The organism is Shimia sp. SK013 (assembly GCF_001292625.1).
GTDB lineage: Bacteria > Pseudomonadota > Alphaproteobacteria > Rhodobacterales > Rhodobacteraceae > Shimia.
In genome coordinates this window covers 171,667-229,337 of the sequence record NZ_LAJH01000012.1, presented here as the reverse complement: position 1 = coordinate 229,337, position 57,671 = coordinate 171,667, and the positions used below count along the sequence as shown (strand labels likewise).

Here is a 57,671-nt window from a genome sequence, read left to right as displayed (position 1 = left end):
CTTGTCGGATTGGCTGGGCTGGCCGTTGGCGGCGTCGGTGTGTCCACGGCAATCCGCGCCTTTCTCGCCCGCAAAACGGAAACCATCGCCACGCTGCGCAGCCTTGGGGCCACGCGCCAAGTGATCTTTGCAACCTACTTTTTGCAAATCGGCATGGTCGCAGTCGTTGGCATCGCTTTCGGACTTTTGATTGGCGCACTTGCCCCGATCCTGCTGGCGCCGTTTATTCTCTCGGTCCTGCCGTTCCCCGCTGAATTCACGCTTTATCCCCTGCCCCTAGCGGAGGCTGCACTTTACGGGGCGCTCACCGCAGCAATCTTCACCCTGTGGCCGCTTGCCCGCCTCGAAGACGTGCGGCCTACCCAACTTTTCCGCGACGCCATGGCGGCCCGTGCCTCTCTTCCCGCGCCTCGATATCTGATCGCAGTGGGCGCGCTTTTTGCAGCTTTGCTTCTCGCCGCCTCACTGCTGTCGGGATCAACGCGGCTTACTCTGTGGTTCGCGGCTGGCGTGGTGGTCGCGATGGTCTTTCTCAGCCTCGCAGCCCTGGGGTTACGCGCCCTTGTGCGCACGCTCGCACCTCGTTTGCGCACCCAACCTGCGTTGGCTTGGGCGCTTGCTGCAATCGGCCGCGCCAGCGAAGCTGCGACGCCCGTGGTTCTATCTCTGGGCCTCGGCCTGTCGGTTCTGGCCACGGTTGGTCAAGTTGACGGCAACCTGCGCAACGCCATCGCACGCGACCTTCCTGATGTGGCGCCATCGTTTTTCTTTGTCGACATCCAACGCGACCAAATGCCGGATTTCTCCGCGCGTCTTGCAGCCAATTCCGAGGTCACAAAGGTCGAAAGCGCGCCCATGTTGCGCGGCATCATCACTCGCATCAATGGCCAGCCCGCGCGCGAGGTGGCGGGCGATCACTGGGTGATCGAAGGCGATCGCGGCGTGACATATTCCGCCGGCGTGCCCGAAAACACCAAAATCACCGACGGCACGTGGTGGCCCTCTGACTACATGGGCGAGCCACAAATCAGCTTCGCCGCCGAAGAAGCCGCGGAAATGGGCGTCGCCCTTGGGGACACCATGACCGTCAACGTTCTGGGCCGCGACATCACCGCCACTGTCACCAGCTTCCGCGAAGTGGACTTCTCAACCGCCGGTATGGGCTTCATCATTGCGATGAACCCATCCGCGCTTGCAGGGGCGCCACACAGCTTCATCGCCACAGTTTATTCTTCAGCCCAATCTGAGGCCGCAATCCTGCGCGAGCTGTCCAGCGCGTTTCCCAACATCACCGCCATCCATATCCGCGAGGCCGTGGGACGCGTCTCCGACCTTGTGGCGCAGCTTGCCAACGCTACAACCTACGGCGCGGCGGCAATTTTACTAACTGGCCTTCTGGTCATCATCGGCGCGGCAGCCGCTGGCCAGCAAGGCCGTACCTATGAGGCCGCGGTGCTGAAAACCCTTGGCGCCACTCGAAGCCAGATCCTGCGCAGCTTTGCACTGCGCGCTGCGCTCTTGGGATTTGCGGCCGGAATCGTGGCGCTAGCGGTTGGTGTCACCGGCGGTTGGGCTGTGATGACATTTGTCATGGAAAGTGAGTTTGAGGTGATCTGGCCCAACGCGCTTGTCGTGGTGGGCACGGGACTTCTGGCCAATCTGATTGCGGGTCTGGTTTTTTCTCTTCCTTCCCTCGCCGCACGCCCCGCACGCATTTTGCGCGCACGCGACTGAGGGGCGTGATCGGTCAGGCGCCCACGGATTTTCGCACCATATCCCAGTAAATTTGCTCAACCTCAGTAAGAGACAACCGGCCGCCTTCGCGAAACCATGTGTTGACCCCGGTCAACATGGCAATCACCGCCATCGTCGCCAGCTTGGAATCCGCCACCTGGAACACACCCTCGGCGACACCGCTGCGCAGGATCTCTTCCAGTTGGTCTTCGTAAGCACGGCGCAGCTCCTCGATCTTTTCGAAATTCTCGGCGCTCAGATTGCGAAGCTCCATATAAGCGATGAAAACTTCCTCAGGCCGCTCCGAGTGAAACCGGATGTGAAACCGCGTAAAAGCCTCAAGTGCCTTGAGCGGAGACTGCGAGCCAGGCAAATCGGCCCGCGACGCCAACAGCTCGCCCATATGCGCGTTCATCAGATCAAACAAAAGGCTCTGCTTATCTGGCGTATAGTTATAAAGCGCCCCGGCCTGCACGCCCACGTCCCGCGCAATTTGGCGCATCGAGACCGCAGCAAAGCCGTGTTGTGCAAACAGCGCCAGCGCCGCCGCGCGCACCCGCGGGCCAGTAATATCGGAATGTGAACCTGTTGTACGTGCCATCTTCTTTAGTTAACTGAACAGACGTTCTTTTAAAACCCCTTCTGGTCCACATCCCTCTGGTTTCCATCTATTGTCGCGCCCCAAGGCATGCGCCATAGTGTGACAAAATCCAAATCACCGCAGGCCCGCATGCCCCGCCTTCTTACCCGCCCTATTCTGATGACACTGACCTGCACAGCCTTGCTTGGGTGTGGACAGTTTCCAGATGTGGTTGGCGAAGTGGATGACGACATTGCCAAGGCGCCTTATCCGTTGATCTTGCCAAACACCGAGGCTCTGGTGGCGGAAACCCCGCGCCTGCATTCCGGGAGCGACGACGCACTTGACGCCCGTGAACGGCGCCTGCGCAGGCGGGCGCAGAACTTACTGGAATAGATCCGCTCAGCGCGTTGCACCGTCCCGCTGAACAAGCTAAACGGCAAGCACCACCAAACCAGATTTGCAAGGAGACTTCGCCGATGACCACTTCCCCGCGCCCGCCATTGCGTCTTGGCATCGCCGGGCTTGGCACCGTCGGTGTCGGCGTTGTTAAAATCGTCCGCCAAAAGGCCGACCTGCTGGCCCGCCGCACCGGTCGTCCGATTGTGATCTCCGCAGTTTCTGCGCGCTCCCGCGACAAGGATCGCGGCGTCGCGCTGACCGGCTATGCCTGGGAAGACGATCCTGTTGCATTGGCCAAACGCGACGACGTCGATGTCTTTGTCGAACTGATGGGGGGCGATGATGGCCCTGCCAAGGACGCCATTGAGGCCGCTATCGCGCTTGGCAAAGACGTGGTCACCGCCAACAAGGCGCTTTTGGCCCACCATGGTCAGGCGCTCGCGGAAGCTGCCGAGGCGAAAAACGCCGTGATCCGGTTCGAAGCGGCGGTCGCCGGTGGTATTCCGGTGATCAAGTCCCTGACCGAAGGGCTTGCCGGCAATGAAATCAGCCGCGTGATGGGCGTGATGAACGGCACCTGCAACTACATCCTGACCCGAATGCAGGACGCGGGTCTGCCCTATGACGAAGTTTTTGCCGAAGCCGACGCGCTTGGCTATCTGGAAGCTGATCCAAATCTTGACGTTGGCGGCATCGACGCCGGCCACAAGCTGTCCCTGCTGTCCGCGATCGCCTTTGGCACCCGCGTGGATTTTGACGGTGTCGCGCTTGAAGGTATTCAGCGTATTTCGATTGAAGACATCAATCAGGCCGCGGAACTGGGCTACAAAATTAAACTTCTGGGTGTGACCCAGATGACCGGTCGCGGCCTAGAGCAACGCATGTCGCCATGTCTGGTGCCAGCAGACAGCCCACTGGGCCAACTTCAGGGCGGGACCAACATGGTTGTGATCGAAGGCGACGCGGTTGAGCAAGTTGTGCTGCGCGGCCCCGGTGCCGGCGAAGGTCCTACGGCCAGTGCAGTAATGGGTGACGTCTGCGACATCGCGCGTGGCTTCCGCCTGTCGACCTTTGGCGTGCCTGCAAACGATCTTGTCGTCGCCAAAAGTGCACAGTCAAACTCGCCCGCGCCCTATTATCTGCGCCTTGCGCTTGAGGACAAACCCGGCGCGATGGCCAAAATCGCTACGGCGCTTGGCGACAACGGCATCAGCATCGATCGCATGCGTCAGACACGTCACGATGATGCCCATGCGCCGGTTCTGATCGTCACCCACAAGACACAACGCAGCGCTCTGGATCAGGCCATCGAAGCCATGCGTGTTTCGGGTGTCGTGGCATCTGATCCCGTTGCCCTTCGTATTGAAACCGTTTGATTTACAAGGCCCGCAAGCCCCTTCGGGCTTGTGAGCCAGCCCCCCCTGCGCTATTCGATCCGCAGGACCAGCACATAAGGATTTTTCCATGTCTCAAAAGCCGGAATTTCACGATCGTATGCTGTCGCTCGGCCTCGCACGGGTCGCCGAACAAGCCGCAATCGCCTCCGCCGCTCTGATCGGCAACGGCGACGAAAAGGCTGCTGACCAAGCTGCTGTGAACGCCATGCGTGAACAGCTCAACCTGCTCGACATCGCAGGCGTTGTGGTGATCGGCGAAGGCGAACGCGACGAAGCGCCAATGTTGTTTATTGGCGAAGAAGTTGGCACCGGCAATGGTCCCGGCGTCGACATCGCGCTGGACCCGCTGGAAGGCACCACGCTGACCGCCAAGGACATGCCCAACGCATTGACCGTAATTGCGATGGGCCCGCGCGGCTCGATGCTGCACGCGCCTGACACGTATATGGACAAGCTGGCGATTGGCCCGGGCTACCCCAAAGACGTAGTGTCGCTGGAAATGTCGCCGCGTGAACGCGTTGAAGCGCTGGCCGCCGCCAAAGGCTGCGCAACCTCCGACATCACGCTTTGCATTCTCGAACGCCCTCGCCACGAGGCAATGATTGCCGAAGTTCGCGCCACCGGCGCCTCGATCCGTCTGATCACAGACGGTGACGTGGCTGGTGTCATGCACTGTGCCGAAGCCGAAGAAACCGGCATCGACATGTATATGGGCCAAGGTGGTGCACCCGAAGGCGTTCTCGCCGCAGCCGCATTGAAATGCATGGGTGGCCAAATGTGGGGTCGCCTCTTGTTCCGCAACGATGACGAACGCGGCCGCGCCGCCAAGGCAGGCATCACCGATCTCGACCGCGTCTATGCGCGCGACGAAATGGTGACACAGGACGTTATCTTTGCCGCAACCGGCGTGACCGGCGGCTCGCTGCTGCCCGCGATCAAACGCACACCCGGCTGGATCGAGACCGAAACACTACTGATGCGGTCCAAATCAGGCTCCGTGCGGCGCATGACCTATCGCGCACCGGTCGATCAAACGTCCTGATCGCGACTTGATTACAGCGCCGGAAACGGCTCTGATACATAGGGCTGCGACGCCCCGACATCGGCCCGCCTCTTTTGGCGGGCCTTTGCATACCAAGAAGGCCACACAATGAGCGATTTTCTGGATGTCTCCGAAAGCCTGACAGGGCGGCGGTGGGTTGGCCCGGCGGTAGAAACCACCCGCGCGGCCGAGCAGATCGCGCAAGACACCAACTTGCCGCCCGCATTGTGTGCGGTGCTGGCGCGCCGCGGTGTAACCCCGCAAGAGGCGCCGACCTTTCTGGACCCCAAACTGGTGGACCTGCTGCCCGATCCGCATTCGATCAAGGATATGGACACCGCCGCCGCACGGTTCTTGCAAGCCGTGAAGTCCAAACAGCGCATTGCCGTGTTTGCCGATTATGACGTGGACGGCGGTACGTCGGCCGCGCTCCTGATCACTTGGCTGCGCGCCATGAACATGACCGCAACGCTTTATGTGCCGGACCGCATCGACGAAGGTTATGGCCCCAACGAGGACGCCATGGCTGCGTTGGCCAAGGACCACGACCTGATCATCTGCGTGGATTGCGGCACGCTGTCTCACGGCCCGATTGCTGCCGCCAAAGGCGCGGATGTTGTTGTGCTCGACCACCACCTTGGCGGTGAAACCCTGCCTGATTGCGTTGCGGTGGTGAACCCCAATCGTCAGGACGAAAGCGGCGATCTTGCGCATCTCTGCGCGGCCTCGGTTGTGTTTTTGATGCTGGTAGAGGCCAACCGCCAATTGCGCAGCGACGGCGCGAAAGGCCCTGACCTGATGTCGATGCTCGATCTTGTCGCGCTCGGCACAGTGGCCGATGTTGCGCCGCTGATTGGCGTGAACCGCGCTCTGGTGCGACAGGGCCTCAAGGTGATGGCAAAGCGCGCGCGCGTCGGCGTTGTGGCGCTTTCTGATGTCAGCCGCATGGACAGCGCGCCCAACACCTACCACCTCGGCTTTCTGCTCGGCCCGCGGGTGAATGCTGGTGGCCGCATCGGCAAGGCTGACCTTGGTGCGCGACTGCTCTCCACCGCCGATGAACAAGAGGCCCGCGCCATTGCCGACCAACTTGATCACCTCAACACCGAACGCCGCGACATCGAGGCCGCCGTGCGCGCCGCCGCATTGGCACAGGCCGAAGAACGCGGGCTTGACGCGCCACTTGTTTGGGCCGCTGGCGAAGGCTGGCATCCGGGCGTCGTCGGCATCGTGGCCTCCCGCCTCAAAGAAAACACCAACCGCCCGGCCATTGTTATCGGCCTTGATGGCGACGAGGGCAAAGGCTCCGGCCGATCTATTTCCGGCGTAGACCTTGGCGCTTCCATCCAGAAACTCGCCGCCGAAGGTTTGCTAATCAAAGGCGGCGGGCACAAAATGGCCGCCGGACTGACCGTGGCGCGCGATCAGCTGGAGCCCGCAATGGCGCGGCTCTCAGAGCTTCTGGCCAAACAAGGCGCTGGCGACGCGGGCCCTGCTGATCTGAAACTCGACGGGCTCCTGATGCCGGGCGCCGCCACCGTCGATCTCCTGCAAGACATCGACAAGGCCGGCCCGTTTGGCGCTGGTGCACCCGCGCCGCGCTTTGCCTTTCCCGACGTTGAAATCCGCTTTGCCAAACGTGTGGGCGACAGCCATCTCAAGGTCACCTTTGGCGACGGGTTTGGCACGCGCCTCGACGCGATCTGCTTTGGTGCTTTTGACACCCCAATGGGGGCGGCACTCGAATCACACGGCGGTGCCCGTTTCCACTTTGCAGGCCGACTTGAAATCAATACTTGGGGCGGCCGCCAAAGCGTTCAACTCAGACTTGAGGACGCCGCGCGCGCCTGATTTGGCGCCAGTCTCGTCTCGATAAACCCAAATACCTTGGGGGAATCGTGGCTCTGCTGCGCTGGCGGCAACATGCCCTTGCCTGGCCCGGCGAAAAATCACACTGCGGGTAATATTTGCCCTTGCGCAGAACCCCGCCATTCACTAGATACGCCTCACGCTTCGGCACGGCCCGTTCGTCTATCGGTTAGGACGCCAGGTTTTCAACCTGGAAAGAGGGGTTCGATTCCCCTACGGGCTGCCAGTCGAAGCCGGTTCTCCGGACATCAGCTCCACCCGAACCCAGCATAAGCGTGGCCCGTTCGTCTATCGGTTAGGACGCCAGGTTTTCAACCTGGAAAGAGGGGTTCGATTCCCCTACGGGCTGCCACTGCTTCTGACTCAACACTGACACGAGGGCATGATCCGAACTGTTTTTAGCGTCGCTTCTTCATTTCACGGCCTAAAGCGGCAATCCTCCGCTGAACGCCTTGCCTTTTGAGTGCAATGCCGCCGGTGCTATCTCCCCTCAATAGACTCTCGTCTCCTGAGGCTTACACACACTGGCGAGCCGCACGTTCCCCGAGCATCCGGCGAGCCAATCACAACTTAATTCCGTCTGACGATACACCACCGGAGAGATCCCTCATGCCCAAGCACCTGTTATTGATGTGGACGTTGCCGCACGTCTCAGCCCAGTTGGCCACAGGCAAAATCGCCGAACAAACCGAGGGGGCTTTCTTTTGGGCCACCACGCAGGCGGCTCTGCGCCCAGACCTGATGTCGCAATCCACGCCGGACAATTTGAACCGTGTGCCGTCGCCACGCCCTTTCCTGAGCCGCGACTGAACCGCAACCGAGCGGGTTACACGTTGGGTGGTACATCCACCGCGGGCGCGCTGGGTTTTATATCCACCAAAGGCGTGCCGTCAAAGCAATCGATCGCGTCGATCTCAATCACTCCTTTGACCAAATCCAACGCCGTTATGCGCACCGCAGCCAGCGACACCAGATTGACCCGATTGGGCGAGCGCAGCGCAAAAGTGCCACGCGCCGTATCGTGATGCCGGGGACGCTGTGTGATCAAGTCGCGCCGCGCCTGATCCATCCAGTAAAACAGCAATATACCCTGCCCGACCGCCAGCCCGCTCAAGCCTTCAGCAAAACCTGGCTCCAACTCGACACGGGCCCCCTCGCCGGTCTCCCGGGCGCGGGTGACGTTCTTTGGGCAATTGCCGCGCGACCAAGGCGTGCGGATACGGCCGATAAACCGGATCTGCGCATCCACACGCTCTAGCGGGTCAAACCCAAGCTGGCTTTCACCATCTCTGATCGCAGGTCCGTCGCTGCTCATGCCTCACCTCAATAGATCCACCACACCAGCGCCAGCGTGATCGGCGGGAAAGCCACAAGGATCACAACCCGTATGATATCGGCCAGTACAAACGGCGCAGTTCCGCGGAAGGTTTCGCTGATCGGAATGTCGCGCGCCATGGCGTTGATCACAAACAGGTTCATCCCCACCGGCGGGGTTATCAACCCGACCTCGACCACAATCAGAACAATGATGCCGAACCACAATGCAAAGTCTTCGACGCTCATGCCGAAATCAAGCGCGATCATGATCGGGAAAAAGATCGGCACGGTCAGCAGCACCATCGACAAGCTGTCCATCACGCAACCAAAGACCAGATACAGCACCAACACGCAGAACAGCACAAACATCGGCGAATAGCCCTGATCCGCCACCCATTGCGCAGAGGTTTGCGGCAGTTGGGTCAGCGCGAGGAAGCTGTTGAACATGCCCGCACCCAACACGATGAAAAAGATCATCGCAGTGGAATTGGCCGTCGACAGTATAGATTGCACCAGCTTGGACATGTTCAGCCCGCCAGACACCAGCGCCACAATTCCGGTGCCCATGGCCCCCACAGCGGCGGCTTCGGTTGGCGTGAACACTCCAGTGTAGATGCCGCCCACGACGGCGCCAAAAATCACGATCACTGGCCAGACAGCAATCAGAGCACGAAAGCGGTTTGCCATCGGCACCCGTTCCAACGCGTCCCCCGATCCGGGCACGACGCGCACATAAATCGCGACCACCAGCATATAGCCGATCGCGGCGAGAATACCCGGAGCAAATGCTGCAACAAACAGCTTGGCGATGTTCTGCTCTGTCAGGATCGCATAAATCACAAGGATCACCGACGGCGGGATCAGGATACCCAGCGTGCCGCCTGCGGCCAATGTTCCGGTCGCCAGCGGGCCGGAATAGCCATAGCGGCGCAGTTCCGGCAAAGCCACCTGCCCCATCGTGGCCGCAGTCGCGAGCGAGCTGCCACAGATCGCGCCAAAGCCTGCGCAGGCACCAATGGCCGACATCGCCACGCCGCCCTTCAGATGCCCAAGCCAGGCCTCTGCCGCCTTGAACAACCCTTTGGACATGCCGGAATGGGTGGCGAACTGACCCATCAGCAGGAAAAGCGGCACAATCGACAGCGAATAGCTTGAAAATGTACTGAATGTCAGGTGCTTAAGCTGCCCCATCGTCATCAGGGTGCTGCCCATCACCAAATAGGTGCCGCCAACGCCTACGCCCATCATAGCAAGGCCAATCGGCACCCGCAGAAAGATCAGAACAAGCAGGACCGGAAAGGACCAAACGCCAATTTCTAGATTGCTCATGCGCCACCTCCCGGCATCGCCTTAAGGCTGCGCCACACGCAAAACAATGAGACAATCACAAACGTGCCAGCGCCCAGCATTGCGCCAGCATATGCCTGCCAAATTTCGACTTGCAGGATAAAAGTCGTTTCGAAGTAGGACTTCTTGTCGAGCATACCAAGCCAAAGCCGCCACGCGATGACAATCGCGGCAACGGCCATACCAAGATCAGCGATCAGGTCAAGAAACCGGTTACCCATTTGGCCAAACGACGCTTGAAACAAATCAACTCGCGCGTGGCCGCGCACATATTGGCAATAGGGCAGGAACGCGAATATGGCGAAAGCCATGCCCATCTCCAGCAATTCCACATCTCCCGATACCGGCTTCAGTCCCAGAGGGATCAGGGCCCGCCCGGTAATGGACGCGCACACCATGATCACCAATGCAATCAGAATGATGCCCCCCGCGATGGCCACGGCCCGCGAAAGCCAGCCTACGGCCTTGTCAATTTGTCGATACACCTGCTGTCCTCTCCCATGCGTTCCGTCAAATGCGGCCATGCACGGGTCCCTGTCAACAGTTACAAAAATTCACGCCTTTGGCATGCCTCCAAGGGTGTCTAGGATCGGACAATCTGGCCGGTCATCTCCCGCACAAGACGTCACCAGATGCGAGAGCGTTGCCCGCATCTCCTGCAAATCCGCAATTTTGGTATCAATATCCGCAAGGTTTTGTTGTGCCACCCTTTTTACGTCCGCCGAAGCCCGTCCACGGTCTTCATAAAGCGCCAGCAAAGTGCGGCAATCTTCAATGGTGAAACCAAGCGAGCGTGCGCGCCCGACAAACGTCAACTTGTGCAGATCTTTTTGCGCAAACTGCCGATAGCCATTGGCGCTGCGCGCGGGGCGAATGAATCCGATGTCTTCATAGTAACGTATGGTCTTGGCCGGCAGGCCAGACCGCTCTGCCACATCTCCGATATTCATACCAAAATCTCCTGCTCTGGCATTGCTGCTTTGACTGACCGCAGCCGCAAGGCGTTGCTCAACACGAAAACACTCGAAAGCGCCATCGCGCCAGCCCCGAGCATTGGCGACAAAAGCGGCCCGCCAAAAAGATAAAGCGCGCCTGCCGCCACGGGGATAAGCGCCACGTTATAGGCAAAAGCCCAAAACAGGTTCTGCCGGATGTTGCGGATCACCGCTTGCGACACGGTCACCGCGTTCACCACACCGCGCAGATCACCGGACATCAAAACCACATCTGCCGCCTCAATCGCCACATCCGTGCCTGTTCCGATTGCAATACCCACATCCGCCGCCGCGAGCGCGGGCGCATCGTTGATGCCATCGCCGACAAAGGCCACCGCACCGGCTTCGGCTGCAAGATCCCGCAAAGCCGCCACTTTGCCCTCCGGCAATACCTCGGCCACCACATGGTCAATGCCAAGCTGGTCGGCCAATGCCTCCGCCGTGGCGCGGTTGTCGCCCGAGATCATCGCCGTTCTCACGCCCATCGCGTGCAGCGCATCGACCGCCGCACGACTTGCAGGCTTCACCTTGTCCGACAAAGCAAGAAGCGCCGCGACTTGACCGTCAACCGCCGCAAAGACCGGCGTCTTGCCTTCGCTGGCAAGGCGTTTGGCCGCTTCCGTATGACCTTCCAATGCAATGCCTTCCGCCGCCATGAACCGGTCCGCTCCAACAGTGATGACACGGCCCTCGACTTTCGCCCGAAGCCCCATACCTGCCACTGCCTCAAAGCTATCCGCGTCCGGCAACTCCAAACCATCCGCCGCCTCAATCACCGCCCGCGCCAACGGATGCTCCGATCCACTCTCTGCCGCGGCCACCAGCCGCAAAACCTCGGCCTGCTCATAGCCCTGCGATACCACAAAATCGCTCAGGCTTGGCCGCCCCTCGGTCAATGTACCGGTCTTGTCAAACGCCACCACATCGCAGTCACGCAACCGCTGGAGCGCGTCTCCGCGCCGAAACAAAACGCCTAACTGCGCGGCGCGGCCGGTGCCCACCATGATCGACGTCGGCGTCGCCAACCCCATCGCACAGGGGCAGGCGATGATCAAAACCGCCACACCGGCCACCATTGCGTGACCCAACGCAGGCGTTGGCCCAAAGGCAAGCCAAAGCGCGACCGTCGCCACCGCAATGCCGATCACCACCGGCACGAAAACGGCCGTGATCTTATCGACCATGCCCTGAATAGGCAGCTTCGCGCCCTGCGCGTCACGCACCATCGTAATGATTTGTGCCAGCGTGGTGTCGGCCCCAACCGCTTCGGCTTCAAAGCGCAGAACACCCTGCCCGTTAACCGTGCCACCCACCACGACTGCGCCGGCGGTTTTCTCAACCGGCACAGGTTCGCCTGTGATCATCGCCTCATCGACAAAAGACAGACCCTCCAACACCCGCCCATCAACGGCGATTTTTTCGCCGGGGCGCACGACAACAACATCGCCAACTGCGATCTCGTCAATCGCGATATCTTTGATCTCGCCTTTGCGCTCAACCCGCGCGGTGCGTGGCTGCAAGCCCACCAGCTTGCGAATGGCCTCACCCGTTTGCCCCTTGGCTCGTGCTTCCATCCAGCGACCAGCAAGGATCAGCACCACAATGACCGCCGCCGCTTCGTAGTAGACGTTTGCCGTACCATCAGGCAGCCATCCAGGAACGAAGGTCGAAACAACCGAAAACAAGAACGCCGCGCTGGTGCCCATCGCCACCAGAGAATTCATATCCGGCGCGCCTTTGATCAGCGCGGGAAATCCCTTGGTGTAAAACTGGCGTCCTGGCCCCGCGAGCAAAATCGCAGTCAGAACTAACTGGGCATAATAACTGTTGGCCATGCCGACGTTGGCCATGATCCAATGGTGCAACGGCGGATAAAGGTGCCCGCCCATTTCCACCAGGAAGACGGGCAAAGCCAGCGCCGCCGCAATCACCACTTTGCGCTTTAGTGCCGCCGCCTCGTCCGCTTTGCGATCCACCAACGGCGCCTCGGCCTGCTGTAGCCGCGCAGGATAGCCCGCCCGTGTCGACAAGGCAGCCACTTGCGACGCGGTGATTACGCCTTCGGCATAGCGCACATGCGCCGTTTCCGTGGCCAAATTGACCGAGACATCAATGACTCCGTGCCCCGCCTGCAAGGCCGCCTCCGCCCGCCCTACACAGCTCGCACAGCTCAAGTCCGAAATCTCAAGCGTCGTTTCGGCGATGCGCGCCGGATACCCTGCCGTGTCCAAAGCTGCCAACAGCGCCTTTGTTTCTGCCGGCGCATCAAACACCACATGCCCTGTCTCGGACGCAAGGTTCACCGATGCCACGCGCACGCCATCCACTGCTGCCAACGCCTTTTCAGCGCGCCCGACGCAGCCCGCGCAGTTCAATCCGTCGATCTGAAAATCCAAGGTCAGTGCCGTCATGAGTCGTCTTTCTATTGTCCTGACACGCTACATAAGGGTTCCAGCTGGTGGAAGGTCAAGCGATGCGCTTGCATTACGGCTATGTTGAAAATGGCAGGGCTCTTTCGCTCAAAGCCATGAAAACAAAGCGAAAGCCGGTAATAGGCCGTGGTCCTGCGGGCAAACTGGCCAAAACAATTCGCGATTTTTGAATTTCTGGTTTGAAATCCGAATTAATTTGAGGCAAAAACTAATTAGAGGAGACACTGAGGAGAGCCCCATGTTTGTGGGAATCGATCTTGGCACGTCCGGCCTGCGCGCGCTTTTGATCGACGAAGCGCAACAGGTGGTCGCTGCCAAAGAAGCATCATATGACACAACACGTCCGCACGCAGGCTGGTCCGAACAGGCCCAATCTGACTGGACAGACGCCTGCATCACCGTGTTTGCAGAGCTGCGCGCCGAAGCGCCCGCCGCAGTTGCTGCCATTCGTGGCATCGGCGTTTCTGGGCATATGCACGGCGCCAACCTGCTGGACGCGGCTGGTACGCCCCTGCGCCCCTGCATGATGTGGAACGACACACGCTCGGTCGACCAAGCTGCCAAGCTTGATGCGACGGCCAATGTGCGCGACCTGTCTGGCAACATCGTGTTTCCAGGCTTCACCGCGCCCAAGGTGGCTTGGGTGGCAGACAATGAAGCTGACATCTTTGCCAAAACCGCCAAAGTCCTGCTGCCAAAAGATTACCTGAACTTCTGGCTGACCGGTGTCTACGCATCCGACATGTCCGACTCCGCTGGCACCAGTTGGCTCGACGTTGGCGCGCGTGACTGGTCCGAAGACCTGCTTGCGGCCTCAGGTATGCGCCGCGACCAGATGCCTGACCTGTTTGAAGGGTCCGACGCCATCGGCACAGTGCGCTCTGATATCGCATCATTGCTCGGCCTGCCTGACGATGTTGTCGTGGCTGCCGGTGCCGGCGACAACGCCGCAGCGGCTTGCGGCATCGGCGCTTTGGGCGAAGGTGACGGTTTTGTCTCGCTCGGCACCTCGGGTGTGCTGCTTGCAGGCCGCGACGCGTATGCCCCGAAACCCGCCAGCGCCGTGCACACCTTTTGCCACGCCATTCCGGACCGCTGGTATCAGATGGGCGTCATTCTTGCGGCAACTGACTGCCTGAACTGGCTGTCTCGCAATCTGCAAGAGAGCCCAGCTGATCTGACCCGAGCGCTCGGCGACACTATTTCCGGCCCCGGCAAAATGCGCTTCCTTCCGTATTTGTCTGGCGAGCGCACCCCGCACAATGACGCCGACGTTCGCGGTGCCTTCATTGGGCTGGACATTGCCTCAGGGCATCAGGCGCTGACGCAAGCCGTCCTCGAAGGCGTGACCTTTGCCTTACGCGACAATCTGGAAGCGCTGAAATCCACCGGCGCCAAGCTGGATCAAGTCATCGCCATTGGCGGCGGTTCACAGTCGCCATTCTGGGTCGAATTGATCGCCACGGTTTTGAACCTGCCAATCGCCCTGCCTAAAGACGGCGAATTCGGCGCCGCGCTTGGGGCCGCCCGACTGGCCATCTGCGCTGCAACCGACGCCGATCCGGTTGCGACCATGACCCGTCCCGACGTCGCCACCATCATCCAACCGCGCAGCGATCTGCGCGACGATTATGAAGCGGCCTATGCCGCTTTCCGAAATTCCTACTCCGGCATAAAGGCCCTACAATCATGACCGACTTTTTCTCCGGCATCGCGCCCGTTCAATACGAAGGCCCAAACAGCACCAACCCGATGGCCTTCCATCATTACAACCCGGACGAAATTGTCATGGGCAAACGCATGGAAGACCACCTGCGCTTTGCCATCGCCTACTGGCACAGCTTTGCATGGGAAGGTGGAGACCCCTTTGGTGGACAAACACTAGAGCGCCCTTGGCACCCCCAAGATCAAATGGCGACCGCCAAGATCAAAGCCGATGCCGCGTTTGAAATGTTCGACATCTTGGGCCAGCCCTACTTCTGCTGGCACGACGCCGACATCCGCCCCGAAGGCGACACCTTTGCCGAAAGCCTGCAAAATTTTGAGGCCATCATCGACTACTTCGGCGAAAAGATGAGCAGCCGCAAAGTCAAACTTCTTTGGGGCACGGCCAACATGTTCAGCCACCGCCGCTGGATGTCGGGTGCCTCGACCAACCCCGATCCCGATGTGTTTGCCTACTCCGCCGCGACCGTGAAAACCTGCATGGACGCCACCATGAAACTGGACGGGCAGAACTATGTGCTTTGGGGCGGACGTGAAGGCTACGAAACACTGCTGAACACTGACATGGGGCGTGAACTTGACCACATGGGCCGGTTCCTCAACATGGTTGTCGACTACAAACACAAGATCGGTTTCACCGGCCAGATCTTGGTCGAACCCAAACCACAGGAACCTTCCAAGCATCAGTACGATTATGATGCCGCGACCTGTTACGGCTTCCTGCAAAAGTACGGCCTTGAGAACGAGGTCAAACTCAACCTCGAACAGGGCCACGCGATTCTTGCCGGGCACAGCTTTGAACACGAAATTGCCACCGCCACGGCACTTGGGGTTCTGGGCAGCATCGACATGAACCGCAACGACTATCAATCCGGCTGGGACACCGACCAGTTCCCCAATAACGTGCCCGAAGTCGCGCTGGCCTATTACCACATCCTCAAGGATGGCGGATTGACCAAAGGTGGCACCAACTTTGACGCCAAACTGCGCCGTCAATCACTGGATGCCGACGATCTGATCGCGGCACATGTGGGCGGTATGGACATCTGCGCACGCGGCCTGAAAGCCGCCGCAGCCATGATCGAAGACGGTGGTTTGGATGCGGCCCTGTCTGAGCGGTACTCCGGTTGGGACACACCCGAGGCGCAAGCGATGCTGACCAGCGATCTCGGCAGCATCTTTGCCGACGTGAACGCAGGCAAGATGAATCCGGCTCCGAAGTCCGGTCGTCAGGAAATCTTGGAAAACTACGTAAACCGCTTCGTTTGATCCTGACAGAAGTGGATTTGACTGACACACTCCCCCCTCGCGCCAGAACTGGTGCGAGGGGGTTTGACTATCCAGGGACGACCATGCGCCATCTACTTGCCACCGCTATTTTGATCTTGCCAGTCACGGCAATCGCCGCCGACCTGCCCAAGCCAGACGCAGTGTTCCCTGCGCAAGGCGAGGACGAAACGCGCCTTGGCTGGCAACTGTTCTATGACCCGATCCTGTCAGGCAACCGCTCGGTTAGCTGTGCCACCTGTCACCATCCCGACCTTGGCACCTCTGACGGCCTGTCCCTTGGCCTTGGCGACGGGGCGAGCGGCCTTGGCACCAACCGCGTCATTGATGCAGCGAACCCGCCCGAACAACGCATTCCGCGCAACGCGCCCGCGCTCTGGAACCTCGGAGCAACTGAATTCACCGTCTTCTTCCACGACGGCAGACTAGAAGACGACGCTTCTCGGCTCTCCGGCATCCGCACGCCCTTAGGAGCAGAGATGGAGATGGGGTTCACCAACGCCCTCGCCGCCCAAGCCATGTTTCCCGTTTTATCTGGCGATGAAATGGCTGGGCACTATTCGGAAAACGACGTCGCGCAGGCGGTGCGCTTGGGACAGCTAACAGGTGACGGCGGCGCGTGGGACATTCTGGCAAAACGCGTGGAAGCGATCCCTACTTACCGCGCAGCATTTGATGACGTCATCGGCGCAGACACTCCGGTCCACTTCACCCATATCGCCAACGCAATCGCCGCATTTATCACCTTTGAATGGCGCGCGGACCAAAGCCCGTTTGACGCCCACTTGCGCGATGGCACCCCGCTGGATCCGGATCAAACAGCTGGCATGAACCTCTTTTATGGCAAAGCCGAATGCAGCGCCTGTCACAGCGGGCTTTTCCAAACCGATCACGATTTTCACGCCATAGCCATGCCCCAGATTGGCCCCGGCAAAGCCGCCCGATTTGAACGCCACAACCGCGATGTGGGTCGCGGACGCGTGACCGGTGATGAAACCGATTTCTATGCCTTCCGCACGCCTTCGCTGCGCAACATCACTGAAACCGCACCTTACGGCCACTCGGGCGCTTATGCGTCGCTAGAAGACGTCGTGCGCCACCACCTTGATCCAACCACTGCGCTCGCGGCTTACTCCATCAATCAGGCCGTGCTGAGCGAAGGCGCCTTCACCAACGACACGGCCCTGATCGAAAACGCAAAGGACGTTGCAGCAATTGCCGCGGCCAATACCTTGCCCACAACACATCTGACCGACACAGAAGTCGCCCAACTGATTGCCTTCCTCGGCGCACTCACTGACTACGACAGTCTCAAAGGCCGCTTGGGTGTGCCGGAAACCGTGCCTTCAGGCCTGTCGCTGGACAAGTAAACCGCCTAAGATCAGTACTCTGCCACCGCCAGCCCGTCGCCATCGGCCCACAGCATCCAGACCGCACCGGTCTTCAAATCAACCCAATCTGACACAATGCCACCGGGCCAGATCACCCGCACCTTCACAGCCGTCACATCGCCCAGACCAAAATGTTCAGGCACGGCGACACCACCTGCATGGCCACCGCCGACAACCACCTCACGTACATAGGCGCGTGCACCGGCCTGCACTTCGATGAACGCACCAACCGCGTCGCCATTGCCACCATCGCCCAATAGGGAAACCGCCACCCAATGCCCCGCGTCCTCGGTCACGTTCTGATAAACTTCCATCGGCGCGCGGCGGTTGACCACCACCAGATCCAGCAAGCCGTTGTTGTTCAAATCCGCCAAAGCCGCGCCGCGAGACCGCGCCATCGTGCCAATGCCCGCAATACCGCCCTGTTCCTCAAAGCTGCCGTCCGGCATTTGGATCAAGAGGTTGTTGGGATCTTCCATCGCCGCATCCGGCATCTGTTCAACGTTACCTTTGGCGATGAACACATCATCCAGCCCGTTGTTGGTCACATCCCCAAAAGCAATGTGCCACCCCGTGGATGGCCGTCCGTCGCCCCCCTGATAAGGGCGATGCGCCGAGGTGCCCATTTCATATGGCACGTCTTCAAACGTCGGCCCCTCACCGCGCGAAAGCCGCATCAGGCGTTGATCGCCCATCGAACTCATAAAGACTTCGCTCACCCCGTCAAAATCAATATCCCGACTCGCAATCCCCATCCCCCAAAGCATGTGGGTGGTCCAACCATCGCCCTCATCAAAAAGGCGCGGCGTAGCCTCCATCGCCCACATCTGTTCTGCACCACCTTTGACATAATAGTGCCGGTCGTTGCTCATCCGTAGGTCGGGACGTCCCTGACGCCCCCAATCGGAAAACAAGATCGACAGCGGACAGAACCCCGGCTCAAGCAAAGTTTTAGAATACCCGTCGCCCTCGGGTCGAAACAGCACATTGGCGTCACACGCCTCAAACGGTCCATCAGGATTGGTGCGGTCGACATAATTGCCAAAGGCCAACGTTGGCAGCGCATTGCCTGCTTCCCAAGTGGCCGAAAACGCCGTGGTCCAGCCATCGCCGCCGTCAAAACCGTCAATCTCCATCGGACGGAACGAACATTCCGGCCCGCCCTGCAGCAGTTTGTTTTCGCCAACCCGCAGGATCACCAGATCACGCCAACCGTCACCATCGATGTCTAACGCATAGACTCCGGCCACACCGGTAAGCGTCAAGTCGTCAGGGGTTGCAGTTTCAAACCGGATATCGCCATCCGTGTCCGAGCGGTTGCGCATCAGAATCGCAGGGTTTTCCCCACCTGCTGCCACCAGATCGGACAGACCGTCACCGTCGCAGTCAAACACCGCCACACCGCCGCCAACATAATGCTCCCACCCGCCGTCATAAACATGCGGGGCCACATCCACCGGAACAAACCGCGCTTCGGCCGCTGCCGAAGTTGCCAACGCCCCGACACTCAGTGCCGCCAAACCTTTAGACCACATTATCTTTCATTTCCTGCAAAGCCAGTTCCGACACGTTTTCCAAAGCATAAGCCGCCGCACCACGGGCCCACATTTGGTTGCCCCATTTGTGCACGACAACCTCTGGCGGCGCCTTGTCCACCTGAACGATCAGTTTTCGCATAACTTCAATAACTTCTTCGGCATACAGGTGACTCGCCTGCATCTGTTCACCGGCCAGAATGATCAGTTCCGGATCAAAGATGTTCACCAAATTGGCCAACCCCATCGCGAACATACGCCCGGCCCGCTCTACGATTGAGCTTGCCACCGCGTCGCCGGTTTTGGCCGCTGCCAATAGATCTTCAACCTGCCGATCGTCCTGCCCGCCGCTGGCGCTCATGGCTTCGCGTAGCAAAGCGTAGTCGGCGACATATGCCTCCAGACAGCCCCGCTGCCCACACCGGCACAACGCGCCCTCGAGTTGCACCTTTGTGTGGCCGAATTCCGCGCCACACCCACGGGTGCCACGATAAATCTCGTTGCCAATCACGATGCCCATGCCGACACCGCTTTCGATGGTCACCACGATGAAATCAGAATGCCCCTGCCCGAGACCAAAGCTCTTTTCCGCCATTGCAACAAGGTTGGCATCATTGTCCAGAAAGACCGGGATCGACAATGTGTCAGACAGCACCTTGCCAAATTCCACGTTGCGCGATGTCAACGACGGCGACCAATGCACAAACCCGCGCGGCGCATCGACGATGCCGGCAATCCCAAGACCAAAGCCTGACACATCCGCCAGACTGCGCCCCACTTTATTGGCCAGATCGCCCACGTGCCCCGCCAACAATTGCGCCAGATCGACGGCTTGATGCGCGGTCTGTTCAAGCTCCACTTCATGATCCGCCAACTGATTGCCTTCGAAATCCAGCAACACCAGCGACACGGACCTGTTGGAAATTTTGCACCCCGCAATCAAGCGCGCATCACCGCGAACTTTGAGGTCCACTTTGGGGCGCCCACGGCGCGCATCCTTGTCCGGAGATTCGCTGGTGATCTCCTCAATGAGACCATCACGCAACAGCTCTGCGGTGATTGTTGTCACCGTCGCGCGGCTGATTCCCGTGACTTCCGACAGCCTGATACGCGGAATACGCGCTTGGCGGCGGATTTCCGCAAACAATGTTCTGCGCCCAATTTCTCTTTGATTCACGGACATATAGATCACTTTCTTCGCTGCCGACGTTGTCGCGGATGCTTGCCTTCAAAGCAACATCGGTTCGACGAGGTGCCGACAAATTGCGTATTTTTTCAAGTCTAGCCGATTTAATTTGATTTACAAATTTAATACGCTAACATGACGACACCAGCCCGGAGTTCGATTCACGTCGTGTGACGCCTTTCGGGACCTGGACTGAATATTGGGAGGAAATTATGAAACTATTCGCATCCGCGACGGCGATCATCGCCGGCGCATTCATGAGCACGGCTGCAATGGCCGACGATCTTGTCATCGGCGTAAGCTGGTCCAACTTCCAGGAAGAACGCTGGAAAACAGACGAAGCCGCCATCAAAGGCGCGCTGGACGCAGCTGGTGCCAAATACATCTCTGCTGACGCACAAAGCTCTTCCGCTAAACAGCTGTCCGACATCGAAAGCCTGATCGCACAAGGCGCCGACGCGCTGATCATCCTGGCTCAGGATGCATCCTCGGTTGGTCCGGCTGTTCAGGCCGCTTCAGACGAAGAAATTCCGGTTGTTGCCTATGACCGTCTGATCGAAGACGCTCGCGCCTTCTACCTGACCTTTGACAACGTCGAAGTTGGCCGCATGCAGGCCCGGGCCGTTCTGGCAGCACAGCCAAAAGGCAACTACGTCATGATCAAAGGTTCTCCGACTGACCCGAACGCAGACTTCCTGCGCGGCGGCCAGCAGGAAATCCTGCAGGCGGCAATCGACGCCGGTGACATCACCATCGTTGGCGAAGCCTACACTGATGGCTGGGTTCCTGCGAACGCACAGCGCAACATGGAGCAGATCCTGACCGCAACTGACAACAAAGTTGACGCGGTTGTGGCCTCCAACGACGGCACCGCCGGCGGTGTTGTTGCAGCGCTGACCGCACAAGGCATGGAAGGTATTCCAGTGTCCGGTCAGGACGGCGACCACGCCGCTCTGAACCGTGTTGCAACGGGCACACAGACCGTATCGGTTTGGAAAGACGCCCGTGCACTGGGCGCCGCAGCGGGTGAAATCGCCGTGGCTCTGGCTGCTGGCAAATCCGTTGACGGATCCGCTGAATGGACGTCCCCATCGGGCACAACCATGAACTCCATGTTCCTGTCTCCGGTTCCTGTGACCGCCGACAACCTGAACGTTGTTCTGGATGCTGGCTGGATCGAAAAAGGCGCACTTTGCGCCGGTTCTTCGAACGCAGCGTGTAACTAAACACACCTGCCCCTCCGCCGATTTGCGCGGGGGGGCATTTTTGCCCCCATCCCCTGAGATTTCAAAACCCTTTACTGAGGCGGCATCCTCCGCACAGAATAGGTATGGTGTCTCACGCATCGCGAGCCAAAGAGGGAACGCACAATGCAAAATCAAGCCAAGAACCTGATCAACAAGCTGGGTCTGGATCCCCGCCTGCTTGGAATGATCGGCGCGCTTGTGGCGATCTGGATCGTATTCGGCATCTTCACCGATGGCCGCTTCCTGTCGCCCCGCAACTTCTTCAACTTGTCGGTCCAAACTGCCTCCGTCGCTGTCATGGCAACAGGCATGGTGTTTGTGATCGTCACCCGACATATCGATCTTTCCGTAGGCTCGATGCTGGGCTTTATCGGCATGGCCGTCGCCGCATTGCAGGTGCAAATTCTGCCTGACCTCGTCGGCTTGGGTCACTGGTCCGTCTGGATCATCGCGGTGATCGCTGCAATCCTGATGGGCGCACTACTTGGCGCCTTTCAGGGCTGGATCATCGGCTACCTCGCCGTGCCTGCTTTCATTGTCACCCTGGGCGGCTTGCTGGTCTATCGCGGCGCCATGTGGTGGGTCACCGAAGGCCAAACCCAAGCGCCACTGGACACCACGTTCCGCCTTCTGGGCGGCGGTGCCGAAGGCACCTTGGGTGAATCCCTAAGCTGGATCTTCGGTATCGTGGCCGCACTGGCCGCCGTGACCCTCATGCTGCTCAGCCGCCGCAACAAAGCCAACCACGGTTTCGCGGTAAAACCCGCATGGGCCGAAGGCATCCTGCTGGCCATCGCCGCAGGCGGTATTATCGGCTTCGTCTGGATTATGAACAGCTACCCTATTTCCAAGGGTGCAATGAAACGCATGACCAAGGCGCAAGGCATCGAATACACCGATGGCATGGTCTGGAACCACGGTGTCGCCATTCCGGTGGTGATTCTGCTGATCGTAGCCATTGTCATGACCGTGATCGCCACGCGCACCCGCTTTGGCCGCTATGTTTATGCCACCGGTGGCAACCCAGAAGCCGCGGAACTCTCCGGCATCAACACCCGCTGGCTGACCGTCAAAATATTCTCCTTGATGGGCGCGCTGACCGGCATTGCCGCTGTCATCGCTTCGGCTCGCCTGAATGCGGTTGACGTTGGTCTTGGCACGTTGGACGAGCTTCGCGTCATCGCTGCCGCTGTGATCGGCGGCACCGCCCTCGCTGGCGGCGCAGGCACCATTTATGGTGCGGTGATCGGCGCGCTGATCATGCAATCCCTGCAATCGGGCATGGCCTCTGTTGGCGTTGACGCACCATTGCAAAACATCGTTGTCGGGGTCGTTCTGGTGTTCGCCGTTTGGGTCGACATCGTATATCGCCGCCGCGCTGGCGCATAAGGAGAACCATTATGGACAAGCAAACACCTCTCGTAGACATGCGCGACATCCACATCTCCTTTGGTGGTATTCACGCGGTGGATCACGTCTCCATTGATTTGTATCCGGGCGAAGTTGTCGGCCTTCTGGGCCACAACGGCGCAGGCAAATCCACGCTTATCAAGATCCTGTCCGGCGCCTATCAAGCAGACGGCGGCGAGATCTATATCAACGGTGAAAAGGCCGAGATCCACAACCCGCGCGACGCGCGCAAATTCAACATCGAGACGATCTATCAGACGCTTGCGCTGGCCGATAATCTGGATGCCGCCTCCAACCTGTTTCTTGGGCGTGAACTGGTCACTCCCATAGGCACAGTCGATGACGACGCGATGGAGGCCGAGACCCGCAAGATTATGGCCAAACTCAACCCGAACTTCCAAAAGTTCTCCGAGCCGGTCTCAGCACTGTCTGGTGGTCAACGCCAATCGGTGGCAATTGCGCGTGCTGTCTATTTCGATGCCAAGATCCTGATCATGGACGAACCAACAGCCGCTCTCGGACCTCATGAAACACAAATGGTGTCCGAGTTGATCCAACAGCTCAAGACGCAGGGCATCGGCATTTTCCTGATCAGCCACGACATTCATGACGTCATGGAACTTTGCGACCGCGCAAGCGTGATGAAAAACGGCGAATTGGTAGGCACGGTTGACGTGAAAGACGTGACCGATGATGACCTTTTGAGCATGATCATTCTTGGCAAACGCCCCGAAGGCGTGAACGTTCAAGGTTAAGAGTAGACGTATGAAAAAGGTTGCGGGCGCATGACATATTTGGTCAGCGACATCGGGGGAACAAACACACGTCTGTCTTTGGCAGACAGTGACGGCGTCAAAGCCGGCACCCTTATGCGCGCCCGCAACAACGATTACGCCAGCTTTGACGAGGTGCTGGCGGATTACCTCTCCAAGCACGACACCGGTGAAATAGATGGCGTCTGCGTCGCCATTGCCGGCCCCGTGCAGGGCACGACCGGCCGGCTCACCAATCGGAACTGGACGCTCAAGGCTGGTAGTTTCGGCGCTCAATGCGGCGCCGCGCGGGCCGCTTTGATCAACGATTTGACCGCGCTGGGGTTTGCGCTTTCCCGCAACACACCGGAATATCTTTACGGCGCTCTGGATGGCACCAGGAACGGGCAGGCTCTGGTGGTTGGCATGGGCACCGGCTTTAACGTCAGCCCAACCAAACGCAGCCTCGCAGGCGTGACCGTCGCGATGGAGGCCGAACTCGGCCACGCCGAACTGCCGCATTCTGTGACCCTGTTGCTGCGCGACGATCTCGGCGCCGCAGCTGCCGAATTCAAAACATACGAAGACATCTTCTGTGGTCCCGGCCTTGAGCGGTTGCACACTGTCATCAGCGGCCAGCCGCTTGGCGGCGCAGACATTATGACGGCCTTTGCCGCCGGCGACCAAGACGCGCAACACACTGTGCGTCTCTTTGCCCGCGCTTTGGGCAACCTCACCTGCGCCATGATGCACCAATATATGCCCCGCGACGGCATCGCCTTCGCTGGCAGCGCCTCCCGCGGCGTCCTCGGCTCGGATGCATTTGACGACTTTGTCACAAGCCTGACGGCTGACGGCCCCGGTATTGTCGACGCCAAGAGTTTCCCGCTCGGAGTGATCACCGATGATGCAGCCGCGCTCGAAGGCTGCCGTCAATATCTGGTGCAAACCAGCTAGTCCTGCCTCACGCACTGACTATCGCCAACTCCAAGTTGATGTGTCTCCTCATTTAGGGGATGGTTTGCGTCAACCGGATCGGAGTGAGACATGGACACCCAAAGCCCGCTATTCAAATCCCTGACATTGCCCTGCGGCGTGGTTCTTAAGAACCGGATCGCAAAATCGGCCATGTCGGATTCTCTTGGCGATGGCACCGGCCATCCGACCCAATCTCAAATCAGGCTCTATCAACGCTGGGCCCAAGGCGGGTTGGGCCTGTCGATCATCGGCGAAGTCCAAGGCTCACCGGATTTCGCCGAAAAACCCGGAAATCTGGTTTTGGACGACAAGGCCGATCTAACCCTTTTCCGCGAATTGGCCGAAAAGGGCCGCGAAAATGACAGCCACCTTTGGCTGCAACTCGGTCATGGCGGGGCCTTGGCCTACGCGCCGACAAGCGCCCCACGAGGTCCAAGCCCGCTTGACCTACCGGATTTAAACTGCGCTGAAATGGCGTTGGACACGATACGCAAGGTCCCCGCCGACTTCGCCCACACCGCCCAATTGGCGCAAAGAGCAGGCTTTGGCGGTGTTCAAATCCACGCGGCGCATGGCTTTTTGCTGAGTCAGTTTTTGTCGCCGTTGTTCAACAAACGCCGCGACGAATACGGCGGCCCTATCGAGAACCGAATGCGGTTGTTGATCGAAACCGTAGACGCCGTTCGCGCCGCCGTCGGCCCCGAATTTCCCGTCGCGGTAAAGCTCAACTCCTCGGACCAACTCGAAGGGGGCTTTGCCGAAACTGACGCGCTCAAAGTGGTGGCGGCGCTGAATGCGACGTCCGTCGATCTGATCGATATCAGCGGCGGCACCTATTTTCCCGGCGCCAAATCCGCCTCCGATGCGGTGGGCGGCGGGCCTTATTTCCTCGAGTTTGCAAAACGCGCGCGCACCGTCACCACGCTGCCGCTCATGTTAACAGGGGGCTTCAAGACATACGCCCAAGCAGACTCAGCGGTGACCGAAGGCACCGTTGACATCATCGGACTGGCCCGCGCTCTGGCCATTGAACCGTCCTTGCCCGATTTATGGCATGCCAATGAGGCCCTATCGCCTGCTTTTCCCAGATTTTCAGAGGCGCCCGAAGGCGGCATCACCGCATGGTATACGATGCGCCTGACGGAGATTGGCACCGATACACTTAAGCCGGACTATGGTGATCTCGGCTCGGCCATTGCGGCTTATGACGCGCGTGACAAAACCCGCACCGACATCTGGCTTGATCATTTTGGCCGTCCCGACTGAGCCGAAGACCAAATCAACTCACCGACGTCGGAAAGTGATCCACACCAAACAAAAAGGCGCGACCCAAGCCGCGCCTTTTATCACTTCAATCGCATCCGCTCAGGTCATTTCAGATCAAAGCGGTCCGCGTCCATGACTTTGCACCAAGCAGCGACAAAATCGGCGACCAGCTTGGCCTCGCCATCCGCCTGACCATAGACCTCGGACAAAGCCCGCAAATGCGCGTTGGAGCCAAACACCAGATCAACCCGTGTAGCGGTCCATTTGGCAGCACCGCTGGCGCGGTCTTTGCCTTCATAAACACCCTCGCCCGCGTCCGTCCAAGTGGTGCCCATATCAAGCACATTCACAAAGAAGTCGTTGGTCAACTGGCCCACACGATCGGTGAACACACCATGCGCCGTGCCGCCGTGGTTGGCCCCGATCACGCGCAAACCGCCAATCAATGCGGTCAGCTCAGGCGCGGTCAGCGTCAAAAGTTGCGCCTTGTCCAAAAGCAGCTCTTCGGGCGACACCGAATACTGCGCTTTCTGGAAATTGCGGAACCCGTCTGCGGCTGGCTCAAGCACACCGACGCTTTCGACGTCCGTCATCTCTTGCGTGGCATCACCACGGCCAAGCGACACCGGAACCGAAACGTCATGGCCCGCATCCAGCGCGGCTTTTTCAACACCGGCTGCACCCGCAACCACGATCAGATCGGCCATGCTCACAGATTTTCCAAACGCGGCTTTCACCTCATCCAGCTTGCTCAGAACACGTGCCAGTTCCGCAGGCTCATTTGCGGCCCAATCCTTCATCGGTGCAAGACACACGCGGGCGCCATTGGCCCCGCCGCGCATGTCGCTGCCACGGAAAGTTGACGCCGACGCCCAAGCGGTTTTGACCAGATCGCTCACCGACAGGCCCGACGCCATCACAGCCGCCTTCAGGGCCGCAACATCATCTTCGGACAAATCGGTTTCGGATGCGGGGATAACGTCCTGCCAAAGCAGTTCTTCACCCGGCACTTCGTCGCCAAGATAGCGCGCACGCGGTCCCATATCGCGGTGGGTCAGTTTAAACCACGCGCGAGCAAAGGCATCCTGGAACTCCGCAGGGTTCTCGTGGAACCGTTTGGAGATCGCGCCATAAGCCGGATCAAGACGCATCGCCATGTCGGCGGTGGTCATCATGGTCTTCACTTTCTGGCTGGCGTCATGCGCAGCAGGCGCCATGTCATCTTCGGTCGGCTCAACGGGTTCCCAGATCCACGCGCCCGCAGGGCTCTTGGTCAGGTTCCATTCATAGCCGAACAGCAGGTCGAAATAGCCGTTGTCCCACTGCGTAGGGTTCGCAGTCCATGCACCTTCGATGCCGGACGTTGTGGTGTCGCCACCCTTGCCGGTGCCATGCGCGTTGATCCAGCCAAGGCCCATTTCTTCGATGCCTGCGGCTTCAGGCTCTGGTCCCACCAACGTGGGATCACCCGCGCCATGTGCCTTACCAAATGTGTGACCACCCGCAACAAGCGCGACGGTTTCTTCGTCGTTCATCGCCATGCGCGCAAAAGTGACACGAATATCGCGACCAGACGCCAGAACATCCGGTTCCCCATCTGGTCCCTCAGGGTTTACATAGATCAGGCCCATCTGAACAGCCGCCAGCGGGTTTTCCATCTCGCGATCACCAGAATAGCGCGTACCGTCTGCATCCGAAGTCGCAAGCCACTCGCTTTCCGCGCCCCAATACACGTCTTCTTCGGGTTCCCATGTGTCCGGACGTCCACCGGCGAAGCCAAAGGTTTTGCCGCCCATGCTTTCGATGGCACAGTTGCCCGCAAGGATCATCAGATCGGCCCAGCTGATCTGGTTGCCGTATTTCTGCTTGATCGGCCACAGCAGACGACGGGCTTTGTCGAGGTTGCCGTTGTCAGGCCAGCTGTTGAGAGGCGCAAACCGCTGCTGACCGGTGCCACCGCCACCGCGGCCATCCGCTGTGCGGTATGTGCCTGCGCTGTGCCACGCCATGCGGATGAACAGGCCGCCATAGTGACCATAATCCGCAGGCCACCAGTCCTGGCTGTCGGTCATCAGAGCATAAAGATCATCCTTGAGTGCCTTAAGATCCAGCTTGCCGAACTCTTCGGCATAATCAAACACGCCGCCCATCGGATCGGATTTGGCCGAATTCTGATGCAGAATGCGCAGGTTCAACTGATTGGGCCACCAGTCACGGTTGCTTTTGGCACCTTGGCTTACCGCTCCGTGCATTACGGGGCAGCCGCCTGATTTCATGTCTCCGTCCATAGGATCCTCCTGGGGAAAAGTGGTGTAACGCGATTCTCTGGAATTATTCTAACAAGGGTTTTTCATTATCAGAAGTTGCATTTTCTGATAATATTGATAGGAGCTTCCTATGAATAATCTAACCCTTCGCCAACTCCGCTATTTCGATGCCCTTGCCGAACACGGCCATTTTGGCCGCGCTGCGGACGCATGTTCGGTTTCCCAACCCGCGCTCTCAGTTCAGATCAAAGACCTCGAAGAAAGCTTAGGCGCACCTTTAATAGAACGCACCACCCGAAGGCTGCGCCTCACCGCATTCGGCGAAGATGCGCTGATCCGCGCGCGCGATATTCTGCGAAGCGTGAATGAATTGGGAGATATGGCCCGCGCCGCGCAATCGGGCCTGTCCGGCCGGTTGCGGCTGGGCGTGATCCCAACGATTGCGCCCTACCTGTTGCCCGCGCTGTTGCGCGACGTGAAAGTCGCCTTTCCGCAAATGGCCCTGATGGTACGCGAGACCATGACAGCCAATCTGATATCCGAGCTGCACGCAGGCCGGATCGATACTGCAATTGTCGCGCTGCCAGTGTCTGAACCCGCATTCGCCGAGGTGCCGCTGTGGTCGGAGGAATTTGTGCTGGTGCGCCCACAGTCGGAAGCCACGGCACCCGTACCCGCGCCCGAGGCGCTTGAGCGGGAACGTCTGTTGCTGCTGGAAGAAGGCCACTGCTTCCGGGACCAGGCTTTGTCATTCTGCACGCTGCCAACGGCGCGCCCGCATGAAGGACTGGACGGATCGTCGCTTTCGACGCTGGTGCAAATGGTCGGTGCCGGTCTCGGCGTGACCGTGATCCCTGAAATGGCTGTGCCTGTGGATACGCCAACCGCCGCAGTCAGCGTCTCGCGGTTTTCTGGCGCACAACCTGCGCGAACAATCGGCATGATCTGGCGAAACTCAAGTCCGCTGGCGCCCCAGCTTGAGACCTTGTCCAAGGTCGTTCTAAAGACAGGGCAAGGCCTGTCCAAACCTTTGCCCACATAGAGCGTCAGCCTCTCAAGTCGAAGCAAATGGCAGGTCGATTTTGGCGCCGCTGCAATGCCGACGCGATACCGACGCTATGCAGACGGCCCAATTTACCAGTTTTGGAATTTGTGTGTGGCATCACCGGAGGCGGCCATGGCCGTTGCTCCGGTGATGCCGCGCGGATACCCGCGCGCCACTTTGTGGCATGGACGGCGGCTTAAGCCGCCGTAGCCTTGTCGTTCTTTCCGATGCCTTTGATCCATTCCCGCAAGGACTGCAGCAGCACATAAAGCACCGGCACCAGCACCACGCCGACCACCGTCGCCACCAACATGCCGCCGAACACGGCCACGCCAATTGCTCTCTGACTTGCCGCACCCGCACCGCTCGCCACCAGCAAGGGCACAACCCCCAGCAAAAACGACAACGCTGTCATCATCACCGCTCGGAAACGTTGCCTGGCCGCGTCCAGCGCCGCTTCTTGGATCGACAGGCCTGCCGCCCGCCTTTCCATGGCAAACTCCACAATCAGAATCGCGTTTTTGGACGCCAAGCCAATCAGCATTATCATCCCGATCTGGGTATAAAGATTTACATCACCGCCGGATATCAGCACCGCTGCCAAAGCCCCAAAGAGCGCGACCGTCACCGACAACAAAATGCCAATCGGCATCGTCCAGCTTTCGTATTGCGCAACAAGGAACAGATACCCAAATGTCACCGCCAAAAGCAGGATCACGACAACCATTCCGCCCGCAGATTGCTGCTGCAATGCCGTGCCGGTCCACTCATATGCATAGCCCGGCGGCAAAGCTGTCACGACTTCTTCCTCAAGCACCCGGATCGCGTCACCTGTAGACAAACCAGCTGCAGGCACGGCTGTCACGGTGGCCGCACGGAACATATTGAAGCGGTTCAAAGCCACTGGTCCAAGTTCGTTGCGCACATCAATGATTGTGCCCATGGGAACCATGTCCCCGCTTTGCGAACGCACATATAGCGATTTGAGGTCTTCGACGTTGTCGCGAAAACTTCCATCCGCCTGAATCATCACGCGATACACGCGGCCAAACAGGTTGAAATCATTCACATAAAACGACCCCATATAGGCCTGCAAAGTGATGAAAACATCCGAAATAGACACGTTCAGGGACTTGGCCTTTTCGCGATCCAGATCAACAAACACTTTTGGAACATTGGCGCGGAAGGTCGAATACGATTGCGACAACTCTTCGCGTTGGTTGGCTGCATAGACCAGCGACCCAACCGCACTGGCGAGCTCCTGCGCGGACCCGCCGCCGGTTTGCTGCACCTTCATCTCAACACCAGCACTCAAACCAAGGCCAGAGATCGGGGGCGGATTGAAGGCGATGATACTTGCCGAAATCTCCTGATTGGCGAGGCCATAAACCTGTTTCAAAATGCCATTGGCACTCAGCTCTTCGGTCTGGCGTTCGTCCCAAGGTTCAAGGTTGAGAATGATCATCGCGCCGTTAGATCCAGACCCATTCATAAGGCTGAAGCCATTCACATTAACCGACCCGGCGACGCCGGGAATGTCCAGAAGCTGCGCATTCAAACGCTCCGTCACGGACTCTGTACGCTCCAAAGACGCAGCATCCGGAAGTTGCACGTCAACAAACAGCGCGCCGTTGTCTTCCAGCGGTATGAAACCTACCGGAATTTTGTTCAACAAGGTGCCTGAACTCACACCCATGGCGGCAAGGATCACCAAGGCAATGACCGGGACGCGCACCAGACGTCGAACCACGCCAACATAGGCGTTCCGGGACCGATCCACACTCCGCTCAAAGATGGCCATAACCCCTTTGGGGCCGCCCTCAGCGCGTGGCTTCAGAATTAGCGAACACAGCGCCGGAGACAGTGTCAGCGCGTTTACCGAGGAAATCACCACAGCGATGGAGATGGTCACGGCAAACTGCGTGAAGAGCCGACCCGAGATGCCCGGCATAAAGGTAACCGGCACAAAAACCGCAAGCAAAACAAGCGTCGTGGCAATGACCGGCCCCGTGATTTGCCCCATCGCCTTGTGGGTGGCTTCAGGGGCACTAAGTCCTTCTTCGGCAATGATGCGCTCGACGTTTTCCACCACAACAATTGCGTCATCCACCACGATGCCAATCGCAAGAACCAGAGCGAAAAGCGACACCGTGTTAAGCGACATGCCAAACATCAATAGAAAGGCAAACGCACCAATCAGTGAAACAGGAATGGCGACAGCCGGAATAATTGTGGCCCGCCAACTTCCAAGGAAAACGAACACAACCGAGATCACCAGTATAAAGGTCAAAATCAAGGTCGAGATTACGTCGCTCAAGGATTGCTTCACAAAAAGCGTGGAGTCATATGGCACCTGATAGACAACATCATCGGGAAACGCCCGAGAGAGCCGCTCCAATTCTGCCTTAACACCATCAGCAACGGCCAACGCATTCTCTCCTGGCGCCTGATAGATCGCCAAGACTGTCGCTGGTAGACCGCTGGCACGACCAGAGGCGTTGTAGTAATTCGCCCCAAGTTCCACACGCGCAACATCGCTGACACGCACGATGCTGCCGGCGTTGCCGGTCCGCAGAATGATGTTTTCAAACTCCTTGACCGTCGTCAGGCGCCCTTTGGATTTGATGGTGTATTGAAACTGCTGGCCGCTTGCGATCGGCGGCGTGCCGATCTGGCCCGCCGATACTTCGAGGTTCTGTTCACGAACGGCGGCGATAATGTCTCCGGGCGTCAAGCCAAGTCCCGCCATCCGGTCAGGGTCCATCCACATCCGCATCGAATATTCGAAGTTGGTCATCACCTCCGCTTTGCCGACGCCACCGATCCGCGCCAGCGCATCCGCAAGGTTGATCGACGCATAGTTGGAAAGGAACACTTCGTCATAGGTGCTATTTGGAGATGCCAGAGTGACGATCATCAGCATGTTCGACGAAGCTTTTTGCGTCACAACACCGGAGTTTGTTACTTCAGTCGGCAAGCCGGAGGTGGCCTGCGCCACCCGGTTTTGCACGTTAACTGACGCAATGTCGGGATCTGTGCCAACCTCAAAGGTAATCTGAAGGCTGTATGACCCGGTGTCGGTGCTGTCAGACGACATGTAGATCATGTCATCGACGCCGTTGACCTGTGCCTCAATCGGCGCGGCAACCGTGTTTTCAACTGTTTCGGAGCTGGCGCCAGTGTAATTGGCGCTAACGTTCACCACCGGTGGCGTAATATCAGGAAACTGCTCTACTGGCAGCGCCATATAGCCAATGATGCCCATAAGCGTGAGAACCAAAGAAATCACAAAGGACGTCTTGGGGCGTCGGATAAAAATTGCTGAGAACACGGATCAGTTCTCCTCTGTCGAAGAACCGGACAACACAGCGTCGACCTCGACGCCTGGGCGGACTCTTTGTAACCCTTCGACGATCACAGCCTCGCCTTCGCGCAAGCCGTCTTCGACCACCACTGCCGCCTCAACCTGTCGACCCAACGTGACATAGCGTTGTTCCACCGTGCGTTGCTGTCCAACCACCAGCACAAAATCCCCGCGCTGATCGCGCTGCACTGAGGCTTGCGGGATCATCAACACTTTGGAAGGTTGCTGACTTTGAAGGCGGACATTCAGGAACGATCCATCCACGATCAAACCGCGCTCATTGCCAAATTCCGCGCGGAGCGTGATAGTGCCGGTCGTCGGGTCGATCACGTTGTCGGCGAAGACCACACGCCCGATTTCGTCCATCTGATCACCGTTGGGAAGAATCGCAATCACGTTGGGCAATTGGTCCGTGGCTTCATGCGCCCCCACCATGTTTTCTTTTTGCTCGATGACATCGACCAGCTGCTTTTCAGTCAGAGCGAACTCAACATGCATGGGTTGGTTACGGACAAGCGTGATAAGGGGTTCCGTGGTTGGGCCAACCAACTCTCCGACGCTGACAGCTGACTTGCCGACCCGCCCGTCAAACGGGGCATGTACCTCAGTGTAATCAAGATCCAGTTGCGTTTGCTGGATCGCCGCCTTCGCAATGGCCACTTGTGCAATCGCCACCTGATTGTTTGCAAAGGCAACATCCCTGTCAGCTTCTGTCCCCACATCGCGTTCAAACAATTCGGTTTTTCGGACCAGTTCCACTTCAGTCAGCTGCAGATTGGCCTCCGCTTGCGACAGGTCCGCCTGACGGGCGGCCAGATTGGCCTCATAGACCTCAGGTTCGATCTTAAAAAGCGGGTCACCCGCCTTTACAGTGTCGCCATCTCCCACAAAAATCTCATCTACGAAGCCGGACACCCGCGCTCGGATGTCGACCTTGTCGATCGCCGCGCCCTTGGCGATGAACGTTACTTCGTCAATCAATTCATCATTGTAAGCGGCCGCCACCGCCACTTTAGGGGCCGCGGCCTCCTGAGCGAATGTGCCGCCAGCAGACAGCGCCGCAATCAAAGCCAAAGTCGGAATTCGTTGGAAGGTAAATCTGCGCATATGGGCTGTCCTGACAAACACTTGGGCGAGGGTCAAATTGTAAAACAGGCGAACTGACCTCGCTATCGGAACTATCAAACCATGTGTGCGCGCACCAAACAAGCGTGGGCTTGTGTCATTGCCAAAATTCCGCGCGGCATAAGCAACGGTCTAAGAATTTTGATCCTGGCCTTCGTCATCTGGATAAGACGGCGCATCATCAAAAACCGCCCAGCCAAACTCCTGCTCGGGATCTGGCAGGTCTTTTTCAGTCACCTCTGCCTGAATAAAGGTCTTGGCGATAAAGTGCGCGCTGACCGGGGCCGTCAAGAACAGAAACAGCGTGATCATCAGCTCATGAAACGAAAGCGACCCTTTGATCAACAGGAAATACAGCATCGACGCCACCAGAACGCCGCCAACGCCAACCGTCGTCGCCTTTGTCGGGGCGTGAAGACGTTGCATGGTGTCCTTGAGCTTAATCAGGCCATAAGACCCAACAAGGCCAAAGACGCCTGCCGTCACCAAACACAGTGAAATGAGGATTTCGATTACCAAGGTCATGCTGCCCCCCTCATTCGATAATGTCGCCGCGCAACACAAAGCGGCAATAGGCAACGGTCGAGACAAATCCAACCATCGCCACCAGCATCGATGCTTCGTAATAGACGGCTGTACGCTCGTAGATACCATAGAGCACCAGGAGCGCGATGATGTTGATCACCATAGTGTCCAACGCCAGAATTCTGTCAGCCCGTGTCGGCCCTCGCGTGATCCGCCAGAGGTTCAACAGCAGCGCAAGCGAAAAGCAAAACACCGCAAAGGTCAAAGCCAAATCGATCATCAGAAAATCTCCTCAAGCCGGCGTTCGTAACGGTTTTTGATCTCGTCCCGCACGGCGTCTGGATCGTCACAATCAAGGCAATGCACCAAAATACTGCGCCCGTCGGCAGACAGCATCGATGACACAGTGCCAGGTGTCATCGTTATTGTGCCAGCCAGAACCGTGATCGCCTCAGGCGACGTGATATCAAGCGGCACTGTCACCCACCGCGAATGAATGTCCTTGTTGCGTTTGAAAAGGATGATCGCCGCAACATGAAAGTTGGCCACGACGATGTCCCACAGCACAACCAGCATGTACTCGACCACACGCAATGGGGATCGCACACGCGGTTGGCCCGGCCAGTAAGGTGCCGTCAGCGCGGGCACAATAATGCCAAGGATCGAGCCAAGGAGAACATTGCCCAGCGTCACTTTGTTGACCAGCATCAGCCAGACAACAACCAGCGTAAGGCTGAACAGCGGGTGCGGCAGAAATCGTTTGATCATTTCAAACCCTCCATGGTCGGCGTGAGGACTGCGTTGATGTATTCACTGGCATCAAACAGCTGTGTGGCGGTCTCCTCAAGGTATCCCGCGACGGGCCCCGCAAACAACGACAATGCTGCCAGCAAGCCAAGCGCCAGCATTGTGGGAACAAGCTGCAAGGGTGTGGCTTTGCTTGGCAGTGCGTCCTCGCTTACAGTCTGCGCCGTCGATTTCCAGAAAATGACGCTTCCGGCGCGTGCAAACCCAACGATGGTCACAAGAGAGCCCAGCAAAATCACGGCCCATGCCAGCGCCATCCACGACTGATCCCGCACGCCGTCCATAACCATCAGCTTGCCAAGAAAGCCCGACAACGGCGGCATGCCGGTCATGCCGATCGCCGCTGCAAAAAACAGCGCCGCAAGCAAACCGTTCTGCGCGACCGGAGGCTGGGCGGTCAAAGTATCATTGCCGCGCTGGGCCACCACAAGGTCAGCCAGCAGGAAAAGCGCCGCCGCCGAAAACGTGGAATGCAGAAGATAATAAAGCGCTGTGGACATCGCATAGGGTGTGAAAGCCGCCACGGCGATCATCAGCGTGCCCATCGACCCGACCACCGAAAATGCCAGCATCGGCATCAACTTTTTGGCCCCCAACACGCCAAACGCGCCGGCGATCACAGTGATGACAGCCGCTGGCATCACCCAATCCGTCACGACACCTTGGGTCGCGGTAACGTCAGGCCCAAACACAATCGTGTAGATCCGGATGATCGAGTAGGCGCCAACTTTGGTCATAATCGCAAACAGCGCTGCCACAGGTGCGGGCGCATTCGCATAAGTGCCTGGCAGCCAAAACTGCACAGGAAACAAGGCCGCCTTGATGGCAAAGACGACAAGCAACAATACCGCCGCAACCCGTACCAGCGCCACATCATCAGGTGACATTTCACGCACTGTGACGGCAAGATCCGCGATATTCAGCGTGCCTGTCGTGGCATAGAGCGTGCCCAGCGCAAACAAGAACAACGTGGACCCAGCAAGGTTCATCACTACGTACTGCAAACCGGCCCGCATCCGTGCCCGGCCACCGCTGTGGATCATCAGGCCATAAGAGGCGATCAGGAGCACTTCGAAGAAAACAAAAAGGTTAAACGCATCGCCCGTCAGGAAGGCGCCGTTGATGCCCATCAGCTGGAACTGGAACAAGGCATGGAAATGGCGACCGCGATTGTCCCATCCAGTCGCAATCGCGTGCCATAGCACCACCAGCGACAGCAGCGCGGTCAAAAGAAGCATCACTGCAGACAGGCGATCCAACACCAGCACAATGCCAAATGGCGCGGGCCAATCCCCAAGGAAATAGACCTGTGTGCCGCCACCGGCTTCCAACATGGCCAGACCAATGGCAATGCCCGCCAAAAGCACAGCACCTGTCATGGACGCCACACGCGCCAAGACAATGTCGTGACGCATCACAAACGCCAGCAACGGCGCTAGCAGCGCTGGCAGGACTACCGGTGCAATGATCCAGTGGTTCATGCGTCCTGCCCTTTCTCATCCGAAGGCAAATCGCCGTCGTCTTCACCCTCACGGATATTTATCCGGTCGTGGTCCGCTTCTAGATAGGCGCCCAGCGCGATCATCACCAACACGGCCGTCATGCCAAAAGAGATCACAATTGCCGTCAGCACCAATGCCTGCGGCAACGGATCGGAATAAGGTACATCTGCGTATTTCTGCAAGATCGGCGGGGCATTCACTGCGAGACGGCCCGTGGAGAACAGAAACACGTTTACCGCATAAGAAAGCAGCGAAACCCCGATAATCACCGGAAACGCGCGCATCCGCAAAATCATGTAGACTCCGCCAGCGGTCAAAACGCCAATTGCGCTTGCAACAAGAGCTTCCATGTCACGCTTCCTCCGCTTCGGTCATCTCGGCGTCCGCCGAAGGGTCGTGATCCATGGGATCGATGTTGATGGTTTCACCCGCAAACCGCGCAATCCGGCTGAGGCTATAAAGCATCAGCATCACCGCGCCCAACACTGCAAGGAACACGCCCAGATCAAAGGCAATGGCCGTGGCCCATTCAAATTCCTCGATCGGAGGCCAGTGAATATAGCCGTATGCACTTGTCAGGAAAGGTTTGCCGGCAAACCACGACCCAACCCCTGTGAGCCCGGCAATAACGACGCCCCAGCCCAACAGCTTGTGGTATTCGACCTTTTGGCGGAGCTGTGCCCAGGCAAAACCCGACGCCATGTATTGCATCAGGAAGGCGATCGAAATCACCAACCCGGCAATAAAGCCGCCTCCCGGCTGGTTGTGTCCGCGAAGGAATATGTAAACCCCGACCATCATGGCAATCGGCAACATGGCCCGTGTGGCGACAACCATCATCAACGGGTGACGATCCCGCGAGCGGTCCTGCGAATAGTCACGGGCGCGCAGCCTTTTGGCTGCCGGTCCTCTCAAAAGCGCATCCATCAGCGCGTAGATCGTAAGTCCCGCGATCCCCAGAACGATGATTTCGCCGTAGGTGTCATAGCCGCGGAAGTCGACGAGGATCACGTTGACCACATTGGTGCCGCCGCCGCCCGTGTAGGAGTTGGCCAGGTGGTATGCTGAAATCGAGTCAAAATCGCGCACCAGGAACGCCATTGTAAGCGCCGCCACACCCACGCCTGCCGCTATAGCGATGCCCGCATCACGGGATCTCAGCGCCATGGAACTTTCACGTGGGCTGGTCTTGGGCATGAAGTGCAACGCGAGCAACAACAGCATGATGGTGACAGTTTCGACCGAAATCTGCGTCAATGCGAGGTCCGGTGCTGAGAGATAAACAAAGCCACCCGAAATCGCCAAACCGATCATGCTGATGAACACCAACGCTAGGAAACGGCGGTGGTGGTTCATGACCACAAGCAACGTTGCTGCCACCAAAATTGTCCAGCCGATCAGGACTGGGAACGGCACAGGCAACATCTCGCGCGTGGGTGGCGCAATTGGACCACTGCGAAATGCCATGTAACCCAATACCAGCGTGGCGCTCACAAAAATGGCCAAATAGCGACTGATGGCGCCATTGTGCGTAATTTCAGACGCCCATTTTGCAAACCCGACGCACTGCGCGATGATCCAATCAAAAACCGCCTTTGCTTCGGGGCGCGGCATTGCAAGCCAGATCCGGTTGGCTTGGCCATGCATCGCATAAAACACGCCACCCACGGTAAACGCGATTACCGACATCCAAAGCGCTGGGGTGATACCGTGCCAAAGCACAAGATGCGGATGCGTCTCCTGTCCGGTAACCGCATTGGCAGCGGCCATAACCAAGGGCTCAGCCAAATGGGGCATCACACCAAGCAGCACCACAAAAACGGTCAGCAGTGCAGGGGCCGCATATAAACCAAAGGGCGGATCATGCGGTGTCGACGGGTAATCATCACGAACCTTGCCGCCAAAGACGTGGAAAATGAAGCGCAGCGAATAAGCGACCGACAGGCACGCGCCGAACGTGGCCAGAACCGGCACGATCCATGGGTTGTTCATCCATGTCGTGTGCGCGGCCTCTTCAAGCATCATTTCCTTGGAAATAAATCCGTTCAACGGAATGGCCCCCGCCATCGAAAGTGCCGTTATGGTACCAATGACGGCCGTGATCGGCATGAGCTTTGCCAATCCGCCCAAACGTTTGATGTCGCGGGTGTGTGCTTCGTGATCCACAATGCCAGCAGTCATGAAAAGCGCGGCTTTGAACGTCAGGTGGTTGATGATGTGAAACACCGCCGCAATTGCTGCAGCTTTGGTGCCGAAACCCAACAACATGGTCAAAAGGCCAAGGTGGCTGACCGTGGAAAAGGCCAAAAGCGCCTTTAGGTCGTCTTTAAACAACGCAATCAGCGCGCCGATCACCATTGTCACAAGGCCGGTTGTTGCCACGATATAAAACCACGCCTCAGTCCCCGCCAGCGCGGGCCACATGCGGGCCATCAGAAATACACCCGCCTTCACCATCGTCGCAGAATGCAGATATGCCGACACCGGCGTTGGTGCGGCCATCGCGTGCGGCAGCCAGAAGTGGAACGGAAACTGGGCCGATTTGGTAAAAGCCCCGATCAGAATCAGGATCAACGCGGGCATGTACCATTCGCTGGCCTTGATTGCGTCGCCTCCGGCAAGAATATCCGTCAGATTGTAGCTGCCCACGATATTACCAAGGATCAGCATCCCAGCGATCATCGCCAGCCCACCTGCCCCGGTCACAGTCAGCGCCATACGGGCCCCTTGTCGGCCTTCGGGCAAATGCTTCCAAAAACCGATCAACAAGAACGACGAAAGACTGGTGAGCTCCCAAAAAATGAGCAGCAACAGAATGTTATCAGACAGAACGATGCCCAGCATCGCCCCCTGAAACAACAATAGATAAGTATAAAACTGTCCCATCGGATCAGCAGAGGACAAGTAGAACCGCGCATAGACCGTGATCAAAAGCCCAACGCCCAAAATCATCAGCGCAAACAGCAGACCCAGCCCATCCAGAAAGAAACTCACCGACAGGCCAAGCGTGGGCAACCATTCAAAAGAGGTCTGGATGACCTCACCACGCAGCACAGCTGGCGCTTGCGTGCCCAGCAGGATCAGCGCCAGCACCGTTGGCACCGCTGCAAAGCTTGCACAGGCATTGCGGCCAGCTCGGATCATCACCCCAGGCACCAACGCGCCCAAGAACGGCAAAATGGCAATGATCGCCAGCAAACTTGTGCCGCCCGTCATGAACGCGCCTCCCATGAGTTTTCAGTAGTTGGATTGATAAAGGTGCGGTATGCAAGGCACAATGCATCCTGCCCAGTTTTTGATTTCTGGTTTGGCGCAAAATCGCCCATGCCGTTTTGCGTCCTGTCAGGCTGAGAGGCTTGCAAAAAGCGCCTCAAGCCGATCGCATTCCTTTTGCAATCCAAACGGTGCATTTACAAAAAACATACCGGACCCAACCATGCGGTGACCATCCCTTGCCGGCGGGAACCGAACCTCATGGCACAGCGCGCCAGGCAGATCTCGTTCCAGCAAAGCGCCAACCATCTCCGTGTGGCTGTCGTCGGTCAGGATCGGATACCAAAGCGCGATCACACCAACGTTCCACTTGCGGTTCAACTTGGCAATCGCGCCAGGAATGGTCGCATAGTCGGTTTTGATCTCATAACTCGGGTCAATCAACAGCATCCCTCGACGGGGCGTGGGCGGGCATACCGCCTGCGCCATTTCAAACCCATCCTGCTGGTAAACTTTGGCACGCGACATAAACATGGCTTCGCGCAACGCTTCACATTCTTGCGGATGCAGCTCGGCAAGGTGCATTTGGTCCGCCGGCCGCAACAGCGACGCTGCAAGCACCGGCGATCCGGGATACGCCGCCGCCCCGTGCTGGTCCCGGACCTTGCTCAACGCTTTTGCGTAAGGATGGTCTGCCCCAAACCAATCCACAACAGCCCCGATACCAGCTTCAGCTTCGCCAGTTTTCACAGCCTCGGCGGCATCCAGGTGATACAAACCCCGCCCCGAATGCGTTTCCAGATAGCTCAATGGCTTTGGCTTTTGGGTCATATAGTCAAGCGCACAGGCTAACAGGGCGTGTTTGTGAACGTCGGCCAGATTTCCGGCATGATAGATATGTTGGTATGACAGCATGGTCGGCAATTAATCAGAAGCGTTAAGGGGCCACAACGCCTTTGGGCACGTGGTCGCTTCCAACTGCAATCCCTTGTTCACGGTTTGTTAGTTTTGACAGGTCCACTCTGACAAATCGACGCGGCGAAAACCCGCCCACACGCCTTCTTGGTCTTTCACATCTGCCAAAGGCTTCATATAAGTGCAGCGCTCGGACTTGGGAGAGTCGCGGGCCGACTGAATTTGAGGGAAAGTAATCACATGCTGGGAAATTTGGGCGGGCTGTTCACCTCTGACATGGCCATTGATTTGGGGACCGCAAACACGCTGGTCTATGTCAAAGGAAAAGGCATCATTCTCAGCGAACCGTCAGTTGTGGCTTATCATGTCAAAGACGGCGTGAAAAAGGTGCTCGCGGTGGGCGAAGACGCCAAGCTGATGCTAGGGCGCACGCCCGGCTCCATCGAGGCCATCCGCCCGATGCGCGACGGCGTGATTGCGGACTTTGACACTGCCGAAGAGATGATCAAACATTTCATCCGCAAAGTGCACAAACGCTCCACATTCTCTAAGCCCAAGATCATTGTGTGTGTGCCGCATGGCGCAACGCCGGTTGAAAAACGCGCGATCCGTCAATCCGTTCTCTCGGCAGGCGCCCGCCGCGCCGGTCTGATCGCAGAACCGATTGCAGCCGCGATTGGCGCAGGCATGCCCATCACGGACCCCACCGGCAACATGGTTGTCGATATCGGCGGCGGCACCACCGAAGTTGCGGTTCTCTCGCTTGGCGACATTGTTTACGCGCGGTCCGTGCGCGTTGGCGGCGACCGCATGGACGAAGGCATCATAAACTACCTGCGCCGCCAGCAGAACCTGCTCGTTGGCGAAAGCACCGCAGAGCGGATCAAAACCTCCATCGGGACAGCTCGCATGCCTGACGACGGGCGCGGCGCCTCTATGCAGATTCGCGGTCGTGATTTGTTGAACGGGGTACCCAAGGAGACCGAGATTTCTCAGGCACAAGTTGCAGAAGCGCTTGCCGAACCTGTGCAACAAATTTGCGAGGCCGTCATGACCGCGCTGGAAGCCACGCCTCCGGATCTGGCTGCGGATATTGTTGATCGCGGCGTGATGTTGACCGGTGGCGGCGCGCTTTTGGGTGATCTGGATTTGGCCCTGCGAGAGCAGACTGGTTTGGCCGTGTCGATCGCAGACGAGAGTCTGAACTGTGTGGCCATGGGCACCGGCAAAGCTTTGGAATACGAAAAGCAGCTGCGCCACGCGATCGATTACGACAGCTAAAGGTCTGACCAATATGTGAGTTTGGTGCGTGCAAGTCGCCGTGCTAAACCTTGGGACAGCTTCTGCATACGCAGGTTTCACACACGAGGTCACGTTGGCACGCGAACGCAATCAGGGCGAAGATTTTAGTGGCCCGCTCAAGCGGTTGCTTTTGGGTGTGCTTCTGCTCGCGCTGTTCGGGATTTTTATCATCTGGCGCATCGACAGCCCGCGCGTGGAACGCTTCCGCGCGCAAATCACCGATGCGGTAGTTCCCAGTTTTGATTGGGCCATGGCGCCCGTTACAGGCGCGGTGAACCTCCTACGCGATTTTCAAAGCTACCAACGTATTGTCGAGCAAAACCGCGAACTGCGACGTGAATTGCAACAGATGAAAGTTTGGAAAGAGGCGGCGCTGCAGTTGGAGCAGGAAAACGCACGTCTTTTGGACCTCAACAATGTGCGACTTGACCCACGCCTCACATTCGTCACCGGCGTGGTTTTAACCGATAGCGGGTCGCCGTTCCGACAATCCGTGCTGCTCAATATTGGTCAACGTGACGGCATTGTGGATGGCTGGGCGGCCATGGACGGCGTGGGGCTGGTCGGGCGGATTTCCGGGGTCGGCAAGAGTTCCGCGCGCGTGCTATTGCTGACAGACACCTCAAGCCGGATCCCCGCTGTGATCCAGCAGTCTGGCCAATCCGTGCTGATTGCCGGCGACAACTCAGTTGCGCCGTTGATTGATTTTGTCGAAACCCCCGATCTGGTACGTCCCGGCGATCGCGTTGTGACTTCGGGAGATGGCGGCGTGTTTCCCGGCGGTTTGCTGATTGGTCAGGTGGCTATTGACCCTGCGGGCCGCTTGCGAGTGCGGCTAGCAGCAGATTACGAGCGCCTCGAATTCCTGCGGGTCCTGCGCCACCACGGGCAGGACAGAATTGACACCCATGGCGCCATTGTGCGGCCAAGTGGCGCTCCGCTAACCAATGGTGATCACGATGGCTGAGGGGGTGTTCTCGCGCAAATGGGGCATGCGGCTGGTCTTTTCGCTGCTATGCGTAATCTTTATTCTTCTAAAGCTTACCCCCTTCAGCACCGCGCCCCAATTGTGGTCGGGACCCGATCTGATGGTTGTGTTGTGCCTGGCATGGGCAGTACGTCAACCGGACTACACCCCGCCTTTGCTCGTGGCTCTGGTGTTTTTGTTGGCAGATTTCTTGTTTCTGCGCCCGCCTGGGCTCGGCGCATTTACAATGGTGATCGGCGTGGAATTGCTGCGCCGTCGTGCGCCAGCTCTGCGCGACGCCACATTTGTCACCGAATGGGCGACGGTTGCGGCTTTGATGATCCTTATACCGATCGTTGCGCGTCTGATTTTGATGTTGTTTTTCTTGGACCGGCCATCGCTGGGTTTGACCTTAATTCAGGTCATTATGAACATCGCCATTTACCCTTTTGTGGTTTTGCTCTCTCAGACGCTTTTCGGTGTACGGCGTCAGGCCGCGCGTGATGCCACGCTGGGGGCAGTGTAATGCGCAAAAATCCAGCGGAAAGTGCAGAAACCCATGCGCGCGTATCTCGCCGCGCCCTACTTTTGGGCGGCACACAGCTATTGTTTATGGGTGGCCTCGGCATGCGGATGCGCCATCTGCAGCTAAACCAAGCTGATCAGTTCCGGCTTTTGGCCGAAGAGAACAGGATCAACATCCGTCTAATTCCACCCGCCCGAGGCGAGATTTTTGATCGCCGCGGGGTGGTACTGGCGCGAAATGAACCTGCCTATCGCGTCACACTTGTGCCCGAAGACGCCGGCGACGTTGATGCTGTGATCGAAAAATTGGCCTCTCTCATCGAACTCGACCCCGCAGAACTCGACGCAGCGGCGACAGAAATGCGGCGTTCGCCACCCTTTCTGCCGGTGACCGTCGCGGATCGCATAACATGGGAAGAACTGTCCCGCGTGGCCGTGAACGCGCCCGCGTTGCCCGGCATCACGCCCGAAGTTGGCCTGTCTCGATTCTACCCGCTTCGCGGCGACTTTGCCCATGTGGTGGGCTATGTCGGCCCGGTGTCAGATTACGACCTGTCCAAGATCGAGAACCCGGATCAACTGTTGCGCATCCCGCGGTTTCAAATTGGCAAAGTTGGTCTCGAAGGCAAGCTGGAGGACTCCCTGCGCGGCAAGGCCGGCACCAAGCGGGTTGAAGTGAATGCCGTAGGCCGTGTTATGCGCGAGCTAGATCGTCGCGAAGGCCAGCAGGGCGATGCGGTGCAATTGACCATCGATCAGCGGCTGCAATCCTACGCGCAGGCACGCCTCGGAGAGGAAAGCGCCACGGCGATCGTAATGGATTGCCGAAGCGGCGACTTGCTTGCCGTTGCCTCCGCGCCGACCTTTGATTCAAACCTGTTTGTGCAGGGCATCTCGGTGGCTGACTACCGCGAGCTGACAGAAAACGACCATCGTCCCCTAGCCGCCAAGTCGGTTCAGGGCACTTATCCGCCCGGTTCAACCTTCAAAATGATCACGGCTTTGGCAGCACTTGAGGCCGGCATTGCCCGTCCTGATCAAACCGTGTGGTGCCCTGGACATCTCGAAGTCTCAAACCGTCGCTTTCACTGCTGGAAACGAGCGGGACACGGACATGTGAACCTAGCCCAAGCACTGCGTGAAAGCTGCGACGTCTACTTCTATGAACTCGCGTTAGAGGTCGGCATTGACAATATTTCCGCAATGGCCGCCAAATTCGGCATTGGTGAAAGGTTCGACCTGCCGCTGTCCGGCGTGGCGCGTGGGTTGAACCCAAGTCGGGACTGGAAGCGCGATGCACGCAGCGCGGACTGGGTTGTTGGTGACACGGTCAACGTCTCCATCGGACAGGGTTTTGTCCTGACATCGCCCCTGCAACTTGCTGTGATGACGGCGCGATTGGCGACCGGGCTGAATGTCACGCCAAGGTTGGTCAAATCGGTCAACGGCGTTGATGCGCCCGTGGCGCCTGCTTCCAACATCGGTATCGACGAGGCTTACCTAAACGAGGTTCGGCGCGGCATGTACGCCGTCTCCAACCATCGGCGAGGCACGGCATATGGCAGCCGCATCATCGAGGACAAATTCCGACTGGCTGGCAAGACCGGCACATCTCAGGTGCGCAACATCACTGCCGCAGAACGCGCGCGCGGCGTAACCCGCAACGAGGACTTGCCCTGGAACCGGCGAGATCACGCGTTGTTCGTAAATTTCGCCCCATACGAGGCGCCTGAAATTGCCGTGGCTGTGGTGGTCGAACACGGCGGCGGCGGCTCCAAAGCGGCTGCCCCCATCGCGCGCGATATCACCCTACAGGCGCTTTACGGCGACGCACCGCCGCTGGACGCCTACCCCGCAAAAGACCGTCAGCGCATCAAAAAACAGCAAGAAGAGATGCGCATACTGGAACCCGGGCGCAGCGTCACACGACGAGACCGGGCGTAGGTGCGGATATGAGTTACCTCGAATACTCCGTCAAACATGTGCCAACTGGGCCTCGCAAAATCTTGCATCTGAACTGGCCTTTGCTTTTGCTTGTCACAGCAGTGGCCAGCGTCGGCTTCTTGATGTTGTATTCTGTTGCTGGCGGGTCTTTCTCCCCCTGGGCCGAACCTCAGATGAAGCGTTATGCCATGGGCGTCGTGCTTTTGTTCATCGTGGCAATGGTGCCAATATGGTTCTGGCGATCCGTATCAGGGGCGGTTTACATCGGCGCCCTCGTGCTGCTCATTCTGGTGGAAGTCATCGGTAGCGTCGGAATGGGGGCACAGCGTTGGATCGATCTGGGCTTCATGCGTCTGCAGCCCAGCGAATTGATGAAAGTCGCGCTCGTAATGGCCTTGGCCGCCTATTATGATTGGCTGCCACCCAGAAAGACGTCTCGTCCTCAGTATGTGCTGATTCCGGTCTTACTTATTGTCATACCGACGGCCCTTGTCTTGCGCCAACCGGACCTTGGCACCGCGATTCTTTTGCTGGCTGGTGGCGCCATTGTGATGTTTGCGGCCGGCGTCCACTGGGGGTACTTCACCGCGGTATTTGGAATGGGCATGGGCCTTGTTTTTGCGGTTTTTCAATCCCGCGGAACCTCTTGGCAGCTTCTCAAAAACTATCAGTATCGCCGCATCGACACCTTCCTTGATCCGGCATCTGATCCGCTGGGCGCGGGCTATCACATCACGCAGTCCAAAATCGCTCTGGGCTCCGGCGGCTGGACCGGGCGCGGCTTCATGCAAGGCACACAAAGCCGGTTGAACTTTTTGCCGGAAAAGCACACGGACTTTATCTTTACGACCTTGGCAGAGGAGTTCGGCTACATCGGCGCCGTGTCCCTGCTATCCCTTTATGCCTTGATCATCCTGTTCTGCGTGGCCTCTGCAATTTCCAATCGGGACCGCTATGCATCGCTTTTGACCATCGGGATTGCCGGCGCATTTTTCCTGTTCTTTGCGGTCAACATGTCGATGGTCATGGGTTTGGCGCCGGTTGTCGGTGTGCCGTTGCCATTGGTAAGCTACGGTGGCTCCGCAATGCTGGTCCTCATGCTAGCGTTCGGCCTGGTGCAAAGCGCCCACGTGCACCGCCCCCGCTAACCCTGCGGCGTGTCAGCCCAGACGGCCCTCCTGCCACAAGGCCACGAACGAAGGAGGCAACTTAGGTTACAATCCTGATCGGCGACTCCTCAAATCTCAAATCCAATGAATTCTTGCGTTTGAGCATGAAGAAACGGGCTGGCCTGCCCCTTCCGATGCCGATACCACTTGGCCCAAGCCCGACACACCGAAACGAGGAAACCTGCACATGAGCATTTTTCACTTGGCGTATAACGTCACCGATCTGGACGCGGCCCGCGCCTTTTATGGCGACTTGCTTGGATGCCGCGAGGGGCGCAGCACCGATACCTGGATCGATTACGACTTCTTTGGACATCAGATCTCGCTGCACTTGGGCACCCCATTTGCAACCGCGTCGACCGGCCATGTCGGGGAGCACTTGGTGCCCATGCCGCACCTTGGTGTGATCCTGCCAAAACAGGACTGGGACGTACTGGCAAAACGCCTACAGGACAGCGCCGTCGATTTCGTCCTCGCACCGTTTACTCGGTTTGCTGGCGAACCCGGCGAGCAAAGCACCATGTTTTTCCGTGATCCCTCCGGAAACCCAATCGAGATCAAAGGGTTTGCAAACATGGATGGGGTTTTCGCGTCATGATCAACGTGTTGTTTGCTGCGCTGCCAGAACGATGGGAGCAATACAGAGAGACATTACAGGCCGCATTTACGGAACTCGACCTGTCTGTTGACCTACGCACTGAATTTGCGCCGCAGGACGTGGACTACATTGTGTACGCGCCCAACAGCCCTGTTCAGGATTTTACGCCTTACACCCGTTGCAAAGCCGTGCTGAACCTGTGGGCCGGTGTCGAAAACGTGGTTGGCAATAAAACCCTGACCCAACCTCTCGCTCGCATGGTCGACCCGGGTATGACGCAAGGCATGGTGGAGTATGTGGCCGGGCACGTGATGCGTCATCACCTCGGCATGGATCTGCACATCGCGGGTCAGGACGGCCAATGGCGAGACCATGTCCCGCCGCTGGCGCAGGACCGGCGCGTCACCGTGCTCGGCCTTGGTGAACTTGGCTTGGCGTGCGCCAAAACGCTTTCCGGACTCGGATTTCCCGTGACGGGCTGGAGCCGACGTCAAAAGACCGCAGACGGCATCACCTGTCTTGCAGGCGATGACGGGCTGCGCCAGGCCCTAACGGTTGCGGACATTCTGGTGCTTCTGCTCCCCAAAACGCCCGCAACAGAGAACCTACTCGACGCCAACCGGATCAGCTGGATGCCCAAAGGTGCATTTGTCGTCAATCCCGGCCGTGGTCAGCTGATTGATGACGACGCTTTGCTCGACTCGCTTAACAGCGAACACATCGCACACGCCACACTTGATGTTTTTCGCGTCGAACCACTGCCCGTCGACCACCCATTTTGGGCGCATCCACAAGTGACCGTGACACCGCATATTGCCTCGGAAACACGCGCCCGCACCGCCTCTCAGGTGATCGCGGACAACATTCACCGAGGCGAAACCGGTGCCCCTCTGCTGCACCTCGTCGACCGATCAGCCGGTTACTAAGTGTCAGGCTCAGCGCAGTTGAGCCACGCCCAACCGGGTGCGATGCCGTCAGGCATCAAATCCGGGCGGGAGGTCCACAGGCTATTTTAAGATTGGTGGCTTGCTGGGGTCACTGCCGGGGGTCGCAGGCACATGATCACACACCTCCGTCCGCTCAGGCAAATCAAACCGAAGCCCAACGCGGGCAAGCTGTGCCGACACCGGATCACTCGCTGAAAAGAACCCGACATCCAAAGCGCCGGCCTCGATTCCCGAGAATGTCAAAGCCTCGTTGACGGCTTTCGCCAAAGCGCCCTGCGCGGCGTCGACTGCATCGACAAACCCCAACAAGTGCGAATGCCCGCCGCCGTCATAGGTCACGCCCACAAGATAAACCGTCTTGGCCAACCCCGCTGTTGTCGAAAGCTTTGCGTCTAGCGCGGTGATCAATTCTTCCGGCAATCCTGCTGGGGCGGTAAACGCCTCGACCTTGGCCTCCACCTCATCCGGCGCATGTGTCAGCGTGTCCACCAACCAGCCCAGCGCATCCGCTGGCACCAACATCGAAGACGGCGCAACCTCGGGGTTCAGCGCCAGACCGATGCCCTGCTCTGCCAACATCGACGCAATGATGCGCCCCGACAACGCGGCATAAGGCGCAACCCGTCCGACAAACTGGCTCAGCCGCTCCTCTGTATCAAACACCAACACAAACGACGCATCCGAGGTTTCAAACACCTCTGGCGAAATCCGATCCCCCTCTGGCTCTTTTTCAAGCAGCAGGAAAAGCTCCGCATCCGCCAACCGCTCAAAAAACCGCAACCGGGCACCGTCATCGTCGGGCGCGCTCTGCATGGCAGCGTGATATTGATCCAGTGGGGTCGTAAGCTCGGTTGAATCTGTCACGCCAAAGTCTCCTTGATACGCGCCCGAAGGGTAGGCAGCAGGTCCGCCTCAAACCACGGGTGTTTCTTGATCCATCCCGTATTGCGCCACGACGGATGTGGCAAGGGAAAGACCGCAGGCGCATGGTCGCGCCATGACCGGACTGTGTCCGTAACCCCCGCCTTGCTGGCAAGATGCCACTTCTGCGCGTGGCCACCGACGACCAACGTCAGAGGTATCTCGCCCAGTTCATTCATCACCCGCATCCGCCAAGTTTCCGCGCAAATCGGCGGCGGTGGCAGGTCGCTGCCTTTGGCGTCATAGCCTGGAAAACAAAAAGCCATCGGAACAATTGCGATTTGTGATGTGTCATAAAAAACAGACGCATCCACCCCCATCCAGTCCCGCAACCGGTCGCCGGACGGATCGGTAAAAGGGCGACCACTTTGGTGAACACGTGCCCCTGGCGCCTGCCCAACGATCAGCACTTTCGCTCCTGGCCGAAACCAGGCGACGGGCCGCGGCACATGCGCGGTCGCCGTCGCAGCAAATCGATCAGCACATAGACGACAGGCCTGAATTTCCTCAAATAATTTCATGCCTTGTGATAGCGATCCAAATTAATTTCGACAATCTTCGAAATAACACTTGAACAAATCTATAATTTCGATATTTCTAGAATCATGAAACATATAGACCCCACAGATATCTCGCTTGAGATTGCCGCCTCGACCTTTGCAGCGCTCGGCTCCGAGCAACGCCTGTCCGTTCTGCGCTGCCTTGTGCGCGCAGGCGAGAGCGGCCTTTCGATTGGCGAACTCGGTCAGCGCAGCGGCGTAACCGGCTCGACCTTGACGCATCACATGAAAATCCTCGCGCAGGCAGGGCTGGTCACCCAGAAAAAACAAGGGCGTTCAATCATTTGCGCCGCGGTTGCCTTTGATGCGGTGCGCGACCTTTCCAACTTCCTGCTCAAAGAATGCTGCGCGGACAGCACATTGCCAGACAAGGACCACGATCATGGCTGATACAACACAATCCCCGTCCCCCCTTGGCGCGCGTCTGGCGCGGATCGACAAAGTATGGGCCGCCGTCGTTGCGATTTTGATCGCGGTTGCAGTCCTCGACCCACCGGAATTTGTGCCCACCGTTGAATTTGCGCTCAATGCCCTTCTCGGCACGTTGCCATTCATTTTATTCGCCGTCTTGGCCATAGGCTATCTCAAGGCCACAGGCGCAGAGAACCTGCTGTCTAACGCGTTTGAAGGCCGCGAAACCCGCATGATTATTCTCGCCGCCCTGCTCGGAGGGCTCTCGCCATTCTGTTCATGCGAAGTGATTCCCTTCATCGCCGCGCTTTTGGCAGTTGGCGCGCCTCTTTCGGCGGTCATGGCTTTCTGGCTGGCGTCCCCCTTGATGGATCCGGCGATGTTCGGCATCACCGCAGGTGCATTGGGCTTTGAATTTGCCCTCGCAAAACTGGGTTTCGCCGTGAGCCTCGGGCTGCTCGGTGGGTTTGGCACCAAGCTCATGAAGTCGACCGCCGTGTTCCACAATCCGCTTCGCGAGAAACCACAGGTCGGCGGGTGCTGCGGCGTCAAGAAACCTTTTGCAGACAAACCAAACTGGAAGTTCTGGCAGGAACCTGCACGCCGTGACGCCTTTCGTGAGGCAGCAATGGAAAACGGTGCCTTCCTGCTCAAATGGTTGTCTTTCGCATACGTCATAGAGGCGCTGATGGTCTCCTATATGCCCGCGCAATTGATCGCGAACGTCTTGGGCGGCGACGGTTTTCAACCGATCTTCCTCGGTGCACTTGTCGGCATGCCCGCATACCTCAACGGTTACGCAGCACCTGCGCTGGTGGCCGGCCTTCTGGAACAGGGCATGGCAAACGGGGCCGCCATGAGCTTTGTCATCGCCGGCGGTGTCAGCAGCATCCCAGCTGCCATCGCCGTCTGGGCATTGGTGAAACCACGGGTCTTTGCCGCCTACATCGGCTTTGCTTTGTTGGGCGCTTTGATCGCCGGGACCGCGTGGCAGGCCATCGCGTAACGCCTCACATCATCAAACGCCGGTCAGGCTGAACCAAAGGGCGCTTTCGGGCGCCCTTTGTGTGTTTCCCCGATTTACGGCAAGACAAAATTCAATCGACAGCGCATTTCTCGAAAATTCGACACAAATAGCTGTTTTTGGGTATCAAAAATATGTGTCGATGCCCAATTTGTGCCGCAAGACATTGCTAAACGTAGTCACAATCCGACATATTGGGAAAAACGCCAACAGAGAGCGTTAACCTTGATCCGTTAAAAAGGTCGGAAGAGCAGCCACAGGAGCACCCGATGCTCGAGTTCGAAAACGTGAGCAAGTCCTTCTGGACGGGCACGCAGCGCAAGGTGATCCTTGACCGCGTGTCGTTTCGCGTGGAATTGGGTAATTCGCTAGGTGTGCTGGCACCAAACGGCACGGGCAAGACCACATTGATCAACATGATGGCCGGCCTGGAAAAACCGGACGAAGGTGTGATCCGGCGCGATTGCCGCATCTCCTTTCCTCTGGGGTTCATGGGCGGCGTGGTCAACAAACACACCGCCGTGGAAAACAGCCGCTATATCGCGCGGCTCTATGGTTTGGATCCGGACTATGTCGAGGCCTTCTGCCGCTGGCTTTGCAATTTGGGCGAATACTTCGAACAACCGCTCGGCACTTACTCCTCCGGTATGCGGGCGCGGTTCACCTTTGCGCTTATGCTGGCACTGGACTTCGATGTTTACCTGATCGATGAGGGAATGCCCTCCTCCACAGATGTGGAATTCAACAAGAAAGCAGGCGAAGTGCTTCGCGAACGCCTGCGCACCACCACCATTATTATTGTGTCGCACCAACCCCAGGTGCTCGAGAAGTTTGCCCGTTCCGCAGCAGTTCTGCTAAACGGTAAGCTCTATATGTTCGACACCTTGGAAGAGGCCAAGCAGCTCTATGACTACCAAACCCAAGGCTAAAAAATTTCGCATCCGTCGATCCGTTCCCCAAACAGGAGCGGAGACCGGCGCCGTCGCGCAGGACGCAACGCCACGTGCTGCCACGCCAGCACCGGCTGCCGCTCCCGCGCAACCGCAAGCCACACCGGCTCCCAAGGCGCCCAATCCGCCGCAAAAAACGGCCAAGGTCGGCCTGCCGGCAAAGGCCCCAGTCAAAGCCGCACCCCCAAAGCCTAGCGGATCTCCCGAGGCGGAAATTGATGCCGTCAAGCGTGAAGGTTTGACCGGTCGACAGCTGAGGTTGGCCCGCCGTATGGCGCAAAAGCACGGTTTGGCCGCAACGTCGGATTATGATTCTGTACGTCTGCTACGCAACGCCGGCATTGATCCGTTCCAGCGCACCAACATGCTTGAGCTGCTGCCCACGGATCAAACTTCCGAAAGTGACGACGCAACGCCCAAAGCGCAGTCTAACAAAATGTCCATCGGGCGGATTCAATTGCCGCAAACCATGCCGGTAGACAAAGACAACCTACCCTCCACTGAAACACGCTCTCCAGCAGAGATGCGTGCGTTGGAAATTGGCGAAATCCAGAAAGACATTGCCCGCCGCCGCCGCAAACGCCTTGTATTGTTGCTGGCGCGCCTCTCGGCTTTTGTGTTTCTGCCGACGATCTTCGCAGCTTGGTATTTCTACGGTGTTTCCACACCGATGTACGCCACAAAATCCGCGTTTCTGGTACAACAGGCCGACAACACCGGCGGCTCCGTGCTTGGCGGCCTGCTGCCCGCACAAATGAATTCAAATCAGGATGCCATCGCGGTGCAGGATTACCTGACGTCCAAAGACGCGATGATCCGGCTCGACAACGATGTTGGCTTCAAATCGCATTTCTCCGATCCGTCCATCGACCCAATTCAACGGCTTGATCCCGATCCATCCAATGAAGAAGCCTACAAGCTCTACAAAAAGTTCGTGAAAATCGGCTACGACCCGACCGAAGGATCCGTGCGCATGGAAGTGATTGCCGCAGATCCTGCCGTCGCCACAGCCTATTCCAAAGCCTTGATCACCTACGCCGAAACCCGCGTGGACACGCTGTCACAACGCAAACGCAAAGACCAAATGCGCGACGCACGCACCAGCCTCGACGAGGCCAAAGCCGAACGCAGGGATGCGCAGCTGGCTCTCGTTGAAAAACAGCAAAATTCGGTGGTGGATCCACAAGCCGTGATCGCAGCCTTACGCCAGCAGATTTCAAATGTGCAAATTCAGCTACAAGAAAAAGAGCTGCAGCTGGCCGCGCTTCTGGACAACAGTCGCCCAAACCAAGCCCGCGTCGAAGGCGTGCGCGGCGATGTTCGGCGCTTGAATAACCTGCTGGATAAGCTGGAAACAGAGATGACCGACGCCACTGAGGGCGAGGCGTCACTGGCCGCGCAATCAGCGGAAATCCAGATCGCACAGGCGGATCTTGCAACGGCCGACTTGATGATGCAGTCAGCACTTCAGACCCTGAAACAGACCGAGTTGGAAGCCAGCCGTCAAGTTCGCTATCTCACAACATCTGTGGAACCCGTCGCGTCTGAGGACCCGTCATACCCGCGCAGCTTTGAGAACACCGTCTTGGCCTTACTGATTTTTTCAGGCATTTACCTGATGATATCGCTCACAGCATCCATCCTCAGAGAACAGGTGTCCTCGTGATGAAAACCGTTGAGGTTTCGGCCTCTCGATCGGCAACGATCAACCGCTGACCGTTATTGCCGGCCCCTGCCAGCTTGAAAGCGCGGATCACGCGCAAATGATTGCTGGCACCATGAAAGAAGCCTGCGAAGCGGTCGGTGCGCAGTATGTGTTCAAGGCCAGCTATGACAAAGCCAACCGCACGTCGCTTTCGGGCGTACGCGGCATGGGCATTGACGCCGGGCTGACGGTGCTAGACGGGATCCGCAAAGACTTCGGTGTGCCGGTATTGACCGACGTTCACACCGAAAAGCAATGCGCGGTTGCGGCGCAAGCCGTGGACATCCTGCAAATCCCAGCCTTTCTCTGTCGCCAGACCGATATGCTGCTGGCTGCCGGCAAAACCGGCGCCGTGGTGAACGTCAAAAAAGGCCAATTCCTCGCGCCATGGGAAATGGGAAATATTGTCACAAAGATCGAAAGCACCGGCAATGATCGCATCATGCTGACCGAGCGCGGGACGTCCTTTGGCTACAACACCCTTGTGGCCGACATGCGTGGCCTGCCGCAGATGGCGGCAACGGGCTATCCGGTGGTTATGGACGCGACGCATTCCGTGCAACAACCCGGTGGCAAAGGCGGAAGCTCCGGCGGGCAGCGCGAATTTGCGCCAGTTATGGCGCGCGCAGCCGTGTCACTGGGCATCGCTGCAGTGTTCATCGAAACTCACGAAGATCCCGACACTGCGCCGTCAGACGGGCCAAATATGATCCCGCTGGATCAAATGAGTGGCCTGATCGAAACATTGATGCGCTTTGATGAGTTGGCCAAGGCCAATCCAATTCGCGTTTAAGCCATTTAACAGTGACCGAGAGACGATTTATGAAAAAGCCCCTGCCTGACGTGCGCCAAAACACTTGGGAATTCCTCCGTGACCCGATGATTGCCCCTACAGGCTTTCGCGAATACGACGCGCGCTGGCAGTATCCCGAGGCGATCAATCTGCCCGGCATGACCGCGCTTGGGTTTGGGTTGGGCACACAAATGCGCCGCCGAGGCGTCGACCCGGTGATTGCGGTCGGCAACGATTACCGCGACTATTCCGTGGCCATCAAATATGCGCTGATCGTCGGCCTGATGAAGGCAGGTATCCACGTCAAAGACATCGGGCCGGCCCTATCGCCTATGGCCTATTTTGCACAATTTCATCTAGATGTGCCCGCCGTGGCGATGGTCACTGCCTCGCATAACCCCAACGGCTGGACCGGCGTGAAAATGGGCTTTGAGCGCCCGCTGACCCATGGCCCGGATGAAATGGCGGAACTGCGCGACATCGTGCTGAACGGCGACTTTGACGCCCATGATGGCGGCAAGCACGAAATCGTGGACGGTGTCCGCGAGGCGTACATCGACGACCTTGTTGGTGACTTCAAAATGAGCCGCAAACTGAAAGTGGTCTGCGCCACCGGCAACGGCACCGCCGCTGCATTCGGCCCCGAAGTTCTGGAACGCATCGGCGTCGAAGTGGTGCCAAGCCATTGTGACCTCGACTACACTTTCCCGCACTACAACCCGAACCCCGAAGCCATGCTGATGCTGCATGACATGTCCGACAGCGTCAAAGCATCCGGTGCCGATCTGGCGTTGGGGTTTGACGGCGACGGCGATCGCTGCGGCGTTGTGGATGACGAAGGCGAAGAGATTTTTGCCGACAAAGTCGGCGTGATCATGGCCAAGGATTTGGGCAAGATTTTCCCGAACGCGACCTTTGTCGCCGACGTCAAATCCACCGGACTCTATGCGGCCGACCCCGAACTCTTGGCCACTGGTGCCAAGACTGATTATTGGAAAACCGGCCACAGCCACATGAAACGTCGTGTGCATGCACTGGGCGCATTGGCGGGCTTTGAAAAATCCGGCCACTACTTCCTCGCCGAACCTATTGGCCGTGGCTATGATTGCGGCATGCGTGTCGCTGTTGAGGTCTGCAAAATGCTGGATCGCAACCCTGATATGAAAATGTCGGACATGCGCAAGGCACTGCCAAAAACATGGTCGACACCAACCATGTCGCCCTACGCGGCGGACACCGAAAAATACGACATTTTGGACCGTCTGGTCGCAAAACTGGTCGCCAAACACGAGGCCGGCGACACAATGGCATGTCGCGCGATCAAAGACGTCGTGACCGTAAACGGTGCCCGCGTCATTCTGGACAACGGCAGCTGGGGATTGGTGCGGGCAAGCTCGAACACGCCGAACCTTGTGGTCGTCATCGAAAGCGCCCAAAGCGAAGACGAGATGCGCGCGATCTTTGCCGAAATCGATGCTGTGATCCGCACGGAACCAAGTGTGGGCGAATACGACCAGACCATCTGATCCAGCAAACCACGCCTGCCCGCTTTCGCGGTTGCGCATGGCTCAAACCCATTCGGGTTGGAGCCTAAAGAACGCCTAGCCGCGCCCCTGGGGGATCACCTCGTAACCCGGTTCTTCCGGTTCGTCGTCCAACATCTCGGGCGGAAAGCCCGGCGCCAGCACATCCACACCAGCCGCGTCTTCCAAACGCTTGATGATATTGGGGCTCAGTTCCCGCTCCCCATAACGCGCGATACCGTCGTCAAAGATATTGATCATCAGAGGGTTCATTTCCAACGGCACGCCGGCGCGATTGGCCACCTCCTGAAACAGGCCGATGTCCTTTTTCACCAGATCCATCGTGAAAGAAATGTCGCGGCTGCCGTTCAGTATCACCTGACTTTCGGTTATGTGGCTGAAGGAATTTCCCGAACTGATCTTGATCGCCTCATAGGCCGTGTTGAGGTCCATGCCCGCCGCCGCGCAGGTGGTTAGCGCCTCTGCACTCGCCACAAGATGCGCCGTCGCAAGGAAGTTTGTCACCACTTTAAGAACAGACGCCGACCCAAGATCGCCAGTGTGCAAAATCCGTCGCCCCATGGTGGTCAATAGGGGAAGGATACGTTCAAACGTATCGCGGTCACATCCGGCAAAAATCGCGATGTTGCCGGTGTCCGCGCGATGACAGCCGCCTGAAACCGGGCAATCCACCGCCGCGCCTCCCGCCGCGATGACCAAGCCACCCAGCCGCTTGACCTCTGCCTCATCCGTCGTGGACATCTCCATCCAGATCTTGCCCGGCCCGACCTCTGGCAACATTTCCTGCACGACCGCATCCGAGGCCGCAGGCGACGGCAGACAAGTGATCACCGCATCGCAATCGCGCATCATCTGCGCCGAGTTTTCGCCCGCCATGGCGCCTGCTGCGACCTGCGCGGCGACAAGGTCAGCGTTCAGGTCGTAAACCGTCAGGTCCACACCATTTCGCAGCAAACTGCCACTCAGCTTGCCGCCCACATTGCCGAGCCCAATAAATCCGATCTTCATGACCCACTCCCTGTTGTCGTTACAAGCAGGGTGATCGTGTCATTTTGCGTTTGTCATGCAAACCCGCGACATGGTGTAGGTCGCAAAACGGAGATTTTTCTTTCCGATCAAATCGCAGTCGGTCTCATCCGCAGCAGCCGTTGGTGCAGGTGCTTTTGGGCTGAAGGTCGTCGTCAATCAGTGGCAACTCGCCAGTGAGCGCCTGCGTTGGGATTTGCAACGTAGTGGGAAGGCGGAAGGCGGGTTCGGGCTGGTTTGCGGTTTTGGCGGTTTGCAGCTTGGTCAACTGACGCTCCGAGAGGCTCACCAGTTTCTCCAGCTTTGGACGCCCCAGCTTGCACGCGTCAGGCACGGATTATTTGCCTCATTTTCGTGGCACCGGGTTGGAATTTCTCACTGTCCCGAAACTCACTACACAACCATAGGCTAAAGATTTGTGGCGCCCCCCATGCCGGAGAACTACCCTGAACAAGATCCACTCAGAAATGCCATAATATTATCAATGATTTAGGTGAATTTATGTTACTAATACCTGGAAACGGTTGACGTTTTAGCAACCTTTGGAACATAATTCGACTCATGAATTATACATTTCAAATGCACCTTTACGGTGTCAAAAGTGAAAATAGGCAGATATGTGTAAGCGGC

The 57,671-nt window shown here is 58.2% G+C and carries 50 protein-coding genes and 2 tRNA genes (1 of these 52 running past the window's edge); 30 read left to right on the top strand and 22 right to left on the bottom strand.

The window, feature by feature from the left end; translation table 11 throughout:
* Window positions 1-1,734, top strand: the 3' portion of a protein-coding gene (locus SHIM_RS10830) for an ABC transporter permease (protein ID WP_054002658.1). Its footprint begins 792 nt before the window's first position; the window shows 1,734 of its 2,526 coding nt (coding positions 793-2,526); the start codon falls outside the window, past its left edge; the stop codon is at window positions 1,732-1,734.
* 13 nt (window positions 1,735-1,747) lie between these two features.
* Here the strand turns inward: SHIM_RS10830 and SHIM_RS10825 are convergent, their stop codons facing one another.
* Window positions 1,748-2,335: a TetR/AcrR family transcriptional regulator gene (locus SHIM_RS10825; RefSeq protein WP_054002657.1), complete on the bottom strand. Its 588-nt coding sequence runs from the start codon at window positions 2,333-2,335 to the stop codon at window positions 1,748-1,750.
* Window positions 2,336-2,464: 129 nt separating this feature from the next.
* Between SHIM_RS10825 and SHIM_RS10820 the strand changes: the two genes are divergently transcribed.
* The 7 genes from SHIM_RS10820 (at window position 2,465) to SHIM_RS10790 (ending at window position 7,834) form a co-directional block, all read left to right on the top strand.
* Window positions 2,465-2,710, top strand: a complete 246-nt coding sequence (locus SHIM_RS10820) for a hypothetical protein (RefSeq protein WP_152926524.1) — start codon at window positions 2,465-2,467, stop codon at window positions 2,708-2,710.
* A gap of 83 nt (window positions 2,711-2,793) precedes the next feature.
* Window positions 2,794-4,092 (top strand): homoserine dehydrogenase, encoded by a 1,299-nt coding sequence (locus SHIM_RS10815; RefSeq protein ID WP_054002655.1) that lies wholly within the window; start codon window positions 2,794-2,796, stop codon window positions 4,090-4,092.
* 88 nt (window positions 4,093-4,180) lie between these two features.
* Entirely contained in the window at window positions 4,181-5,155 is a 975-nt protein-coding gene (gene glpX, locus SHIM_RS10810; RefSeq protein ID WP_054002654.1) for a class II fructose-bisphosphatase, read from the top strand.
* 108 nt (window positions 5,156-5,263) lie between these two features.
* Window positions 5,264-7,006: a single-stranded-DNA-specific exonuclease RecJ gene (gene recJ / locus SHIM_RS10805; RefSeq protein WP_054002653.1), complete on the top strand. Its 1,743-nt coding sequence runs from the start codon at window positions 5,264-5,266 to the stop codon at window positions 7,004-7,006.
* Window positions 7,007-7,175: 169 nt separating this feature from the next.
* Window positions 7,176-7,250, top strand: a tRNA-Glu gene (locus tag SHIM_RS10800).
* A 51-nt stretch (window positions 7,251-7,301) separates the two neighbouring features.
* A tRNA-Glu gene (locus SHIM_RS10795) sits at window positions 7,302-7,376 on the top strand.
* Between the two features lie 257 nt (window positions 7,377-7,633).
* Entirely contained in the window at window positions 7,634-7,834 is a 201-nt protein-coding gene (locus tag SHIM_RS10790) for a hypothetical protein (RefSeq protein WP_054002652.1), read from the top strand.
* A 16-nt stretch (window positions 7,835-7,850) separates the two neighbouring features.
* Here the strand turns inward: SHIM_RS10790 and SHIM_RS10785 are convergent, their stop codons facing one another.
* The 5 genes from SHIM_RS10785 to SHIM_RS10765 form a co-directional block, all read right to left on the bottom strand.
* On the bottom strand, window positions 7,851-8,339 hold the full coding sequence (locus SHIM_RS10785; protein ID WP_054002651.1) for an SAM-dependent methyltransferase: 489 nt from the start codon (window positions 8,337-8,339) through the stop codon (window positions 7,851-7,853).
* An 8-nt stretch (window positions 8,340-8,347) separates the two neighbouring features.
* Window positions 8,348-9,670 (bottom strand): TRAP transporter large permease, encoded by a 1,323-nt coding sequence (locus SHIM_RS10780; RefSeq protein WP_054002650.1) that lies wholly within the window; start codon window positions 9,668-9,670, stop codon window positions 8,348-8,350.
* Window positions 9,667-10,173: a TRAP transporter small permease gene (locus tag SHIM_RS10775; protein WP_054002944.1), complete on the bottom strand. Its 507-nt coding sequence runs from the start codon at window positions 10,171-10,173 to the stop codon at window positions 9,667-9,669. Before SHIM_RS10775 ends, SHIM_RS10780 begins: the two co-directional genes overlap by 4 nt.
* Before the next feature lie 69 nt (window positions 10,174-10,242).
* On the bottom strand, window positions 10,243-10,638 hold the full coding sequence (gene cueR / locus SHIM_RS10770; RefSeq protein ID WP_054002649.1) for a Cu(I)-responsive transcriptional regulator: 396 nt from the start codon (window positions 10,636-10,638) through the stop codon (window positions 10,243-10,245).
* Complete coding sequence (locus SHIM_RS10765; RefSeq protein WP_054002648.1) at window positions 10,635-13,094, bottom strand: heavy metal translocating P-type ATPase; 2,460 nt, start codon at window positions 13,092-13,094, stop codon at window positions 10,635-10,637. Before SHIM_RS10765 ends, cueR begins: the two co-directional genes overlap by 4 nt.
* 259 nt (window positions 13,095-13,353) lie before the next feature.
* Here SHIM_RS10765 and xylB point away from each other — a divergent pair, with 259 nt between their 5' ends.
* The 3 genes from xylB to SHIM_RS10750 all read left to right on the top strand — a co-directional run bounded on the left by xylB (window position 13,354) and on the right by SHIM_RS10750 (window position 17,497).
* The gene (gene xylB / locus SHIM_RS10760; protein ID WP_054002647.1) at window positions 13,354-14,808 is read left to right on the top strand and encodes a xylulokinase; all 1,455 of its coding nucleotides are present in this window, start codon (window positions 13,354-13,356) and stop codon (window positions 14,806-14,808) included.
* Window positions 14,805-16,109, top strand: coding sequence for a xylose isomerase (gene xylA / locus SHIM_RS10755; RefSeq protein ID WP_054002646.1), 1,305 nt, complete (start codon window positions 14,805-14,807; stop codon window positions 16,107-16,109). The genes xylB and xylA overlap by 4 nt, the downstream gene beginning before the upstream one ends.
* Before the next feature lie 83 nt (window positions 16,110-16,192).
* The gene (locus tag SHIM_RS10750) at window positions 16,193-17,497 is read left to right on the top strand and encodes a cytochrome-c peroxidase (RefSeq protein WP_054002645.1); all 1,305 of its coding nucleotides are present in this window, start codon (window positions 16,193-16,195) and stop codon (window positions 17,495-17,497) included.
* 11 nt (window positions 17,498-17,508) lie between these two features.
* On the opposite strand, the gene SHIM_RS10745 is transcribed toward SHIM_RS10750, so the two are convergent.
* Complete coding sequence (locus tag SHIM_RS10745) at window positions 17,509-19,038, bottom strand: CRTAC1 family protein (protein WP_241488835.1); 1,530 nt, start codon at window positions 19,036-19,038, stop codon at window positions 17,509-17,511.
* Window positions 19,039-19,042: 4 nt separating this feature from the next.
* The gene (locus SHIM_RS10740; RefSeq protein ID WP_054002643.1) at window positions 19,043-20,236 is read right to left on the bottom strand and encodes an ROK family transcriptional regulator; all 1,194 of its coding nucleotides are present in this window, start codon (window positions 20,234-20,236) and stop codon (window positions 19,043-19,045) included.
* Window positions 20,237-20,451: 215 nt separating this feature from the next.
* On the opposite strand from SHIM_RS10740, the gene xylF reads away from it, so the two are divergent.
* The 5 genes from xylF to SHIM_RS10715 all read left to right on the top strand — a co-directional run bounded on the left by xylF (window position 20,452) and on the right by SHIM_RS10715 (window position 25,892).
* Window positions 20,452-21,465, top strand: a complete 1,014-nt coding sequence (gene xylF, locus SHIM_RS10735) for a D-xylose ABC transporter substrate-binding protein (RefSeq protein ID WP_054002642.1) — start codon at window positions 20,452-20,454, stop codon at window positions 21,463-21,465.
* A gap of 144 nt (window positions 21,466-21,609) precedes the next feature.
* Window positions 21,610-22,875: a sugar ABC transporter permease gene (locus tag SHIM_RS10730; protein ID WP_054002641.1), complete on the top strand. Its 1,266-nt coding sequence runs from the start codon at window positions 21,610-21,612 to the stop codon at window positions 22,873-22,875.
* Between the two features lie 11 nt (window positions 22,876-22,886).
* Window positions 22,887-23,651 carry an ATP-binding cassette domain-containing protein gene (locus tag SHIM_RS10725; RefSeq protein ID WP_152926523.1) on the top strand — a complete coding sequence of 255 codons (765 nt, stop codon included), beginning with the start codon at window positions 22,887-22,889 and terminating at the stop codon, window positions 23,649-23,651.
* Window positions 23,652-23,681: 30 nt separating this feature from the next.
* Window positions 23,682-24,605: a glucokinase gene (locus tag SHIM_RS10720; RefSeq protein ID WP_054002640.1), complete on the top strand. Its 924-nt coding sequence runs from the start codon at window positions 23,682-23,684 to the stop codon at window positions 24,603-24,605.
* A 90-nt stretch (window positions 24,606-24,695) separates the two neighbouring features.
* Window positions 24,696-25,892, top strand: coding sequence for an NADH:flavin oxidoreductase/NADH oxidase family protein (locus SHIM_RS10715; protein WP_054002639.1), 1,197 nt, complete (start codon window positions 24,696-24,698; stop codon window positions 25,890-25,892).
* A 104-nt stretch (window positions 25,893-25,996) separates the two neighbouring features.
* Here the strand turns inward: SHIM_RS10715 and katG are convergent, their stop codons facing one another.
* Complete coding sequence (gene katG / locus SHIM_RS10710; RefSeq protein ID WP_054002638.1) at window positions 25,997-28,180, bottom strand: catalase/peroxidase HPI; 2,184 nt, start codon at window positions 28,178-28,180, stop codon at window positions 25,997-25,999.
* Between the two features lie 109 nt (window positions 28,181-28,289).
* Between katG and SHIM_RS10705 the strand changes: the two genes are divergently transcribed.
* Window positions 28,290-29,201 (top strand): LysR substrate-binding domain-containing protein, encoded by a 912-nt coding sequence (locus SHIM_RS10705; protein ID WP_054002637.1) that lies wholly within the window; start codon window positions 28,290-28,292, stop codon window positions 29,199-29,201.
* A 199-nt stretch (window positions 29,202-29,400) separates the two neighbouring features.
* On the opposite strand, the gene SHIM_RS10700 is transcribed toward SHIM_RS10705, so the two are convergent.
* The 9 genes from SHIM_RS10700 to SHIM_RS10660 form a co-directional block, all read right to left on the bottom strand.
* Window positions 29,401-32,535: an efflux RND transporter permease subunit gene (locus SHIM_RS10700; protein ID WP_054002636.1), complete on the bottom strand. Its 3,135-nt coding sequence runs from the start codon at window positions 32,533-32,535 to the stop codon at window positions 29,401-29,403.
* Window positions 32,536-32,538: 3 nt separating this feature from the next.
* A complete protein-coding gene (locus tag SHIM_RS10695) occupies window positions 32,539-33,675 on the bottom strand; it encodes an efflux RND transporter periplasmic adaptor subunit (RefSeq protein ID WP_054002635.1) in 1,137 nt (378 codons plus the stop codon).
* Between the two features lie 150 nt (window positions 33,676-33,825).
* Window positions 33,826-34,218, bottom strand: coding sequence for a Na+/H+ antiporter subunit G (locus SHIM_RS10690; RefSeq protein WP_054002634.1), 393 nt, complete (start codon window positions 34,216-34,218; stop codon window positions 33,826-33,828).
* A 10-nt stretch (window positions 34,219-34,228) separates the two neighbouring features.
* A complete protein-coding gene (locus tag SHIM_RS10685) occupies window positions 34,229-34,498 on the bottom strand; it encodes a K+/H+ antiporter subunit F (protein ID WP_054002633.1) in 270 nt (89 codons plus the stop codon).
* Window positions 34,498-34,986: a Na+/H+ antiporter subunit E gene (locus tag SHIM_RS10680; protein WP_054002632.1), complete on the bottom strand. Its 489-nt coding sequence runs from the start codon at window positions 34,984-34,986 to the stop codon at window positions 34,498-34,500. Before SHIM_RS10680 ends, SHIM_RS10685 begins: the two co-directional genes overlap by 1 nt.
* Window positions 34,983-36,506: a monovalent cation/H+ antiporter subunit D gene (locus SHIM_RS10675; RefSeq protein WP_054002631.1), complete on the bottom strand. Its 1,524-nt coding sequence runs from the start codon at window positions 36,504-36,506 to the stop codon at window positions 34,983-34,985. The genes SHIM_RS10680 and SHIM_RS10675 overlap by 4 nt, the downstream gene beginning before the upstream one ends.
* Window positions 36,503-36,877 (bottom strand): Na+/H+ antiporter subunit C, encoded by a 375-nt coding sequence (locus tag SHIM_RS10670; protein ID WP_054002630.1) that lies wholly within the window; start codon window positions 36,875-36,877, stop codon window positions 36,503-36,505. Before SHIM_RS10670 ends, SHIM_RS10675 begins: the two co-directional genes overlap by 4 nt.
* Window position 36,878: 1 nt before the next feature.
* Window positions 36,879-39,743, bottom strand: a complete 2,865-nt coding sequence (locus SHIM_RS10665) for a monovalent cation/H+ antiporter subunit A (RefSeq protein WP_054002942.1) — start codon at window positions 39,741-39,743, stop codon at window positions 36,879-36,881.
* A 126-nt stretch (window positions 39,744-39,869) separates the two neighbouring features.
* Window positions 39,870-40,655: a 23S rRNA (adenine(2030)-N(6))-methyltransferase RlmJ gene (locus SHIM_RS10660; RefSeq protein WP_054002629.1), complete on the bottom strand. Its 786-nt coding sequence runs from the start codon at window positions 40,653-40,655 to the stop codon at window positions 39,870-39,872.
* Between the two features lie 240 nt (window positions 40,656-40,895).
* On the opposite strand from SHIM_RS10660, the gene SHIM_RS10655 reads away from it, so the two are divergent.
* The 7 genes from SHIM_RS10655 (at window position 40,896) to SHIM_RS10625 (ending at window position 48,086) form a co-directional block, all read left to right on the top strand.
* Window positions 40,896-41,936, top strand: coding sequence for a rod shape-determining protein (locus SHIM_RS10655; protein ID WP_054002628.1), 1,041 nt, complete (start codon window positions 40,896-40,898; stop codon window positions 41,934-41,936).
* 94 nt (window positions 41,937-42,030) lie between these two features.
* A complete protein-coding gene (gene mreC, locus SHIM_RS10650; protein ID WP_054002941.1) occupies window positions 42,031-42,924 on the top strand; it encodes a rod shape-determining protein MreC in 894 nt (297 codons plus the stop codon).
* A complete protein-coding gene (locus SHIM_RS10645; RefSeq protein ID WP_054002627.1) occupies window positions 42,905-43,450 on the top strand; it encodes a hypothetical protein in 546 nt (181 codons plus the stop codon). The genes mreC and SHIM_RS10645 overlap by 20 nt, the downstream gene beginning before the upstream one ends.
* A complete protein-coding gene (mrdA, locus tag SHIM_RS10640; RefSeq protein WP_054002626.1) occupies window positions 43,450-45,393 on the top strand; it encodes a penicillin-binding protein 2 in 1,944 nt (647 codons plus the stop codon). The genes SHIM_RS10645 and mrdA overlap by 1 nt, the downstream gene beginning before the upstream one ends.
* A gap of 8 nt (window positions 45,394-45,401) precedes the next feature.
* Window positions 45,402-46,541, top strand: a complete 1,140-nt coding sequence (gene rodA, locus SHIM_RS10635; RefSeq protein WP_054002625.1) for a rod shape-determining protein RodA — start codon at window positions 45,402-45,404, stop codon at window positions 46,539-46,541.
* Between the two features lie 208 nt (window positions 46,542-46,749).
* Window positions 46,750-47,160: a VOC family protein gene (locus tag SHIM_RS10630; RefSeq protein ID WP_054002624.1), complete on the top strand. Its 411-nt coding sequence runs from the start codon at window positions 46,750-46,752 to the stop codon at window positions 47,158-47,160.
* On the top strand, window positions 47,157-48,086 hold the full coding sequence (locus SHIM_RS10625; protein WP_054002623.1) for a 2-hydroxyacid dehydrogenase: 930 nt from the start codon (window positions 47,157-47,159) through the stop codon (window positions 48,084-48,086). Before SHIM_RS10630 ends, SHIM_RS10625 begins: the two co-directional genes overlap by 4 nt.
* Window positions 48,087-48,167: 81 nt before the next feature.
* Here SHIM_RS10625 and SHIM_RS10620 read toward each other — a convergent pair whose 3' ends face one another.
* Together SHIM_RS10620 and SHIM_RS10615 are read right to left on the bottom strand one after the other, a co-directional pair.
* Complete coding sequence (locus tag SHIM_RS10620; RefSeq protein ID WP_054002940.1) at window positions 48,168-48,920, bottom strand: SseB family protein; 753 nt, start codon at window positions 48,918-48,920, stop codon at window positions 48,168-48,170.
* 47 nt (window positions 48,921-48,967) lie between these two features.
* Complete coding sequence (locus SHIM_RS10615) at window positions 48,968-49,549, bottom strand: uracil-DNA glycosylase family protein (RefSeq protein ID WP_054002622.1); 582 nt, start codon at window positions 49,547-49,549, stop codon at window positions 48,968-48,970.
* Window positions 49,550-49,633: 84 nt separating this feature from the next.
* On the opposite strand from SHIM_RS10615, the gene SHIM_RS10610 reads away from it, so the two are divergent.
* The 6 genes from SHIM_RS10610 (at window position 49,634) to SHIM_RS10585 (ending at window position 55,997) form a co-directional block, all read left to right on the top strand.
* Entirely contained in the window at window positions 49,634-49,978 is a 345-nt protein-coding gene (locus SHIM_RS10610; protein WP_054002621.1) for an ArsR/SmtB family transcription factor, read from the top strand.
* Complete coding sequence (locus SHIM_RS10605) at window positions 49,971-51,005, top strand: permease (RefSeq protein WP_054002620.1); 1,035 nt, start codon at window positions 49,971-49,973, stop codon at window positions 51,003-51,005. The genes SHIM_RS10610 and SHIM_RS10605 overlap by 8 nt, the downstream gene beginning before the upstream one ends.
* A gap of 287 nt (window positions 51,006-51,292) precedes the next feature.
* Window positions 51,293-51,952 (top strand): ABC transporter ATP-binding protein, encoded by a 660-nt coding sequence (locus SHIM_RS10600; protein ID WP_054002619.1) that lies wholly within the window; start codon window positions 51,293-51,295, stop codon window positions 51,950-51,952.
* Window positions 51,930-53,639 carry a capsule biosynthesis protein gene (locus SHIM_RS10595; RefSeq protein WP_054002618.1) on the top strand — a complete coding sequence of 570 codons (1,710 nt, stop codon included), beginning with the start codon at window positions 51,930-51,932 and terminating at the stop codon, window positions 53,637-53,639. The genes SHIM_RS10600 and SHIM_RS10595 overlap by 23 nt, the downstream gene beginning before the upstream one ends.
* A gap of 28 nt (window positions 53,640-53,667) precedes the next feature.
* Complete coding sequence (gene kdsA / locus SHIM_RS10590; RefSeq protein ID WP_054002617.1) at window positions 53,668-54,471, top strand: 3-deoxy-8-phosphooctulonate synthase; 804 nt, start codon at window positions 53,668-53,670, stop codon at window positions 54,469-54,471.
* 29 nt (window positions 54,472-54,500) lie between these two features.
* Complete coding sequence (locus SHIM_RS10585) at window positions 54,501-55,997, top strand: phosphomannomutase/phosphoglucomutase (protein WP_054002616.1); 1,497 nt, start codon at window positions 54,501-54,503, stop codon at window positions 55,995-55,997.
* 75 nt (window positions 55,998-56,072) lie between these two features.
* Here SHIM_RS10585 and SHIM_RS10580 read toward each other — a convergent pair whose 3' ends face one another.
* Both SHIM_RS10580 and SHIM_RS10575 read right to left on the bottom strand, forming a co-directional pair.
* Entirely contained in the window at window positions 56,073-57,023 is a 951-nt protein-coding gene (locus SHIM_RS10580; RefSeq protein WP_054002615.1) for an NAD(P)-dependent oxidoreductase, read from the bottom strand.
* Window positions 57,024-57,147: 124 nt separating this feature from the next.
* Window positions 57,148-57,375, bottom strand: a complete 228-nt coding sequence (locus SHIM_RS10575; protein ID WP_054002614.1) for a hypothetical protein — start codon at window positions 57,373-57,375, stop codon at window positions 57,148-57,150.
* Window positions 57,376-57,671 lie beyond the last annotated feature (296 nt).

Excerpts from the sequence above, each read along its gene's own strand:
- SHIM_RS10825 (WP_054002657.1), bottom strand. The coding sequence starts at position 2,335 with ATGGCACGTACAACAGGTTCACATTCCGATATTACTGGCCCGCGGGTG.
- SHIM_RS10820 (WP_152926524.1), top strand. The coding sequence starts at position 2,465 with ATGCCCCGCCTTCTTACCCGCCCTATTCTGATGACACTGACCTGCACA.
- SHIM_RS10815 (WP_054002655.1), top strand. The coding sequence starts at position 2,794 with ATGACCACTTCCCCGCGCCCGCCATTGCGTCTTGGCATCGCCGGGCTT.
- glpX (WP_054002654.1), top strand. The coding sequence starts at position 4,181 with ATGTCTCAAAAGCCGGAATTTCACGATCGTATGCTGTCGCTCGGCCTC.
- recJ (WP_054002653.1), top strand. The coding sequence starts at position 5,264 with ATGAGCGATTTTCTGGATGTCTCCGAAAGCCTGACAGGGCGGCGGTGG.
- SHIM_RS10790 (WP_054002652.1), top strand. The coding sequence starts at position 7,634 with ATGCCCAAGCACCTGTTATTGATGTGGACGTTGCCGCACGTCTCAGCC.
- SHIM_RS10785 (WP_054002651.1), bottom strand. The coding sequence starts at position 8,339 with ATGAGCAGCGACGGACCTGCGATCAGAGATGGTGAAAGCCAGCTTGGG.
- SHIM_RS10780 (WP_054002650.1), bottom strand. The coding sequence starts at position 9,670 with ATGAGCAATCTAGAAATTGGCGTTTGGTCCTTTCCGGTCCTGCTTGTT.
- cueR (WP_054002649.1), bottom strand. The coding sequence starts at position 10,638 with ATGAATATCGGAGATGTGGCAGAGCGGTCTGGCCTGCCGGCCAAGACC.
- SHIM_RS10765 (WP_054002648.1), bottom strand. The coding sequence starts at position 13,094 with ATGACGGCACTGACCTTGGATTTTCAGATCGACGGATTGAACTGCGCG.
- xylB (WP_054002647.1), top strand. The coding sequence starts at position 13,354 with ATGTTTGTGGGAATCGATCTTGGCACGTCCGGCCTGCGCGCGCTTTTG.
- xylA (WP_054002646.1), top strand. The coding sequence starts at position 14,805 with ATGACCGACTTTTTCTCCGGCATCGCGCCCGTTCAATACGAAGGCCCA.
- SHIM_RS10750 (WP_054002645.1), top strand. The coding sequence starts at position 16,193 with ATGCGCCATCTACTTGCCACCGCTATTTTGATCTTGCCAGTCACGGCA.
- SHIM_RS10740 (WP_054002643.1), bottom strand. The coding sequence starts at position 20,236 with ATGTCCGTGAATCAAAGAGAAATTGGGCGCAGAACATTGTTTGCGGAA.
- xylF (WP_054002642.1), top strand. The coding sequence starts at position 20,452 with ATGAAACTATTCGCATCCGCGACGGCGATCATCGCCGGCGCATTCATG.
- SHIM_RS10730 (WP_054002641.1), top strand. The coding sequence starts at position 21,610 with ATGCAAAATCAAGCCAAGAACCTGATCAACAAGCTGGGTCTGGATCCC.
- SHIM_RS10725 (WP_152926523.1), top strand. The coding sequence starts at position 22,887 with ATGGACAAGCAAACACCTCTCGTAGACATGCGCGACATCCACATCTCC.
- SHIM_RS10720 (WP_054002640.1), top strand. The coding sequence starts at position 23,682 with ATGACATATTTGGTCAGCGACATCGGGGGAACAAACACACGTCTGTCT.
- SHIM_RS10715 (WP_054002639.1), top strand. The coding sequence starts at position 24,696 with ATGGACACCCAAAGCCCGCTATTCAAATCCCTGACATTGCCCTGCGGC.
- katG (WP_054002638.1), bottom strand. The coding sequence starts at position 28,180 with ATGGACGGAGACATGAAATCAGGCGGCTGCCCCGTAATGCACGGAGCG.
- SHIM_RS10705 (WP_054002637.1), top strand. The coding sequence starts at position 28,290 with ATGAATAATCTAACCCTTCGCCAACTCCGCTATTTCGATGCCCTTGCC.
- SHIM_RS10695 (WP_054002635.1), bottom strand. The coding sequence starts at position 33,675 with ATGCGCAGATTTACCTTCCAACGAATTCCGACTTTGGCTTTGATTGCG.
- SHIM_RS10690 (WP_054002634.1), bottom strand. The coding sequence starts at position 34,218 with ATGACCTTGGTAATCGAAATCCTCATTTCACTGTGTTTGGTGACGGCA.
- SHIM_RS10685 (WP_054002633.1), bottom strand. The coding sequence starts at position 34,498 with ATGATCGATTTGGCTTTGACCTTTGCGGTGTTTTGCTTTTCGCTTGCG.
- SHIM_RS10680 (WP_054002632.1), bottom strand. The coding sequence starts at position 34,986 with ATGATCAAACGATTTCTGCCGCACCCGCTGTTCAGCCTTACGCTGGTT.
- SHIM_RS10675 (WP_054002631.1), bottom strand. The coding sequence starts at position 36,506 with ATGAACCACTGGATCATTGCACCGGTAGTCCTGCCAGCGCTGCTAGCG.
- SHIM_RS10670 (WP_054002630.1), bottom strand. The coding sequence starts at position 36,877 with ATGGAAGCTCTTGTTGCAAGCGCAATTGGCGTTTTGACCGCTGGCGGA.
- SHIM_RS10665 (WP_054002942.1), bottom strand. The coding sequence starts at position 39,743 with ATGACGGGCGGCACAAGTTTGCTGGCGATCATTGCCATTTTGCCGTTC.
- SHIM_RS10660 (WP_054002629.1), bottom strand. The coding sequence starts at position 40,655 with ATGCTGTCATACCAACATATCTATCATGCCGGAAATCTGGCCGACGTT.
- SHIM_RS10655 (WP_054002628.1), top strand. The coding sequence starts at position 40,896 with ATGCTGGGAAATTTGGGCGGGCTGTTCACCTCTGACATGGCCATTGAT.
- SHIM_RS10645 (WP_054002627.1), top strand. The coding sequence starts at position 42,905 with ATGGTGATCACGATGGCTGAGGGGGTGTTCTCGCGCAAATGGGGCATG.
- mrdA (WP_054002626.1), top strand. The coding sequence starts at position 43,450 with ATGCGCAAAAATCCAGCGGAAAGTGCAGAAACCCATGCGCGCGTATCT.
- rodA (WP_054002625.1), top strand. The coding sequence starts at position 45,402 with ATGAGTTACCTCGAATACTCCGTCAAACATGTGCCAACTGGGCCTCGC.
- SHIM_RS10630 (WP_054002624.1), top strand. The coding sequence starts at position 46,750 with ATGAGCATTTTTCACTTGGCGTATAACGTCACCGATCTGGACGCGGCC.
- SHIM_RS10625 (WP_054002623.1), top strand. The coding sequence starts at position 47,157 with ATGATCAACGTGTTGTTTGCTGCGCTGCCAGAACGATGGGAGCAATAC.
- SHIM_RS10620 (WP_054002940.1), bottom strand. The coding sequence starts at position 48,920 with ATGCAGAGCGCGCCCGACGATGACGGTGCCCGGTTGCGGTTTTTTGAG.
- SHIM_RS10615 (WP_054002622.1), bottom strand. The coding sequence starts at position 49,549 with ATGAAATTATTTGAGGAAATTCAGGCCTGTCGTCTATGTGCTGATCGA.
- SHIM_RS10610 (WP_054002621.1), top strand. The coding sequence starts at position 49,634 with ATGAAACATATAGACCCCACAGATATCTCGCTTGAGATTGCCGCCTCG.
- SHIM_RS10605 (WP_054002620.1), top strand. The coding sequence starts at position 49,971 with ATGGCTGATACAACACAATCCCCGTCCCCCCTTGGCGCGCGTCTGGCG.
- SHIM_RS10600 (WP_054002619.1), top strand. The coding sequence starts at position 51,293 with ATGCTCGAGTTCGAAAACGTGAGCAAGTCCTTCTGGACGGGCACGCAG.
- SHIM_RS10595 (WP_054002618.1), top strand. The coding sequence starts at position 51,930 with ATGACTACCAAACCCAAGGCTAAAAAATTTCGCATCCGTCGATCCGTT.
- SHIM_RS10585 (WP_054002616.1), top strand. The coding sequence starts at position 54,501 with ATGAAAAAGCCCCTGCCTGACGTGCGCCAAAACACTTGGGAATTCCTC.
- SHIM_RS10580 (WP_054002615.1), bottom strand. The coding sequence starts at position 57,023 with ATGAAGATCGGATTTATTGGGCTCGGCAATGTGGGCGGCAAGCTGAGT.